This window comes from Sunxiuqinia sp. sy24 (assembly GCF_052677165.1).
On the sequence record NZ_JBQYLH010000011.1, the window covers coordinates 1 to 57,671 of the forward strand.

48 protein-coding genes (1 of these 48 running past the window's edge) are annotated in these 57,671 nt (G+C 42.2%); 20 read left to right on the plus strand and 28 right to left on the minus strand.

Going from position 1 to position 57,671, the window contains the following annotated elements:
• Nucleotides 1–491: 491 nt before the first annotated feature.
• Nucleotides 492–1,475 (plus strand): lipoate--protein ligase, encoded by a 984-nt coding sequence (locus ACUNWA_RS10710; RefSeq protein WP_445591904.1) that lies wholly within the window; start codon nucleotides 492–494, stop codon nucleotides 1,473–1,475.
• A gap of 114 nt (nucleotides 1,476–1,589) precedes the next feature.
• On the opposite strand, the gene ACUNWA_RS10715 is transcribed toward ACUNWA_RS10710, so the two are convergent.
• From ACUNWA_RS10715 to accC, 4 genes are all read right to left on the minus strand, one after another.
• Nucleotides 1,590–4,007: an alpha-ketoacid dehydrogenase subunit alpha/beta gene (locus ACUNWA_RS10715; RefSeq protein WP_445591905.1), complete on the minus strand. Its 2,418-nt coding sequence runs from the start codon at nucleotides 4,005–4,007 to the stop codon at nucleotides 1,590–1,592.
• Between the two features lie 266 nt (nucleotides 4,008–4,273).
• A complete protein-coding gene (locus tag ACUNWA_RS10720) occupies nucleotides 4,274–5,809 on the minus strand; it encodes an acyl-CoA carboxylase subunit beta (protein ID WP_445591906.1) in 1,536 nt (511 codons plus the stop codon).
• A gap of 11 nt (nucleotides 5,810–5,820) precedes the next feature.
• On the minus strand, nucleotides 5,821–6,330 hold the full coding sequence (locus ACUNWA_RS10725; RefSeq protein ID WP_445591907.1) for an acetyl-CoA carboxylase biotin carboxyl carrier protein subunit: 510 nt from the start codon (nucleotides 6,328–6,330) through the stop codon (nucleotides 5,821–5,823).
• A gap of 11 nt (nucleotides 6,331–6,341) precedes the next feature.
• Nucleotides 6,342–7,856: an acetyl-CoA carboxylase biotin carboxylase subunit gene (gene accC / locus ACUNWA_RS10730; protein ID WP_445591908.1), complete on the minus strand. Its 1,515-nt coding sequence runs from the start codon at nucleotides 7,854–7,856 to the stop codon at nucleotides 6,342–6,344.
• A 380-nt stretch (nucleotides 7,857–8,236) separates the two neighbouring features.
• Here accC and ACUNWA_RS10735 point away from each other — a divergent pair, with 380 nt between their 5' ends.
• Nucleotides 8,237–9,571: an MATE family efflux transporter gene (locus ACUNWA_RS10735; protein WP_445591909.1), complete on the plus strand. Its 1,335-nt coding sequence runs from the start codon at nucleotides 8,237–8,239 to the stop codon at nucleotides 9,569–9,571.
• An 87-nt stretch (nucleotides 9,572–9,658) separates the two neighbouring features.
• On the opposite strand, the gene ACUNWA_RS10740 is transcribed toward ACUNWA_RS10735, so the two are convergent.
• Nucleotides 9,659–11,227, minus strand: a complete 1,569-nt coding sequence (locus ACUNWA_RS10740) for an ArnT family glycosyltransferase (protein ID WP_445591910.1) — start codon at nucleotides 11,225–11,227, stop codon at nucleotides 9,659–9,661.
• A 124-nt stretch (nucleotides 11,228–11,351) separates the two neighbouring features.
• Here ACUNWA_RS10740 and ACUNWA_RS10745 point away from each other — a divergent pair, with 124 nt between their 5' ends.
• Nucleotides 11,352–12,296, plus strand: a complete 945-nt coding sequence (locus tag ACUNWA_RS10745; protein WP_445591911.1) for a glycosyltransferase family 2 protein — start codon at nucleotides 11,352–11,354, stop codon at nucleotides 12,294–12,296.
• A 9-nt stretch (nucleotides 12,297–12,305) separates the two neighbouring features.
• Here the strand turns inward: ACUNWA_RS10745 and ACUNWA_RS10750 are convergent, their stop codons facing one another.
• Both ACUNWA_RS10750 and ACUNWA_RS10755 read right to left on the minus strand, forming a co-directional pair.
• Complete coding sequence (locus ACUNWA_RS10750) at nucleotides 12,306–14,534, minus strand: sensor histidine kinase (RefSeq protein WP_445591912.1); 2,229 nt, start codon at nucleotides 14,532–14,534, stop codon at nucleotides 12,306–12,308.
• Nucleotides 14,535–14,615: 81 nt separating this feature from the next.
• Nucleotides 14,616–18,866 carry a hypothetical protein gene (locus ACUNWA_RS10755; RefSeq protein ID WP_445591913.1) on the minus strand — a complete coding sequence of 1,417 codons (4,251 nt, stop codon included), beginning with the start codon at nucleotides 18,864–18,866 and terminating at the stop codon, nucleotides 14,616–14,618.
• 571 nt (nucleotides 18,867–19,437) lie between these two features.
• On the opposite strand from ACUNWA_RS10755, the gene ACUNWA_RS10760 reads away from it, so the two are divergent.
• From ACUNWA_RS10760 to ACUNWA_RS10775, 4 genes are all read left to right on the plus strand, one after another.
• Nucleotides 19,438–20,763 (plus strand): MFS transporter, encoded by a 1,326-nt coding sequence (locus tag ACUNWA_RS10760; protein ID WP_445591914.1) that lies wholly within the window; start codon nucleotides 19,438–19,440, stop codon nucleotides 20,761–20,763.
• Nucleotides 20,764–21,121: 358 nt separating this feature from the next.
• The gene (locus tag ACUNWA_RS10765) at nucleotides 21,122–21,280 is read left to right on the plus strand and encodes a hypothetical protein (RefSeq protein WP_445591915.1); all 159 of its coding nucleotides are present in this window, start codon (nucleotides 21,122–21,124) and stop codon (nucleotides 21,278–21,280) included.
• A gap of 210 nt (nucleotides 21,281–21,490) precedes the next feature.
• Nucleotides 21,491–21,991, plus strand: a complete 501-nt coding sequence (locus ACUNWA_RS10770) for a PQQ-dependent sugar dehydrogenase (RefSeq protein WP_445591916.1) — start codon at nucleotides 21,491–21,493, stop codon at nucleotides 21,989–21,991.
• Nucleotides 21,992–22,042: 51 nt separating this feature from the next.
• Nucleotides 22,043–22,381, plus strand: coding sequence for a PQQ-dependent sugar dehydrogenase (locus tag ACUNWA_RS10775; protein WP_445591917.1), 339 nt, complete (start codon nucleotides 22,043–22,045; stop codon nucleotides 22,379–22,381).
• A gap of 67 nt (nucleotides 22,382–22,448) precedes the next feature.
• Here the strand turns inward: ACUNWA_RS10775 and ACUNWA_RS10780 are convergent, their stop codons facing one another.
• Together ACUNWA_RS10780 and ACUNWA_RS10785 are read right to left on the minus strand one after the other, a co-directional pair.
• The gene (locus tag ACUNWA_RS10780) at nucleotides 22,449–24,173 is read right to left on the minus strand and encodes a cellulase family glycosylhydrolase (protein WP_445591918.1); all 1,725 of its coding nucleotides are present in this window, start codon (nucleotides 24,171–24,173) and stop codon (nucleotides 22,449–22,451) included.
• A 103-nt stretch (nucleotides 24,174–24,276) separates the two neighbouring features.
• A complete protein-coding gene (locus ACUNWA_RS10785; RefSeq protein WP_445591919.1) occupies nucleotides 24,277–25,017 on the minus strand; it encodes an SIMPL domain-containing protein in 741 nt (246 codons plus the stop codon).
• A 113-nt stretch (nucleotides 25,018–25,130) separates the two neighbouring features.
• Between ACUNWA_RS10785 and ACUNWA_RS10790 the strand changes: the two genes are divergently transcribed.
• Complete coding sequence (locus tag ACUNWA_RS10790) at nucleotides 25,131–27,968, plus strand: PD-(D/E)XK nuclease family protein (RefSeq protein ID WP_445591920.1); 2,838 nt, start codon at nucleotides 25,131–25,133, stop codon at nucleotides 27,966–27,968.
• Here ACUNWA_RS10790 and trmD read toward each other — a convergent pair.
• The gene (gene trmD, locus ACUNWA_RS10795; RefSeq protein WP_445591921.1) at nucleotides 27,965–28,645 is read right to left on the minus strand and encodes a tRNA (guanosine(37)-N1)-methyltransferase TrmD; all 681 of its coding nucleotides are present in this window, start codon (nucleotides 28,643–28,645) and stop codon (nucleotides 27,965–27,967) included. The two genes, ACUNWA_RS10790 and trmD, sit on opposite strands and share 4 nt — an antisense overlap.
• A 206-nt stretch (nucleotides 28,646–28,851) precedes the next feature.
• On the opposite strand from trmD, the gene ACUNWA_RS10800 reads away from it, so the two are divergent.
• From ACUNWA_RS10800 to ACUNWA_RS10820, 5 genes are all read left to right on the plus strand, one after another.
• The gene (locus tag ACUNWA_RS10800; RefSeq protein ID WP_445591922.1) at nucleotides 28,852–29,364 is read left to right on the plus strand and encodes an Hsp20/alpha crystallin family protein; all 513 of its coding nucleotides are present in this window, start codon (nucleotides 28,852–28,854) and stop codon (nucleotides 29,362–29,364) included.
• Nucleotides 29,365–29,549: 185 nt separating this feature from the next.
• Nucleotides 29,550–31,649, plus strand: coding sequence for a DUF349 domain-containing protein (locus ACUNWA_RS10805; RefSeq protein ID WP_445591923.1), 2,100 nt, complete (start codon nucleotides 29,550–29,552; stop codon nucleotides 31,647–31,649).
• Nucleotides 31,650–31,787: 138 nt separating this feature from the next.
• Nucleotides 31,788–33,392 (plus strand): CTP synthase, encoded by a 1,605-nt coding sequence (locus tag ACUNWA_RS10810; protein ID WP_445591924.1) that lies wholly within the window; start codon nucleotides 31,788–31,790, stop codon nucleotides 33,390–33,392.
• A 15-nt stretch (nucleotides 33,393–33,407) separates the two neighbouring features.
• Nucleotides 33,408–35,336, plus strand: a complete 1,929-nt coding sequence (gene yidC, locus ACUNWA_RS10815) for a membrane protein insertase YidC (RefSeq protein WP_445591925.1) — start codon at nucleotides 33,408–33,410, stop codon at nucleotides 35,334–35,336.
• Between the two features lie 70 nt (nucleotides 35,337–35,406).
• Nucleotides 35,407–35,805, plus strand: a complete 399-nt coding sequence (locus ACUNWA_RS10820) for a thermonuclease family protein (protein WP_445591926.1) — start codon at nucleotides 35,407–35,409, stop codon at nucleotides 35,803–35,805.
• A 145-nt stretch (nucleotides 35,806–35,950) separates the two neighbouring features.
• Here the strand turns inward: ACUNWA_RS10820 and ACUNWA_RS10825 are convergent, their stop codons facing one another.
• From ACUNWA_RS10825 to ACUNWA_RS10855, 7 genes are all read right to left on the minus strand, one after another.
• Nucleotides 35,951–36,706 carry a ThuA domain-containing protein gene (locus ACUNWA_RS10825; RefSeq protein WP_445591927.1) on the minus strand — a complete coding sequence of 252 codons (756 nt, stop codon included), beginning with the start codon at nucleotides 36,704–36,706 and terminating at the stop codon, nucleotides 35,951–35,953.
• Nucleotides 36,707–36,797: 91 nt separating this feature from the next.
• Nucleotides 36,798–38,441, minus strand: coding sequence for a sodium ion-translocating decarboxylase subunit beta (locus ACUNWA_RS10830; protein ID WP_445591928.1), 1,644 nt, complete (start codon nucleotides 38,439–38,441; stop codon nucleotides 36,798–36,800).
• A gap of 15 nt (nucleotides 38,442–38,456) precedes the next feature.
• Nucleotides 38,457–38,882, minus strand: a complete 426-nt coding sequence (locus ACUNWA_RS10835; RefSeq protein ID WP_445591929.1) for a biotin/lipoyl-containing protein — start codon at nucleotides 38,880–38,882, stop codon at nucleotides 38,457–38,459.
• 27 nt (nucleotides 38,883–38,909) lie between these two features.
• Nucleotides 38,910–39,272 (minus strand): OadG family protein, encoded by a 363-nt coding sequence (locus ACUNWA_RS10840; protein WP_445591930.1) that lies wholly within the window; start codon nucleotides 39,270–39,272, stop codon nucleotides 38,910–38,912.
• 13 nt (nucleotides 39,273–39,285) lie between these two features.
• Nucleotides 39,286–40,845, minus strand: coding sequence for an acyl-CoA carboxylase subunit beta (locus tag ACUNWA_RS10845; RefSeq protein WP_445591931.1), 1,560 nt, complete (start codon nucleotides 40,843–40,845; stop codon nucleotides 39,286–39,288).
• A 24-nt stretch (nucleotides 40,846–40,869) separates the two neighbouring features.
• On the minus strand, nucleotides 40,870–41,274 hold the full coding sequence (gene mce, locus ACUNWA_RS10850) for a methylmalonyl-CoA epimerase (protein ID WP_445591932.1): 405 nt from the start codon (nucleotides 41,272–41,274) through the stop codon (nucleotides 40,870–40,872).
• 170 nt (nucleotides 41,275–41,444) lie between these two features.
• Entirely contained in the window at nucleotides 41,445–42,761 is a 1,317-nt protein-coding gene (locus tag ACUNWA_RS10855; protein ID WP_445591933.1) for an acetyl-CoA hydrolase/transferase family protein, read from the minus strand.
• 594 nt (nucleotides 42,762–43,355) lie between these two features.
• Between ACUNWA_RS10855 and ACUNWA_RS10860 the strand changes: the two genes are divergently transcribed.
• Nucleotides 43,356–44,279 (plus strand): aldo/keto reductase, encoded by a 924-nt coding sequence (locus tag ACUNWA_RS10860; protein ID WP_445591934.1) that lies wholly within the window; start codon nucleotides 43,356–43,358, stop codon nucleotides 44,277–44,279.
• Between the two features lie 74 nt (nucleotides 44,280–44,353).
• On the opposite strand, the gene msrA is transcribed toward ACUNWA_RS10860, so the two are convergent.
• The 6 genes from msrA to ACUNWA_RS10890 form a co-directional block, all read right to left on the minus strand.
• Nucleotides 44,354–44,881: a peptide-methionine (S)-S-oxide reductase MsrA gene (gene msrA / locus ACUNWA_RS10865; RefSeq protein ID WP_445591935.1), complete on the minus strand. Its 528-nt coding sequence runs from the start codon at nucleotides 44,879–44,881 to the stop codon at nucleotides 44,354–44,356.
• Nucleotides 44,882–44,963: 82 nt separating this feature from the next.
• Complete coding sequence (locus ACUNWA_RS10870; RefSeq protein ID WP_445591936.1) at nucleotides 44,964–45,263, minus strand: DUF6787 family protein; 300 nt, start codon at nucleotides 45,261–45,263, stop codon at nucleotides 44,964–44,966.
• Between the two features lie 109 nt (nucleotides 45,264–45,372).
• Nucleotides 45,373–45,951, minus strand: a complete 579-nt coding sequence (locus ACUNWA_RS10875) for a VTT domain-containing protein (RefSeq protein WP_445591937.1) — start codon at nucleotides 45,949–45,951, stop codon at nucleotides 45,373–45,375.
• Between the two features lie 114 nt (nucleotides 45,952–46,065).
• On the minus strand, nucleotides 46,066–46,296 hold the full coding sequence (locus tag ACUNWA_RS10880; protein WP_445591938.1) for a 4a-hydroxytetrahydrobiopterin dehydratase: 231 nt from the start codon (nucleotides 46,294–46,296) through the stop codon (nucleotides 46,066–46,068).
• 53 nt (nucleotides 46,297–46,349) lie between these two features.
• Entirely contained in the window at nucleotides 46,350–46,925 is a 576-nt protein-coding gene (locus tag ACUNWA_RS10885; RefSeq protein ID WP_445591939.1) for a flavodoxin family protein, read from the minus strand.
• A 26-nt stretch (nucleotides 46,926–46,951) separates the two neighbouring features.
• Nucleotides 46,952–47,608 carry a DUF4159 domain-containing protein gene (locus ACUNWA_RS10890; protein ID WP_445591940.1) on the minus strand — a complete coding sequence of 219 codons (657 nt, stop codon included), beginning with the start codon at nucleotides 47,606–47,608 and terminating at the stop codon, nucleotides 46,952–46,954.
• Between the two features lie 262 nt (nucleotides 47,609–47,870).
• Between ACUNWA_RS10890 and ACUNWA_RS10895 the strand changes: the two genes are divergently transcribed.
• The 3 genes from ACUNWA_RS10895 to ACUNWA_RS10905 all read left to right on the plus strand — a co-directional run bounded on the left by ACUNWA_RS10895 (nucleotide 47,871) and on the right by ACUNWA_RS10905 (nucleotide 51,897).
• Nucleotides 47,871–49,109 carry an aminotransferase class I/II-fold pyridoxal phosphate-dependent enzyme gene (locus ACUNWA_RS10895; RefSeq protein WP_445591941.1) on the plus strand — a complete coding sequence of 413 codons (1,239 nt, stop codon included), beginning with the start codon at nucleotides 47,871–47,873 and terminating at the stop codon, nucleotides 49,107–49,109.
• A 726-nt stretch (nucleotides 49,110–49,835) separates the two neighbouring features.
• On the plus strand, nucleotides 49,836–50,897 hold the full coding sequence (trhO, locus tag ACUNWA_RS10900; RefSeq protein WP_445591942.1) for an oxygen-dependent tRNA uridine(34) hydroxylase TrhO: 1,062 nt from the start codon (nucleotides 49,836–49,838) through the stop codon (nucleotides 50,895–50,897).
• 28 nt (nucleotides 50,898–50,925) lie between these two features.
• Nucleotides 50,926–51,897 (plus strand): tRNA dihydrouridine synthase, encoded by a 972-nt coding sequence (locus tag ACUNWA_RS10905; protein ID WP_445591943.1) that lies wholly within the window; start codon nucleotides 50,926–50,928, stop codon nucleotides 51,895–51,897.
• Here ACUNWA_RS10905 and ACUNWA_RS10910 read toward each other — a convergent pair.
• Complete coding sequence (locus tag ACUNWA_RS10910; protein WP_445591944.1) at nucleotides 51,894–52,253, minus strand: NifB/NifX family molybdenum-iron cluster-binding protein; 360 nt, start codon at nucleotides 52,251–52,253, stop codon at nucleotides 51,894–51,896. The genes ACUNWA_RS10905 and ACUNWA_RS10910 overlap by 4 nt on opposite strands.
• Before the next feature lie 85 nt (nucleotides 52,254–52,338).
• Here ACUNWA_RS10910 and ACUNWA_RS10915 point away from each other — a divergent pair, with 85 nt between their 5' ends.
• Together ACUNWA_RS10915 and ACUNWA_RS10920 are read left to right on the plus strand one after the other, a co-directional pair.
• Nucleotides 52,339–52,893, plus strand: coding sequence for a PepSY-associated TM helix domain-containing protein (locus ACUNWA_RS10915; RefSeq protein WP_445591945.1), 555 nt, complete (start codon nucleotides 52,339–52,341; stop codon nucleotides 52,891–52,893).
• Between the two features lie 24 nt (nucleotides 52,894–52,917).
• Nucleotides 52,918–53,481 (plus strand): hypothetical protein, encoded by a 564-nt coding sequence (locus ACUNWA_RS10920; protein WP_445591946.1) that lies wholly within the window; start codon nucleotides 52,918–52,920, stop codon nucleotides 53,479–53,481.
• Between the two features lie 35 nt (nucleotides 53,482–53,516).
• Here ACUNWA_RS10920 and ACUNWA_RS10925 read toward each other — a convergent pair whose 3' ends face one another.
• Nucleotides 53,517–53,882, minus strand: coding sequence for a methionine-R-sulfoxide reductase (locus tag ACUNWA_RS10925; protein ID WP_445591947.1), 366 nt, complete (start codon nucleotides 53,880–53,882; stop codon nucleotides 53,517–53,519).
• A gap of 218 nt (nucleotides 53,883–54,100) precedes the next feature.
• On the opposite strand from ACUNWA_RS10925, the gene ACUNWA_RS10930 reads away from it, so the two are divergent.
• Complete coding sequence (locus ACUNWA_RS10930) at nucleotides 54,101–54,790, plus strand: RluA family pseudouridine synthase (protein WP_445591948.1); 690 nt, start codon at nucleotides 54,101–54,103, stop codon at nucleotides 54,788–54,790.
• A 96-nt stretch (nucleotides 54,791–54,886) separates the two neighbouring features.
• On the opposite strand, the gene trhA is transcribed toward ACUNWA_RS10930, so the two are convergent.
• From trhA to ACUNWA_RS10945, 3 genes are all read right to left on the minus strand, one after another.
• Complete coding sequence (trhA, locus tag ACUNWA_RS10935; RefSeq protein WP_445591949.1) at nucleotides 54,887–55,537, minus strand: PAQR family membrane homeostasis protein TrhA; 651 nt, start codon at nucleotides 55,535–55,537, stop codon at nucleotides 54,887–54,889.
• A gap of 283 nt (nucleotides 55,538–55,820) precedes the next feature.
• Complete coding sequence (locus ACUNWA_RS10940) at nucleotides 55,821–56,207, minus strand: DUF302 domain-containing protein (RefSeq protein ID WP_445591950.1); 387 nt, start codon at nucleotides 56,205–56,207, stop codon at nucleotides 55,821–55,823.
• Nucleotides 56,208–56,559: 352 nt separating this feature from the next.
• Nucleotides 56,560–57,671 carry the 3' portion of a copper-translocating P-type ATPase gene (locus ACUNWA_RS10945; protein ID WP_445591951.1) on the minus strand. 1,027 nt of this gene lie beyond the right edge of the window, so only the last 1,112 of its 2,139 coding nucleotides appear in the window; its start codon lies beyond the right edge, outside the window; it ends in the stop codon at nucleotides 56,560–56,562.

A 57,671-nucleotide genomic window follows, 5' to 3' on the forward strand; every position in this document is an offset into this window, starting at 1 on the left:
TGCTTACTGGGGGCAAGTAAAACAAGAACTGATTATTAAATTTGAAGAACGATGCCAACTAAAACTGTAATAGCAAAAATAGAATTGACACAGTTTGTTGAACACTACCGGGAATTTTGGGTAGATTTATTGAACGAAAAAAAAGAATTGAATTTAAGCTCACGCCCCTTCAGGGCTGGGGCATTGTCAATACCCAGGCAACAGGGCGTTGCCCTGCCCTGATGCTTATGCACCGTTGGTGCGGGGGAGGTCGGTTTTTGCGAGAGGCATGAGGAAAAGGAATCAGCGGATCGGAATCCGCTGCATTCAAAGCCCAACGGGCTTGTAGCAATCGCATAGGGCATCGCCCTATAAATACGGATGCCACAACAAACATCGCCCTGAAGGGGCAGTAGCCATTTATGAACCCAACCAATTAGTCCGTATTCGTGATGGATCGTTTTGCGGTTACCGTTTAAAAACTTCTATTTTTGGAGAAAAATTGATGATTTATGCTGATTATTGACTCGCCTTCGAACAACGCTTATTTCAATATTGCTGCCGAAGAATATTTATTGCATCACTATCCTGAAAAGGAGCTGTTTTTGCTGTATGTGAACGCGCCATCTATTATTGTGGGCCGATTTCAGAATACGCTTGCGGAAATCAATCTCGATTATGTTACCGAAAACCAGATTAAGGTTGTTCGGCGACTGTCGGGCGGAGGAGCGGTATATCATGACTTGGGTAATCTGAATTTTTCATTCCATACCACACAGGGATCGGATGATTTTTCAGATTTTTCGAAATTCACGCAACCGGTGGTTGATTTGCTCAATGGACTGAATGTGCCGGCTCGGTTGGAAGGACGAAATGATTTGCTGGTTGATGGCAAGAAGTTTAGCGGAAATGCCAAATTGGCCCGTAATGGTAAGATGATTCAGCATGGCACCATTCTGCTGAACTCGGAGATGCAGGTTTTGAGCGAGGCTTTGAAAATTAATCCGCTGAAGTTTAAAGATAAAGCGGTCAAGTCGGCTCGTGCTCACGTTACCAATCTGATTGATTATCTTCCCGGGGGGATAACCCTTGACAAATTCAAGCAATTGTTGATCGACCAAATCGTGAAGGAAAATGAGGCAAGCACAATTCATAGCCTTAATCCTGGCGAAGTGGCTAAAATTGAACAGTTAGCCGCTGAAAAATACAGTACCTGGGATTGGAACTTCGGGGGATCGCCCGCCTACAACTTCAAGAAAGCTATAAAAGTGCCTGCAGGATTTATCGAACTACACCTGGATGTCAAAAAGGGAGTGATTCAGCAAGCTCGAATTTTTGGTGATTTCTTTGCTTCCAAACCAATTGAAGAGTTGGAGGAAAGGCTTATTGGTGAAGCTCATGAAATAGATACCATGAAACGCGTTCTTTCATCGGTTAAGCTAACCGACTATTTTGGGAAGGTGAGTCTGGATGAACTCGTTACCTTGTTTCAATAAACATCATTGTTAAAGGTTGTTCTGCGGATAAGAGAACGAGCTTACTTCAAACTAAAATAGACTTTCCTCGCAGCAAATGAGCCGCGAGGAAAGTCTATTGTTTGCTTTTTTCGATTAATGCAAGCTTGGGTATTTTTTTATATCCACCTCGCGCATCATTTCGTAAATGTTTTCAAAGATTTGCTCCACATTGGGCTTGGAGAAGAATTCGCCGTCGATACCGTAAGCCGGGCGGTGCTCTTTGGCCGAAAGTGTTCGTGGTGCAGTGTCGAGGTAATTGAAGGCTTTCTGCTCTTCCATCACTTTCTGCATCATGTAAGCCGTGCCTCCTCCGGGTACATCTTCGTCTACAAAAATCACCTTGCCGGTCTTCTTGATCGATTTTAGAATATGGTGGTCTACATCAAAAGGCATCAGGGTTTGCACGTCAATTACTTCTACTGATATTCCTTTGGTTTGTAAAAGTTCGGCCGCCTTAACGGCGTGGTTCACATTCCAGGCGTAGGTTACCAAGGTAACGTCCGATCCTTCAACCATCACTTCAGGTACGCCGAGCGGCACGGTGAACTCGCCCAAGTTGTCGGGCAGCGTTTCTTTCATATTGTAGCCTTTCAGCGGCTCAATAACCAGGGCAGGGTCGTTGGCTGCGAGCAAGGTGTTGTAAAAGCCCGCCGCCTGGGTCATGTTACGCGGAACACACAAGTAGAGGCCGCGCAGGGAGCCCAGCAGCATTTGCATGGGCGATCCGGCATGCCACATGCCCTGCAGCTGATGTCCGCGAGTACGAATGATGAGCGGAGCAGCCTGCTTGCCTTTGGTGCGGTACTGCATGCTGGCCAGATCATCGCTCAAAGTAGAGTGGGCGTAGATGAGGTAATCAAGGTACTGAATTTCGGCAATGGGACGAAATCCGCGCATGGCCAGTCCAACACCTTGTCCGATGATAGTGGTTTCGCGGATGCCCGCATCGGCTATCCGGTGGGCTCCATATTTCTCCTGCATGCCTTTCATGCCTTGGTTTACGCCTCCCAAGTTTCCGGTGTCCTGTCCGAAGGTGACCAAGTTGGGGTACTTTTGAAACAGCACATCAAAGTTCTTATTCAGAATGCCTGCCCCATTCAGCGTTTCGGGCTGTTCGCCATAGGTAGCGGGTATTGCTTCCACTTGGAGGGCCGAGTCAGCGCCTTCGCGATAGAGTTGCTGGTTGTAAAAACCAGCGCTTTTCGTTTTAAATGCTTCAATCCATTGATTTAGCAGCGCACGTTCCGGGGCTATTTTTTCATCGAGGTGGATGTCGAAATAAATTCGTTGAGCCAGGCTGAGGTATTTTCGTCGGGTGGGGAATGTACGTTGTTTGATTTCTTCCAGTTCGTCCAGGTGATCTTGTGTTCCTTCGGATTGCTTTTGGAGCTGAATCAGAATTTGCTCCAAATCGTTGGCTTCCTGCAAATAGCCACTGGTGTAGTTATTCCAGGCTTTTTTGCGCGCCTCACGGGCACGTGTCTCCGCCTTTTTCTCCAAAGCAGTGATGGTGTCCATATCGGTCTGACCCGTTTCAATCAGCCATAGTTTGAACTGGTAGATGCCATCGTATTCTTTTTCCCATTCCAGGCGCTCTTTGCTTTTGTAGCGTTCGTGTGAGCCCGAGGTGGAGTGCCCTAGCAACTGGGTTACCTCTTGTATGTGAAACAGCACGGGCGTATGGGTTTTCCTGCATTGCTTGATTCCTTCAGAAAAGGTTTTCACCAGCTCCGGATAATTCCATCCTTTGCAAGTGTAGATTAAGATGCCGTTGGTATTCTTCTGTTTCTGAAAGCCTTTTAACGCTTCTGAAATACTGGACTTCGTGGTTTGAAGTTCGATAGGAACGCTGATTCCAAAACCATCGTCATAGACCGCCACAGCTAAAGGAACCTGCATAACCCCCGCGGCATTGATCGTTTCAAAAAACATGCCTTCCGATGTGCTGGCATCGCCAATGCTTCCGAAGGCCACTTCGTTTCCGGTAACATTGTTGTTCATTTGCTTTTTCAGAGACTTGTCTTCGCGTACAATTTTTGAGGCTTGCGCCAGCCCAAGCAGACGGGGCATTTGGCCTCCTGTTGAGCTAATGTCGGAGCTCGAATTGTAGCGGATAGCCAAATCCTTGATTTCTCCTGCAGCGTTGATATTAGCCGTACAAAAATGATTGTTGAAGTTTCTTCCCCCTGTCGAAGGGTTGATCTGATCATCGGTATCACCATAAATCATGGCAAAAAACTCCTCAGGCTCCATCAATCCTAGTGCCAGCATAAAGGTCTGGTCGCGATAATAGCCTGATCGCCAATCTCCTTTCTGGAAGGTTTTGGCGTAGGCAATTTGAGCCACTTCCTTGCCGTCTCCAAAAATCCCAAAATGGGCGCGGCCATTGTGTACCTCTCGTTTTCCCAAGATGCTTAATTGGCGACTTAAGTAAGCGACATAATAGTCGTTCAGCACTTCGGTGTTCTTTTGATCGCTTGCTGTGAGCATTCCGGCTTTTTCTAGAAGCATTGATTGTATTTTAGTGATTAAGACTATTCGGTCTGAAATACCATAAACAACGTACATCCTTTGTATTTGTTTAGCGTATTGCAGCATGAAAGGGCAGATTTTAGCTTCTGAACAGGAACGGGTTTTGGGTGAATAGATTAACGTTTTGGAAGGGAAATGTTTAGCTGTTTTGCCCTGATACTTTATTCAGGATGAAGTATGGGTGAGGAGATGAAAAAAATGCCCGAAGACAAATTGGGTTTTCGGGCAGTCCTTTTCAATAGGAGTTATAGTGGAATATTTCCGTGTTTGCGTGGCAAATTGGATTTACGCTTGTTACGCGTCATATCCAGTGCATTGATGATTTTGATCCGGGTATCTTCCGGGTAAATGATTTCATCGATATAACCCAGCGAAGCTGCCCGGTAGGGGTTTGCAAAGGCCTCGCGATATTCTTCAACCGCTTTGGCTTTCTCTTCTTCGTTGGTAATGTTGCGATTGAGAATGTTGATGGCTCCCTCGGGCCCCATAACAGCAATCTCGGCTGTTGGGTAAGCGTAGTTGATATCGCCGCCAATGTGCTTGCTCGACATCACATCATACGCACCACCATAGGCTTTACGGGTGATCAGCGTAATTTTAGGAACTGTTGCTTCAGCAAAGGCATACAGTAATTTGGCGCCGTGTTTGATAATTCCACCAAACTCCTGTTGTGTTCCGGGCAGGAAGCCAGGCACGTCGACCAAGGTGACTAAAGGGATATTGAAGGCATCGCAGAAACGCACAAAGCGAGCTGCCTTGGCCGATGAGTTAATGTCGAGCACCCCGGCCAGCACCGAAGGCTGGTTTGCAACAATACCAACTGATTTGCCACCAAAACGGGCAAAGCCAATGATCATGTTGCCTGCGTAGTTGGGCTGAACTTCCAGAAAGTGTTCATCATCAATAATCTTAAAAATGATATCTTTCATATCGTACGGTTTGTTCGGATCAGCCGGAACAACATCATGCAGAGCTTCGAGTTTGCGATCAATTGGGTCGGTTGTGGTTTGAACAGGGGGATCTTCCATGTTGTTGGAAGGGATGAAACTCAACAGTTCGCGCACCATCATAATCGTTTGCTCTTCGCTATCGCCTGTAAAATGAGCGACTCCACTCTTGGAACTATGAGTTACGGCTCCTCCTAAATCTTCTTTGGTCACATTTTCATGAGTGACGGTTTTGATAACATCGGGACCGGTAACGAACATGTGGCTGGTTTCATTAACCATGAAAATGAAATCGGTCAGGGCGGGGGAGTATACCGCTCCGCCGGCGCATGGCCCCAAAATGGTGCTGATTTGCGGAATGACACCGGAGGAAAGCACATTGTTGTAAAAGATGTCGGCATAGCCAGCCAGACTTTGCACGCCCTCCTGAATACGAGCACCACCTGAGTCATTCAGTCCTATTAGGGGAGCGCCGTTTTCAATGGCCATTTTCTGAATTTTGACAATCTTATCGGCATTGGAACGGCTCATGGTTCCTCCGAAAACAGTGAAGTCCTGGGCAAAAACATAGATTAACCGATCGTGGATTTTTCCATAGCCTGTTACGACACCGTCACCCCGAAATTTCTTTTTGTCGATTCCAAAATCGGTTGCGCGATGAAGCACAAACTTGTCAACTTCATTGAATGTGCCGGGATCCAGCAGTTCCTCTATCCGCTCGCGAGCAGTTTTTTTGCCTGCTGCATGTTGTTTTTCAATACGTTCGTGCCCACCACCAATTTCAGCTTCTTTATTGAGTTGTTCAAAATATTCAAACTTGTTTTTTAAATCCATAACTTCTTAGATTATTCAATTTCAATCAATACTTGGTTTGACTCAACCGTGTCGCCATCGGCAACATTAACCGCTTTAACCACGCCATCAACAGCTACTTTGTATTCACTTTCCATTTTCATGGCCGAAATGATGACCGCTGTTTGTCCCTGGCTTACTTCTTCACCTTCTTTTACCAGTACTTTTACAATCTTCCCAGGCATGGGTGCCGTGATTTGTTTCTCACTTTGCGTAAGCGTTCCCGCACCACGATTACGGATATAGCGTGCCTCTGCATCGATCACTTCCAAATCGAAGGTATTGTATAAAGTGTGTGCCGTATAGGTTTTCGGCTTTTGTGACGGAACCAGCGAAATATTGTGTGAGCGGTTGTTTTCGATAATTGAAAAAGTTCCTTCGTCATTGTGCATCAAGTCCACGTTATAAACCTTGTCATCGACCATGATTTCGATGAGATTTTCATTTTGGTTTAAGATTTTGACAGATGCAATGCGATCACCTAATTTTATTTCAATAGGCATAATAGTCTGTTTTATAAACGATCAAAATTCTTTTGGTAAGTATATTTTTTCCATCGATTTTTAGCCGGATTGAGCTCTTTCGTAGGAATCACTTTGTTTTTCCGGTTCATAAAGTCGAAATACGCGGCAATGATGACCATGTCCTGGCATTCATCTTCGCAGGAATTGTCGGCTAGCAAGGTATTTCTATTCTTTTCGATGAAATTGGTATCATAATTTCCTGAGATGAAATCTTTGGAATCCATGATCCGTTCCAGAAACTTCAGCGAAGTTCTGATTCCGGTGATTTTGTATTCATAAAGAGCTCTTCGCATGCGTTGAATAGCTTCGGCCCGGGTTTCGGCCCACACAATCAGTTTGGAGATCATGGGATCGTAATGGATCGGAATTTCATAGCCTTCATACACATAGCCATCAGTACGAACCCCTAAGCCCAAAGGCTGGGTGATGGAGTGAACTCGCCCCGGGCTAGGCATGAAATTATTGTCGGAATCTTCAGCATAAATCCGGCATTCAATGGCGTGCCCCTTTTGTTTTAGGTCACTTTGCAAAAGATTTAGGGGTTGCCCTTCAGCGACCTGTATTTGCTTTTTTACCAAATCGACTCCGGTAACCCGCTCGGTAATGGGATGTTCCACCTGTAGGCGGGTATTCATCTCCAGAAAGTAATAGTTCAGGTCGTTGTCAACCAGAAACTCGATGGTTCCGGCTCCCACATATTGGACTGCTTTGGCCGCATCAACGGCATGTTTGCCCATTTGTTCGCGGAGCTCTTCGGTCATTAACACCGACGGTGTTTCTTCTACCATCTTTTGGTGTCTTCGCTGGATCGAGCACTCCCGTTCGAATAAATGAATGGCATTCCCGTGTTGGTCTCCCAGTATTTGAAATTCAATATGATGGGGGGAGGTGACATACTTTTCAATGTAAACGGCATCATCGCCAAAGGAATCCAAGGCTTCGGAGCGGGCTGACCGAACAGCAGCGATAATGTTCTCTTCTTTTTCAACCAGACGCATGCCTTTTCCACCGCCACCGGCTGACGCTTTGACCATCACTGGCAGTCCAATGTTTTTGATGGTTTCAATGGCCTCATCTTCCGATTGAACGGCTTCTGTAGTGCCGGGAACGACTGGAACACCGGCAGCGATCATTGCCTTTCGAGCTTCAATTTTATCACCCATTTTATCAATGACCTCGGGAGCTGGCCCGATGAAAATGATGTCCTTGTCTCTGCATAGTCTGGCAAACTTGGCATTTTCGGATAAAAAGCCGTAGCCAGGGTGAATAGCATCGGCTTTTGATTGTAAAGCAACTTCAATAATTTTATCAGCTTTTAGATAACTGTCTTTTGATGGGGCCGGACCAATATGGAAAGCTTCATCAGCATAGCGAACATGCATCGAAGTGCGGTCGGCATCAGAAAAAACAGCAACAGTTGCTATGCCCATTTCACGGCAAGTGCGCATGATGCGGACAGCAATTTCACCCCGGTTGGCAACCAGGATTTTGTGGATTTTCCTCATAATAAACTTTTAATACTTCAAAAATTTGTATTATTAGATCGTCTCTTTCTAATTTTTAAGTCTACCATAAAAACCATATTCGACTTAAAATGTTTCTCAATTTCTTTATTTATTCACGGAATCCTCCAAAAATGGATGTGTTAGAAAACCTATTCGTAGGGTAAGTTATGTCGATTTGTTTGTTATTGGGAAAAATCTGTATCAACAGGGGGCAACGATCAACTGGGCTTAGCCTTTATTAAAATGCTTCAATTTAATTACTGGTTTCCTTTATAAAACCAAAGCATCGGCTTATTTTTGCGCGTTTTAAGGCAAGGGCTGTATTCTTGAACCGTTGTCTTGTAGAATGGTTAAAATCTGTTTAAATTGAATTTGATCCAGTGAATTTTTCTGATTATATCCCCTTGTACCGAAGAAGCTTGCATTTGGCTTTTCCGGTGATTTTATCTCAAGTAGGCCAGGTTACGGTGAGTTTGGTTGATAATATGATGGTCGGTCATGTAGGAACGGTTGAGTTGGCTGCAGCGGCTTTTTCAATCAATATTTTTCATATTGGCATGCTTCTCGGAATTGGAATAACCCTGGGTTTGACGCCTTTGGTTGGGCATGTTTACAGTCAGAAAAAAGAACAGGAGGTGGGCGAGTACCTTAAGAATGGCTTGCTGGTTCATGGAATTACGACCTTGCTGATTACCGTAGTCATGGCATTTTTAAGCTTATTTCTGAACCGGATGGGGCAGCCAGCCGAAGTTGTAGAGCAGGCACGTCCTTATTACTTGTTGCTGGTAGCTTCTTTGTTTCCCATGCTTATTTTCTACACGTTCAAGCAGTTTCTGGAGGGCGTGGGAAACACTAAAATAGCCATGTACATTACGCTCACTTCAAATTTGGTCAATATTATTTTGAATTATTTACTGATATACGGGAAGTTTGGTTTTCCGGAGTGGGGACTTATTGGTGCCGGTATTGCGACGCTTATTTCACGAATCATGATGCCTTTGATGTTGATTCCATTCATTTTGAAGAATAAGCAGTACAAACGAGAATTTAGGATTGCCTACCATGCCAGAGTTAAGCTCAAAATGCTAAAAGAAGTGTTTGCTGTTGGGTTTCCAATTGGATTGCAGATTATTGTTGAAGTGAGCACCTTTAGTTTTGGTGCTATCATGATGGGATGGATCAGCAAGGAAGCACTGGCGGCTCACCAGGTGGCTATTGGTCTGGCTTCGTTTTCTTATATGATTAGCCTGGGACTGGGTGCCGGGACTACCATTTTGGTTAGCCATAACCGAGGGACAAACGATCGCTTACAATTGCGCAGGAGTATTTATTCTTCCTTCCATTTGGTGATTCTGTTTATGGCATCAATGGGGATTGCATTTGTGCTGTTGCGACACCAGCTCCCATTTCTGTTTACCGAAGACCCCGCAGTGGTGGCAATTGCAGCCAACCTGTTGATTGTGGCTGCTCTTTTTCAGGTGTTCGATGGTATTCAGGTTGTTTTGCTGGCGTCCTTGCGAGGGCTGTCTGATGTTAAGCAGCCCATGTTTATGGCTTTTATTAGCTACATGGGCTTTGGCTTGCCTATAAGTTACCTCTTTGGTATTGTGCTTGGATTTGGGGCGATGGGGATATGGATTGGCTTTTTAAGTGGATTGGCTTTTGCCTCTTTGCTTTTCTCATTCCGACTAAAAAAGCACCTTCATCTCGACTAACAACAACGCATCTAATTCAACCCTTGTTGGTTTTTCGAAGCGCAGCATATGAGTTGGGAAACGAAAGTGCTTTATTCGGCTGACTCGCTATTTCTTTCGAGTTAGCAATACGGTTGTGGGGCGTTCCATAATGTCGCGTGATGAAAAGGTAACCTCCATATCGTTGGGCAAACGAACGCCCTCTAGTTTTCGTTTGGTGGAAATGATCACCCCGTCAGGGTACTCATTGAAGAAATTGGCGAACTGATCAGCCTCTACAAACTCAATTTCCCTCTGAAGGTAAAAGGCAAAGGATGGGTTGAATTTTTGGAAATACCGAACCTCTTTGCTTTCCAGCAAATGGATGCTTTTAACCACCGGATTTTCCTGATCAATTTTTGGAAATACAATGGCAATAAAACAGAGAGCGCCCAATATTGTGCTCAGACCAACGACCTGTAGCGACTGTATGATCTGCTGTTTTGAAAATAAATAATACGCTGCAATCATTCCCAGTGGAATGGGAAGAAAATAGAAAGCCAGGTAGTTTAAATGAGCTAATGCAGGATCAAACTTAATACCTATGTATAAAGCCGGAACTAACAGAAGGCTGAAGATGAGAAGTCCCAGCATGCTGCCTTTCAGACGGGATTCGTTAACTTTAAGCTGCGACAGCCATAAGCCTAGAAGAATGGCGAAAAAAGGATAAGCGGGCACCGTATAGTTGGGTAACTTGGTTCGGGAAATGGAAAAGAACACGACAATCGTGATTCCTGTCACCAAGCTTAGCAAGGTGAAATCGTCTTTACGGTTGGCAAAGGCTTTCTTTATCGCTTGAATAATGAAAGCTGAAAAAGGGAACAGGCCTATCAATACAAAGAAAAGCGTAAGGATAAATAAGCCTCCATGGCCTTCCATTTCGCTGGAAAAGCGGCCTAAGTTGTGTTTAAGGAAGAACCCTGCGGACCATAAGCCATTGGTTTTTAGGTGCACTAAGATATACCACGGCAGGGCAATCAATAAAACAATAGCTGCACCCATAAAAGGGCGCAATTGTTTAATCTCACTCCATTTAAATCGTTTGCTTAAAATCAGGAATAACAGGAAAACCAATCCAGGTAACCCAATGGCTACTGGACCTTTCGACAAGGTGCCCAATCCAATGGATGCATATAACAGCAATAAATCGATGAACCGTTTTTCTTTTACGGCTGCATAAAAGGCGTAGATACTGGCTGTGAAGAAAAAGATCAGGTAAGGATCGGGAACAGCCAGGTGAAACTGGATGGTAAGATGAATGGATGACAGCAATACAAAACTGCTCCAAAGGGCTGCTTTTTCAGAATGAAAACGGCGGACAAACAAAAAGGTAATCAAAATGGTGAGCGCTCCAAAAACAGCTGAGAAAAAACGTGCAGCAAAAGCGTTTACCCCGAAAATAGCATAACTCAGCATCATGAAAAAGTAATGCAAAGGTGGCTTGTCGGTACGTAGCTCCTGATTGAAGGTGGGGACAATTACATCGCCCCGTTCAAACATTTCGGCAGCACAGGTTGAATTTTTGGCTTCATCCAGAATATAGATACTGCTCGCTCCAAGATTTGATAGATAAATGACTAAGGCAAAGAGAAAAATGAACCAGGGATAATATTGGGCGATTTTTATTTGTTTGAGCATGAGTTGAATTCGATTTTAATGAGCATTCTATTAGATAACTTTCAGCCTTTTTCTTAATTTCGTGCCGCTAAATAATAAAAAATTTCGGCAAAGATATCCTTTAATCGCCATAAACAGAAAATCTATGAAGCAATTAAGTTTGGTTATTTGTGTTTACAACGAAGAGTTAAACATTAGACCACTTAGCGAACAAATAAAAACTGCCCTACAAGATTTCGATTACGAAGCCATTTTCGTTGACGATGGTTCAACCGATCGGACTCGTGAAGAAGTGAAAGCGATTAATGATGAGCATTTTTTGCTGCTTGAGCTGAAAAAGAATTACGGACAAAGCTCTGCTCTTCAGGCTGGTATTGATGCCGCTTCAGGTGAATATGTGGCTTTGATTGATGGTGACTTGCAGAATGATCCGAATGATATTCCCATGATGCTAAAAATGGCAATCGAAGGGGAGTGGGATATGGTTGCCGGCGTGCGCGCCAATCGGAAAGATGGCGCTTTTTTGCGTAAACTTCCCAGCAAAGTGGCCAACTACCTTATTCGTGAAGCCACCGGAATTCGGATGAAAGATTTGGGCTGTACATTAAAAGTGTTCACCAACGAAGCGATCAAAAGCATTCATATTTATGGCGAATTACATCGATTTATTCCGGCGCTTTTGGCCTTGGAAGGATCTACCCGTCTCACCCAGGTTGACGTGAATCACCGGGCTCGCGAGTTCGGAAAATCAAAATATAATCTGAGTCGGACCACGCGCGTATTTAGTGACCTGGTTTTAATGGTTTTCTTTAAAAAATACATGCAGCGCCCGATGCATTTCTTTGGCGGAATCGGTATTGTTACCCTTGGAATTGGTTTTTTGATCAATTTCTATCTTCTGATTTTAAAGCTTTTTGGTTGCGACATTTGGGGTAAGCCAATATTGATTTTGGGAATGATTCTGGTCATGGGCGGCATTCAGTTTATGACCATTGGAATTGTAGCTGAAATGGTGATGCGCACATACTACGAAGGTCAAAATAAAAAGCCTTACCGCGTACGTCGCTTAATGGTTACCAAGCAGGATTAGTGGCTGCTCTTAGGCTTCAACTAATTCTTCTGTAGCGGGAATGGTAAAGTAAAAACGAGCACCTTCACCTTCGGAAGACATCACCCAGATATGCCCACCAAGTTTTTCAACTAAGGAGCGGGTGATTGAAAGTCCGAGGCCAGTACCTCCGGGATTACGGTTGGCATGTTCCTCTATTTGCTGAAAGGCCGAGAATATCTTCTGCTGCTTGCTGGCAGGAATACCGATACCGGTATCCTTAACAAAAAACTGGATTATACCATCTTCCCGATATTTAAAGCCAAACTCGATAGCTCCTTGGTCGGTGAATTTGATCGCATTACCCAGTAAGTTTAGCAAGATTTGCTTTAAACGAACAGCGTCTGTTGAGATGATAAATTCGGATGCTTGAGTTTCTTTCGCCAGGATTAGTTTGAGATGAGACTTTTGATTATTCTCCAGTTGATTTTTTACCAATTCATGAACATCTTCCAATATATTAATCAAATTACAATCTTGCTTTTTAATGATTAGCTGGTTGGCCTCAATCTTACTCAAATCAATAATATCATTGATCAGCGTGAGGAGATGTTCTCCGTTGGTTTGAATGTGCCGGATAAACTCTTGCCGTATGTTAACTTCCGAGGCATACTCTTCAAGCAAAGACGAAAAACCTAGAATACTGTTCATCGGGGTTCTGATTTCATGGCTCATGTTGGCTAGAAAAGCAGATTTTAACCGGTCGCTTTCTTCGGCACGTTTTTTTGCTTCAATCAATTCTTTCTCAGCTTCAATCCGCTTCGATATATCATGAATAATGGCATAAAGGTAGGTATTATTATCAAAGAAAACTTTTCCGCAGTGAATCTCTACTTCTTTTATACTGCCATCTTTGAGTTGGTGTTTTTGTTCAAATTGATTGTTTTGCTTTTGAGACTGCACAAAAAAGGCATTGATGTCAAGTTGTGGTAGTTGACATAGATCACGAAAAGATCGCTTTTTGAGCTCTTCATGGCTGTACCCATAGAATTTAGCGGCAGCCTTGTTGGCTCCTCTTATTTGTTGCGTGTTACCATCAATTAGTAACATGATGGAATGGTTTTCATTGAAAATGGCCAGGTAATTTTCAGCGGTCATCCGCATAGCTCTTTCCGACTTACGTTTGGTATTTACGAAATAGATAATCAACAAAAGCAAAAGAAAGAGTCCCAGAATGGTCGTCGTAATTTTTAATAATTCGATGTGTGAAATTTCAAGAGTCTGTTTGGGATGGTTTATTATCCTCACTCGTTTGGGGACCAGGTTGGGCTCAATTTTGTGTTTGGTTAGCTGCTTGTAATCAATTAGGTTATGAGTAGGTATATTGTCACTTACCTTAAAGTTGGCAATGGGTGCTCCGGCCAATACCTGCTTAGCCATTAGGCAGGCTGCATACATGTGGTCGTAATAGTTTACGTTTGTGCCCCCCATAAATCCGCGGCCAACGCCTTCGTCGTATGCGTAGTAGATGATATTTGTTGTGCTTTTTGTCAGTAGATCAATAATTTGGTTGGGGCCCAGATAATAGTCTTTGAGCCGGTAGGAAGCCAATAGCAGAACTAAATCGTTGGGCGCTATATTCTTCAGTCTGTTTGTCAGCTCATCAAGGGTAAAATGGCTGCTGTTGATGGTTTCGTAGGTGAATGTTGGGAACAGGCTTATTTCTTGCTTAAAAAGCTTATAATCCGCTAAACCTGTCGTTGTATTATCGGTAATAACCTGCAAATGACTTTGATTTGGGTGAAGAGTCTGAATGAGGCTCAAGGTACTTTCAAGAGCCATATTTTCAATAAGCCCAGTCACCCATGGATTGTTGTTCTGTTCTAAAGCCTTTTCCTTGTTATTCACTCCCCAAAAAATAATTGGGGTTTCTTTAAATAATCGAGTCTGGTACTCCAGGCAGAACTCAACGGCATTGTCGTTACAGGCAATAACCAGGTCATAAGGATGTCGACCCTTTTGCTTGGTTTGAATTTGTTGAAAGATATTGAACTTCAATTGTCCTTCGGGGTAGCGCTTTGAATCCAGGAATTCGGTGTCAATATAATAATCCTTTTCAGGGAAAAATTCATTGAGAGCCACTTGAGATTCTTGATAAATATGAAAGTTGGCATTACAGGAATAGATAACGAGCAGGCTTTTTTGTTCCGCTTTTCCTTGGCTGGGATTGATGCAGAATATTAGCGTACTAAGGATTAAATATGTGGTCAGTCGTTTCAAGTGGGCTAGGGATTGATGAGACAAGTTAGTTGCAGACTATAAAAGTAGCTATTTTTTGTTAATTAAAAAATCTCTTTCCGATCACTCATTTTCATCAATTCCAAATGTGTTTTTGGCGCCACTGAAAATGGATTTCCACCAATAATTGACGATTGATTTTTGACGATCCCGGCTAAAACTAATCTCATCGGGAAGAAGAATCCGCGTTCGTGGATGTTTCGACTTTAGCACTAGACTATTGGTTAAAAAGCTAATGAATTTGGCTTCTTTGGTGTTGCCATCTTTTTGTTCCAAAATAGAAATTTTAAGATTGTCGTAGGCAAACTTCAACTTTCCGTGGGACCGGTTTTGATCGGCTTCAAACTCAAATTCAAATCGGTCGAGACGTCCTGAGCGAACAGCGATCCCAGCAGCATTTCGGGTTACTGGGTTCAAGCAAGTCAAGTCGAAAGGGGAGAGTTTTCCCGAAACTTGAAACTGATTGGTGCCCGATAGCAGGTCATAGTTCATGGTGGTTTCCATCAGCGATTCGCCCATAAGCCAGGCACTTGATTTTACCGTTAGCTCAGGCTTAGCGTTTAATAGATAAGGCAGGTTGGTTACCGGGAAGGCACGAATAGTCATATTTTTAAAATAGACTAGTCCGGGTAGCGGCCTCTCTGGAGTTTGTTCTTCATAAAATAGATTGTAGTTGAGCAGTTTCAGCGTATCAAAGTAAATTGGGAGTTCCAGATCTTTGAGTATCTGCTGCGGCATTTTCGATTGTTTGTTCGGATCGTCAGCTGTTCTTTTATCGCGGTAAATGTTTAGCGCCCCACCATCAACAACCAGCTGAGAGGCGGTTAATTTACCTTGTTCGTACCATCGTTTCAAGTCTAGGTTTAGCAGGTCCAACCGGCTGATTGTTCCCTGATAATGATCAGTCTCAAAGGGAATTACGGATTGAAACTGCTGCTTACTGTAACGTGGATTAATTTTTATGTCGGCAATAGATAGGTGGTTGTTCTGGTTGTTAAACTGGATTTCGCCCAAATGAAAATTATAAAGATCAGCCTTGTCGGAGAAAGCATAATTCTTTAAGTTCAATTGAACCGATTGGGCGCCCAATAAATGTTCTGCCGGAAGGGTGTCTATGGCAAATTCCTGCAATTCAATCCAAAGATTGGGAATGCGCTTGGTTTGATCTCCGACATGGCTGATCAGCTCCGCATCATTCAAATATATTTGATGGGCGGCAATTTCGGTGATTAAAGGTGAAATATCAGACGGAATTCCTAACTGGTACAGGTTTATTTGGGAATTGCCGCTACCTTTCTCTTGGATGGTTAGCTGGGGTTTTTCAGCCTGAATCGATTCAAAATGAAGCCTTTTTTCATTCAGTACTTGCTCAATGTCCACTTCTTTAAATGCTAATGCCGGAATTTCCAGCTGAACAAAGCCTTTCCCCTGCGCAACTGCCGTGTTTTTCAATAACAGTCTACTAATGGTTAGATCTCTTTCGCGGGTTGAAAAGTGAACCGTGTCAGCGGTATAATCAACGTTTCCTTTTTCAGGTTTGAATATGACTTGACTTAAGGTAGTCGAAATAGAGTTGGACTTAAAGGTGGCGGGTGTGTTGGCTGTCTGACTGATTAAGCTGTTATTCTCTCCAATCATCTGGACCTTGGACGTCAAGATCTTGCTTTCTTGCAGTTCGTTGGTTTTGAAAATATTAATTTGCCCTTCTGTAAGTCTGAATTGGGCAATCATCAATCGTTGCATTTCTTTGGGTAAAGGAACAGCGATATCTTTAAAATTAACCTGCTTCTGAGGTCCTTCCGACCGGTAAAGGTTAATCACCGGTTGGTGGATTAAAAATCGATCAACATCCAGTTTTTGTTCAAAATAAGCTTCTTCTAAATCAACCCCTTGCAGTTTGATCTCCGGAACATTGATATGAAAATGCAAGGGTAAATCGCCATATATCTTACTCGTTATGTCGGGGTATAAAATGGCATTCCGAATGTAGATCTCTGACTTTTTCGAGGAAATTCCAATCTCGCTGGCCTGCAGATTATGCACATTATCGGATAGTTGGAATAACTGATCTTCAATTTTGAGCTCAAAGTCATCGGCAAAAAACAACTTGTTTTTTTCAATTTCAGCCTCGTTTAGGTGAAAATTCTCTAGTTCGACACTGAACTTGTTGTTGAATGAAATTGTCTTGCCTTTTCGGCTATGCGTGACTAGCTGAATATTGCCGTTAGGAGCAGCGATTTTGCCGATAGAAATGTTTTCGATGTAATTATTCAGCAGTTCGTAAAGTTCTCGTGGGCTGGTCCTGTTCGCTTGATTTCCGGACCGCGAAAATACTTCGAGCGAAATACTTGGCTCGATGATTGAGAAATTATTGATACGCAAGTTTTTCCGAAAGAATGCTTGATGGATGTTCGTATTACTCAGAGCCAGTCGTGGGATTTTGATCTCATAAATCTGCGAGCGATTGAACTTTTTCAGGAGTCGGGCATTCTTTTCCGGAGCATCGGGAAACAAGTGCAAATTGGTTATACTCGCCTGATTGTTGTACGATGAGACATCAATTCGGTCTATCTGCAGACGGTGAATCTGGTCCAGCAGTTTCATGTTGTAATCCGTGAAGGTCAGTTCGATATTAGTGGCAAAAAACAGCTTGTCGGTTCGTTCTGCACTGATCGAATCGAGCGAGAAATCAGTCAGCTTAAAATTGAAATTTGACGAAATCTCGCCGGATTGCTCTAGGCCTTCATCCGAATTAATAACAAAACGCCCCTGGTCAAATTCAACCACGTTGGCATAAACACCTTTGATGTAGTTTCGAATGAAGTAATATAGCAAGCTGTTGGTTTCACGCTGATCTTTCCGTGTCTTTTCCCCTTGGTTGATGATCAACTTAGGGGAGTAGGCCAGAACGGACTGCAGCGGCATCTCGCGCTTGTGAAACAATCGTTTCAGGTCGATGTCCTTCAGTCGGATGCTGTCGCATTCCATGTTCACCATGGTTAAATTCGTGTTTGGATTTTGATTGGGTTTCAACTGCAATTGGTTGGCCTGAATGCGATTAGTTTTGGTTGAAGCCACAATGTTTGTAGCGTCAAACCGGTGAACATCATCATTCATCAACAAGTAATAGTTGTCAATCTGCAGGTACAAATTTTCTGCATACAAGATCCGGTCGGGTTCATTAAACGAATGATCGTTGAGCACAAAATTGTCAAGATGCACGTTCAGGTCGTAAAATTCCTGCATACTTGATTTGTCCTTGCCTTTGCGCTCAATCTGCAGTTTGCGCGCATTCATAGACAGATGACTGATCGTGAGTTGTTTGAATTCGCCTTCGGCCAGCTGATACAAATCAAATTCCCTGATTTTCCTGAAATTCATTTCCGGGGCATTTCCCATGGGCACCACTTTAATATCTGCCTGGTGGAGAAATAATGAATCAATGTAAATGCTGTCTTTTTGGAATAAATTTTTTAGTTGATCAGATTTGATCATGATTTCAGGAATGGTGACAAAATATTGGGTTCGGCCAGGAGATTTATTTGTTATTGGTGCGAGTTGAATCAGCTGACCTGTGATATCCTTATTTTTTAATGAATATTGAATTTTTTCAATTTGAAGCTCGTGAATACTGTCGCTAAGAGCTTTTTTAAAATTTTCCAGCCTGAGGAAAATATCATCGGCCTGAAAGAAATCCTCTGGTTGATTCAACAAAGCTGAATCAGTGTAAAAATTCAAAACACCAATATTTAGATTCAAGGCACCCATCGTATCTGGCTGTACCTGGCTTGAGATTTGTTCTTCAATGAATCCGGCGTTGCTCAATGCAATCTCATCGAAGGCAATCGAACGTAGGTTTTTACCGAATAGCGACTGGAGATGTTTGATAAAAGCAAACGGACTTTCGGATTTTTCCATCTTCAAACTGTCTGTTTGGAGGGTCCAGCTTGGAGAAACAATCTCCAACTTTTTCACATGTAGTTTTTTGTATACAAGTAGCTTGTATAGGTCAATGCCGTGCAGCGAAAGTGTTTGCGCCTTCAGAAAATCAGATGATTGAGTCGCTATTTGCTTTTGGAGCTCAATTTCTTGAATCGATAAACTTCGGGTAAATATATTAATGGATAAGTCATCCAACTTCAGATAGTATTGTCCAGCTGTTTTTTCTTTCAGATAGGCGTTCAGCTCTTTTTGTATCAGACTATCAGCAAAGAAAACGAGCAGGCCCCCGCCTAGTAAAACCAGCCCCAAAAAGAGCGCCAAGCTCCATCGGCTTAATCGTCCCCATATTTTATTTTTTTTGGTCTGGCTCATTTTTTAGCTATCAAACAGAATGCATTATATACTTGAGACTAATTTTATAAAAAAAGTTGCGTATTCAAAGGAAAATCGTGTGTTTGATTCATTTCTTTTCGGATAATAATTAAAAAGTGTTTTATAACGCATCAATTAAAAGATTACTAATACGCGAATTTTTTATTTTTACCGGACTAATAAACTAAATCAACTGATGAAATGGATCACATCGATCAATTTATTTTCTTCTTCTCTCTGAGGTGTTCTGTTCCGTTCTCTTATGCTGCTGCGAATTTGTCAAAAGGACAAGCACCTTGTTCGATGCACCAGTCGGATATTCACATAGCACAAGAATTACTTCAAAGGACATTTTTAACCCTCGCCAATAGAAGTCAGTCCCACAAGATGCATCGATTTGTTTCTCTCAGAAGAGGGGACTTTGAAGAACCATCTCGTAGGTTTCTTCACGTCAGAAGAAGTAATCCAGCAAGAAGAGGCTGTTCATCTCTAATCCAGTTCATAGGGTGCTTAAATCTTGAAATGCGCTTGTTTTTAAATCAAATAATCTAAACTTAAAATTATGGAGAATGTGAATCAAAAAAGACTCTTTATTGCGAGCTGCCTAGCCTTGTTGGTAACAGCCATTACCTTTGCAATCCGCGCTAAAATTGAAGGTGTGTTTTCAACAGATTACGGCTTGACCAAAGAGCAAGTTGGCTATGCGTTTGGTCCGGCATTTTGGGGCTTTGCAATAGCTATGTTTTTGGGTGGTTTCATTATTGACATAGTAAAAACCAGGACTATTGTTTGGCTGGCTTTTGGGATGCATCTTATTGGAATTATCCTGTTGCTTTTCGCGCGCGACATGATTTCGCTGTTTATTGCCAATGTATTTATTGGTTTTGGAAATGGGAGTGTTGAAGCAGCCTGTAACCCACTTGTGGCTACCTTATTCCCAGATAACAAAACTAAAATGCTGAACCGCTTTCATGTTTGGTTCCCCGGGGGTATTGTTATTGGAGGAGTATTAGCTTGGTTGGTGATGGATGTCATTGGTCTTCGCTGGGAAATTCTGGTCAGCTTGTTATTTATTCCACTGGCGATTTACGGCTATTTATTCTTGGGGCAGAAAATTCCTGAAACCGAACGTGTTACCAGTGGTGTAAGTTACAAGGAAATGATGCGTAATATTGGTGCGCCTTATACGATTATTGCCACTGTGCTGCTGATGATTTTAGTGGCCTCAGTTCCTTCCTTGAGTCTGAGTTTTGAAGACACATGGCCCTACTTGCTTGTTGGTGCTATTTTTATCTTGGTTTTAATTGAAGGACGGTTGATTAATAAAATAAGCCTGCTGTTCCCCTTAGTTTTGTTTTGCATGCTGCTGACGGCTTCAACCGAATTGGGTACCACACAATGGATTAACGCTCTTTTGATGACAAATGGAATCAACCCGATGATTATTTTGGTGGTTGTCACCGGAATTATGGCTGTTGGGCGCTACTTTGCCGGCACATTAATTCACCGCTTGAACCCAATTGGTATTTTGCTGGGATCATCGGTTATTGCCACGATTGGCTTGCTGCTTCTCAGTATCTCTAGTGGTGCAGCCATGACGCTAGCTTCAGCAGCTGTTTTTGCTATCGGTGTTTGCTATTTCTGGCCTACTATGATTGGTGTTGCCTCGGAGTATATTCCGAAAAGTGGGGCTTTAGGCATGTCTATTCTTGGAGGTGCTGGCTTTGTGGCTACATCTATGGTGCTGCCAATTATGGGTAAATCAATTGAAACGGACGGCCCACAAATAACTTTGCGCAATATGTCTGTCTTGCCGATGGTATTAGTTGTTGCTTTCATTGTTCTTTATGTCGTGGTGAATCGGAAAAAGACAGTTGTAGAAAAATCTGTTGTCTGACCTTGCTTAGGTTTTCACATGAAGGCCGTTTCAGCATCACGCTGAAGCGGCCTCTTTAGTTCGATCCATATAATATTGAATGATCAGAATGGTCTATGCTTGGCTTGCAGAGGCATAGTTCCCTTCGTTCGATTAAATCATCATGCTGAATTGGTGTTTGTTGATATTCGAGTGAATTTGGGACAAAAAACAAATTTTTTATTGCCGTGTTCTTTTTTGGGGTCATTAAGTGATTGTCCGGCTATACGCTAATTTGACCTTTGGTCGTCATTATTGTTTTTTCAAACCTTGCTATTTGCTTCATTTTTATTGAATGATCCTTGAAACATCTCGGGATATCATCTGTAAAAACTAAATTATGAGATCGTTTGTGCTATTATTGGTTTTGCTTGGTTGTTCTTTAGCGTGTAAGCGGAGCGACCATAAACTCGATGCGATTAGGTCCGATGAAGACAATGGTGGATTAACTTTGCTGGATGGTTTCTTGGCCTTAGTTGTTGCAGATACGCTTGGTTAGACCCGGCATATTCAGGTGAATAATCAGGGCGATATTTATATTTCGTTGAATCGCCTGAAGAATGGGGGAGGCATTGTTTGTCTGCGGGATACAACCAATGATGGGCGGGCAGATTTAATTCGATATTTTGGCAAGCATTGTGGAACCGGAATAGCCTTAAAAGATAATTACCTGTATTTTGGATCAGACACCTTAGTGGTGTGATATCCCATGGTTTACAGCCAGCTTTTACCGCATGAGGTAGCAGAAATCATTGTTGATGGCTTGCCACACAATAGTCAGCACGCCGCCAAGCCACTGACATTCAACCAGCAGGGCAATTTATACGTGACTATTGGCGCACCTTCAAATGCTTGTATGGAGCATAGCCGAACCAGAGGTTTGCCCGGCATGAATCCATGTCCGCTCTTGGAGCGACATGCTGGTATCTGGAGGTTTAAAGCCGATCAGCTTGGTCAGGATCAGGTTTTGGATGGTGAACGTTTTGCAACGGGTATTTGGCATGCCGTAGCGTTGGATTGGAATTCGGCTCAAAATAAGCTATTTGCAGTGCAGCATGGTCGGGATCAGTTGAGCCAGCTTTTCCCTCAGTTGTACGATGTTGAACTTCCTGGCGAAGAATTTTTATTGGTGGAAAAGGGCTCCGATTTTGGGTGGCCGTATTGCTATTATGATCCGATGCAGCAGAAAAAAGTATTGGGACCTGAGTAGGGTGGCAATGGACGCGATCTGGGGCTGTGCGCTGCAAAGGATGATCCAATTATGGCATTCCCCGGGCATTGGGCTCCTAATGATTTGCTTTTTTATACTGGCGACATGTTCCCTAAATACTATCGGAATGGTGCTTTCATCGCGTTTCATGGTTCATGGAATCGGGCACCGGAAGTACAAGCAGGTTACTTCGTTGTTTTTGTGCCATTTGAGGGTAACCTTCCGTCAGGAGACTGGGAAGTATTTGCCGATGGCTTTGCTGGGGTGGATAAGGTGAACAGTCCACAAGATGCAGCCTGCCGGCCCTGTGGCTTGGCTCAAGGGCCTGATGGATCTCTGTTTGTTACGGATGATGTGCAGGGGCGGTTTTGGCGAATCATGTATGATTGATAACTCAACAGAAGGGAATAATAAAACTTATTACCATTTAGTGCTATTGCTCGCTGATCCTCTCGGTTTAATTCTGCTTTATGAGTTTGCTTGACTGAATGGTCCCTTTGTATGGCCATCTGATCAGATATCGCCCTTTGGGGAGTCCGTTTAAGTCAACCTGCTGATCTGCTGAAATCTCTTTCTGCAGAATAAGTTGTCCAGTCAAGGAGTAAATCAAAACCTGGCTGGTACTGTCTGCTTTTGAAAAATTGATCATTCCGTCGGTTGGATTTGGGTAAAAAAAAGACTTTTTCTCTTTCAGCGCTGAGCTCTCTGTCCCTATACTAATTTCATACACCGCAATTTCATCAAGAATAAACTCGCTGTCAGAATAGCCTAAGTTAAGCACAAGGCGGGCCTTGATGTCTGTGTCGTTTTGCATTTGAAAACTGAAAGAATAGGTTTGGAACTCCGTTGTCATGTTAAAAGAGTAATTGCCACTGTAAGAGTTCCATGGGGCCTGACTCATGCCGGTGCTGGCACTTATCGGACGGTTATCAGTGCCTTTTGCCCGTAGCTGGACTTCATAGGTTTTACCATTTTCCAGATTCAGATTGTTTAAGACCAATTGGATATGCCAGGATTCGGTTCCGGTATTTGTGATGCTAAGTGTTAGTCCTCCGTCACTTACGGAGCCGGAAGAGGATGCGCCGGAACTGTTGTACAGGTTCCAGCCTCCCATATCGCCATCCTGTTCAAAGTCTGTTTTAATTAATGCTTTTCGGGTAACCGGAGTTGGCTCGGCTAGCTCATTGTGCAGCAGGGCGTCAATCAGTTCGTGCCTAAACGTGTTGCTTAGAGGTCTGAATATCCCAAAGCCGGCACTAAACTCCCAGTAAGCCCAGCTAAAGTTTTGCGATTCAAAATACCGGGCAAGGTAAGTTGTCCAGCGTACTCGCGAGTACATGTCGGCTCTATTGTAAGCCCCAAACTCGCCCACATGAATAGGGATGTTATTGGTTTTGCTAAATTGAATAGCTGGTGCAAAATCAGCCTGCACCATTTGCCGTTCGGGTTCAGTGTCGTTCCACTCTGTTTCCAGCCACTGGTCAGCTTCTGGTCCAATCCATTCGGCACCCTGATGGGTAAAGGAGAATGGATTGTAATAGTGGATGGTCAAAATCAGTCGGTCATCGTTCGGAAGCTGTAGTTTAGATAAGCCGCCTAATCCGCCATACTCAGCCGTTGCAATCAAAATGAAGCGGCTGGGGTTGGTACGGCGGATGGTTTGGAGGGCATCGGCCAGGAAAACATTCCATTTTTCAGCAGTGAGGTTTCCGTTGGGTTCATTGAGAATCTCAAAAACCAAGCTGTCCGAATAATCAGCAAAATATGTGGCAATCTGACTCCACATGGCTAAAAAGCGAGGCTTTTGTTCTTCCGGATTTTCAAACAATGCTTCGTGGTGATGCATGTTGACTACTGCATGCATCTTGTTTTCAATCGCTAAATCGACGACATGCTGAATGCGTTGCAAAAAGGTCTCATCAATGGTGTAGGGCGAATCGGCCATACTGCGATCCTCAGGCTCCCAGCGAATGGGAATCCGCACATGATCAAAGCCCTTTCCGGCAATAATCGCCGTGTAGTAATCCTTGAGCGGATTGCCCCAAGCCTCTTCGCTGGGTGCTTCAAACATATTTCCCAAGTTGATTCCCCGCCCAAGTTCTGCATTTTTATTGAAAGCTGGAGTTTGAGCAAAGACCGAAAGAGAAAGAGCAGTTAACAGCAGGCTGATTCGAATTTTCATGAGTTGAAATTTTCAGATAGGCTTAATTTTGGTCTGCATTGTTCAGGGTGAAGTTAGTTTTAATGGCTCTAAAAAACAAGCGAACCAGGGCACTTTTGTCAGACTAAATTTCGGTTGAAGCGCCTTGGTTGACGGGCTGTTCGCTAATAGCAAAGCGAGTAAATACTTTGTAATTCAATTTCATTTTTTCAAATGAGATTTCAGGCTCCGGTTCGATGCTGCTGTCTTCCATCATCGCAGCGGTCCCCCTAATTCGAATGTTTTTTGCAAAAGGTTGGTTGAAGCTTGCCCGCTCCTGAATAAACAGCACCTTTCCTAATTTCTGATCAACTGCTTCGAGCAAATAGCTTGCCTTTTCCTTCGCATCTTTAATAGCTTTGATTTTGACTTCTCTTTTGAACTCGTCCATTTGGCTGTGGTCAACTCTTTGAATGTAGGCATTTGATACGTCAATTTCATCCAGAATTTCCCAAACATCGGCCAATTCGCTGGTGCTGCTTACTTCCAACACGTAGTTTTTAGAAGCCAGTACATCTTTGTTTTTACGCTTGATGGTTACAAAATCGGCATCAGCATCGGCCAAGCTTAGCTTACTTAAATCGAACTGATTGACCTTTAAATGTTGTTTCAATTTTTTTTCCAGGTCTTCGATATTGATCTTGGTCCTTCCATCGTAACGTTCTTTCAGCGTAAACTGAAGAAATATCTCATCCGGAACCAATTCCATTTCTCCTTCACCAGTAACTTCAATATAAGGCGTTGAAAGTAAGGGGTTGGGTTCGGTTTGAGCAAAGCCGCTCAGGCAAAATAAAAGGAGTATCAAAATTAGTTTGCTTGTTTTCATGGTGCTTATTTAAAATTTATAATTCATTCATTTTTATCGGTTTATTCCCAATAGTGAAAATTCTTTTCTGCTTGGCTAAATTTAAGTATTATCTTTAACAAAAATAATTTAGCATGACTCCTTTTTTAACTCAGGTTGCCCAACATTTATATGCAACTTATGGTTCAGATCTTCATCGTATATCCTTGGTATTCCCAAGTCGGCGTGCCAGTGTTTTTCTTAATGCTTATTTAAATGAACTGGTGGGATCGCCAATTATCGGGCCGGAAGCCATTACCATTGATGAATTGGTGTTACGCATGTCGGGGATGCAAATATCAGACCAGATTAGCCTGATCTTGCATTTGCATCGCATTTATGTTGCCGAAACCGGTCATGATGAAAGTCTTGATGATTTTTTCTTTTGGGGCGAAATTCTGCTAAATGACTTTAACGACATCGATAAATACCGACTGGATTCCAGTGATTTATTTCAGAATATAGAAGATATAAAAGAGGTGGAAGCCCGGTTTGACTACCTGACAGACGAACAAAAGAAAGCAATTGAATCGTTCTGGGGAAGTCTTGGTCGATCTGAAGGTTCGGTTAATCGCGATAAATTTGTGGCTTTCTGGAATAAGTTGCCCGCCATTTATATGCGTTTTCGTGAGGAGTTGCTGAAACAGAATTCGGGCTACACCGGATTGGTTTATCGTGAAATAATTGAGAAACTCGAAAGAGGTGAAATCGGCCTACCGGAAGGTGATCAATTTGTTTTTGTTGGTTTCAATGCCCTGAACCGCTGTGAAAATAATTTGTTCAAGCGGTTTCAGTCAGCAGGACGAGCGCTGTTCTTTTGGGATTATGAGGAGCAGTTGCTGAATGATCCATCGCAAGAGGCAGGACTTTTTATTCGCAGAAACCGATTGGAATTTCCCGCGCCTGAAGGTTTCAACTTGGATGCCGGAGAGCAAAAGAATACCAAGATCAGCTTGGTATCGGTTCCTGGACAGGTGGCACAAGCTCAGGTCATTCACTATCGGGATTTGTTTCAGGATGAGATTAAAGGCAATCGCTTTGATGAAACAGCTTTAGTGTTGTCTGATGAGAGCATGTTGGTGCCGGTAATTTCTGCTGCCGGATCGCGGTTTAAGCAGATTAACATTACCATGGGCTATGCCTTGCAAAACACGCCTGTTTATAGCTTGATTACTTTGTTGATCGACTTGCAGAAAAACAGTCGCAAGCTGGATGGTGATCCAGCCTTTTATCACCGCCCGGTTTTGGCGCTGCTGAAACACCAGCTGATTGCAAGTGATGAAACCAAAGGCTTGGTGGCCGAAATTCTAAGTAAAAACAAAATTCATGTGCGGCAACAGGAGTTGGATCGCAATGACTTGCTGCGTTTAATATTTTCACCCCAATCGAACTGGAAAGCTTGTGCTAATTATCTCATGGAAGTTATCCGGATGCTAGGCTTGCGTTTTTCGAGTGGGGAAGAAGCGCCTGTAAAACTGGAAGGAGAATATCTTTATCAAGCCTACCTTTCCATTCAGCGACTGGTTGACACACTCGCTGAGCTAGGGACTGCGAAGGTGTCTGTGTCGCTGTTCTTTCGTTTGCTGGTTCAGCATCTTCAGCGGGTTTCCATTCCTTTTGAAGGGGAGCCTCTGACGGGCTTGCAGGTCATGGGCTTTTTGGAGACGCGTTTGCTTGATTTTAAAAAAGTGGTTTTATTTTCAGTTAACGAAGGCAAGATGCCTAAATCCACGCCCATTCATTCCTTTATTCCTTATCATCTTCGGAAAGCTTTTGGACTGCCGGCTTATGAGGAGCACGATGCCATGTATGCCTATTATTTTTATCGGTTGTTGCACCGGGCCGAAGAGGTGGTGCTGGTGTACAATTCGGCTACTGATGGCTTGAATTCCGGAGAAATGAGCCGCTATTTGTTTCAGCTAAAATACGATTCGGCCATTCAGCCTAAGGAGTATTATTTCGACTTCAATTTTAAATCGTCAGGCAATGTTCCAATTGCTATCCCGGCCACGGCTGCCCATCAGGAAAAATTATTGGAGAATTATGCAGTACGTAAGTTAAGTCCCAGTGCGCTGAATACCTATCTCGATTGTAAGTTGAAGTTTTACTTTAAGCATATTGCCTTCATTAAAGAAACCGATGATGTGCTGGAAGATGTTGATCCACGTTTGTTCGGGAACTTGTTTCACTACGCCATGGAGCTGCTATATCAGGACTTTGTGGGTAAAGAAGTTCAGAAGGATCATTTGAAAGCCTTGTTGGTCAACAAATCAAAAATAGAGCAGGTGATCCGGGCGGCTTTTGCAAAAGAGTATTACAAAGACAAGGATTTGAAAGATGTTCGCATAACGGGGAAAAATATTCTGGTGAAAGATCATCTGGAGACCTATTTGCACCAATTGCTGATGAATGATCTGGCTTTTGCTCCATTTCACATGGTGGCTTTGGAAGGCCAATACGAGGCCTCTTTTGATGTTGATCTGGGTGATCGGAAACAACAAATTTTAATGGGAGGAACCATTGACCGGATTGATGAAACGGCCAATGGAACGCGTATTATTGATTACAAGACCGGGCGTAACCTAAAGTTGACTTTTAAGGAGATTAGTCAGTTTTATGAGCGGGATAAGCACGGAAGGCCCAAAGAGATTTTTCAGACGCTTATTTATTCTGAAATCTTTAAACGCTCAACCGGGAAAACGAACTTGCTTCCGGCGATATATAAAATCGATGATTTTTTTGACGATGAGTTTCATCCGGAGGTGCTTCATGGAAATGAATTACTCAACTATCAACAAATTGTCCAGCCCTTTCAAGAGAGCTTGAATGAATTTCTAACCGAAATGTTTAGTCTGGATAACGTGTATACGCAAACGGAAGACGATCGAAAATGCCGTATGTGCCCGTACAATGTTATTTGTCGTCGGGCTTAATCGCCATTGAGCAAGTCGGGCCGAAGCTGTTGGGTGCGTTCATAAGCCTGTTTCTCTTTCCATTCGTTGATTTTACGATCGTTGCCACTGGTCAGCACATCTGGAACTTTCCATCCTTTATAATTGGCTGGTCGGGTATAAACCGGTGGGCTCAAAAGGTTGTCTTGAAAGGAGTCGGTTAGTGCTGATGTTTCATCAGAAATTACACCTGGAATTAGCCGGACAATGCTGTCGGTCATAACTGCCGCAGCTAGCTCACCACCAGTCAATACGTAATCTCCTATTGAAATTTCGCGGGTAATGAAATGCTCACGAACCCGCTGATCTACACCTTTGTAATGACCACAAAGAATCATGAGGTTTCCTTTTAGCGACAGCTTATTGGCAATTCCTTGCGAAAATTGCTCTCCATCCGGACTGGTATAGATAATCTCATCGTATTCACGCTGCGACTTTAAATGCTTAATTGCGGCTTCAATGGGCTGGATGGTCATGACCATGCCGGCGCCTCCGCTAAACGCATAGTCATCGGTGCGCTTATGCTTGTCGGTAGAAAAATCACGAATATTATGCACATGGATTTCAACTAATCCTTTGTCTTGCCCTCGCTTGATGATGGAGTGACTAAACGGACTATCCAATAACTCTGGTACAACGGTTAAAATATCAATGCGCATAATTTTCAATTTTGCTGCAAAAGTAGCAACATTTTGCAATTCACAGTCCTCTACAATCAATAAGTATATCTATCTGTTTAGATAACATGTCACATTGGCTTGCTTGTTTTTGTCAATTCGGAAACATTGTCTTGTTTTCTTTCTCGATATTGAACTATTTGTCCTGAATTTGCTCTTGGAACAAAACTTGAAATTAGGCAGTCAGAATGAATGAAACTTTTAAAAATATAATTAGAAACGAACAATTAATTAGGAGGAAACAAATTATGAAACTAGTAAATGTTAATCGTCCGGTTTATGGTGTAAGTCCAGTAGATGCTTTGTTAAAAGACTTTTTTCAGGCTAATGCTACTTCTGATCGTATAGAAAAGAAAGAATTGGCTTATGCTCCGTCAACCAATGTACTTGAAAGCGATACTGAAGTTGTTCTTGAATTGCTGGTTCCGGGTTACTCTAAAGAAGAAATCAAATTAGCCATAGAAAATAATGTTTTGCTTGTTAGGAGCCATTTAATAGAAGGGGAATCAGCGGAGGCGAAAAATACATTAATCAACTCGCGTATTGAGTTTGAAAAAAGACATTTTGAAAAGAGGTTCAAACTTTCAGAAAAACTGGATCAAGAGAGAATTAATGCTGAAGTTGCCAATGGAATCCTAAAAATAAGCTTAGGAAAGAAAAAAGAAGCCATCCCCGTAAAACGTGAAATTGAGATCGCTTAAGTCGTAATTATTGCGTCAGAAACAACAAAAGCCACTTATTTAAGTGGCTTTTGTTGTTTCTGAATGGATGTTTTTCTTACTTTATTGCTGAATTCTTTGAGTATTCGTACATTATATTATATTTTCGTATGCAGAAGGGGAGCCGAATTCTCTGATAATTACATAGTAATTTAAAAAAATACTACATGACACCTGAAGACCTAAAAAACTCGAACGATGAGTTAAAAGCAACACCCGAGGAAAATGGTGCTGCTAATGCGCCAGAACAGACCCCGGAGAGCACCTCGAAGACCAAAGAGGTTGAAAGCTCTGCATCACAAGTTGAACAAAAAGAAACTTCTGCTGAGGAAGAAACCGTTTCAGCAGAACAACAGCTAGAACCTGAGGGAGCTGCCGAAACGAAAGAAGAAGAGCTCAACCCAGAGGAAGGAATTCAGGAAGAAGCCAAAGCAGAGGTGAAAGAACCGGCGGGTGAGGTGACTAGCGAAGAGCCTGTAGCTGCTGAAGAGAAAGAGGCTCCCAATGTGGAGCCAGAGCAAGTGAATCCCGTTCGCGAATCTCTTGATTACACTACACTAAACGAGGTTGAACTGATTAATGCGCTGCGTGATTTATTGGAAAAACATGCCAATGATGATATAAAAGCGGACATTGACAGCATTAAGATCAACTTTTACAAGAAGCATCGGGCAGCGGCAGAAGCCGAGAAAAAGAAATTTATGGAAGACGGAGGTAATGAAGAGGATTTTGAGCCTTCCAATGCCTTTTACGAAGAAGATTTGCGTAATCTACTTAAAGACTTCCGCCAGCTTCGGAATAAGCAGCACCGCCAGCAAGAGGATGAAAAAGAGGATAATCTGCAACGGAAATATGAGATTATCGATGATATTAAAAACCTTGTAAACCGCAAGGAGTCTATCAATAAAACTTTTCAGGAGTTCAGGGACTTACAGCAGGAATGGCGTGAAATTGGCTTGGTTCCACAGGCTAAGTTAAAAGACCTGTGGGAAACCTATCACCATCATGTAGAAAATTTTTACGATTACATCAAGATTAACCGGGAGTTGCGGGATCTGGATTTGAAGAAGAATCTGGAATCCAAAATTATTCTTTGCGAAAAGGCCGAAGAGTTACTGGTGGAGCCTTCTATTATTAAAGCCTTCAATATTTTGCAGAAATACCATGAGCAATGGCGTGAAATAGGCCCTGTTCCAAGAGATAAAAAGGAAGAGTTGTGGGAACGCTTTAAAGCGGCGACTTCACAAATAAATAAAAAACACCAGGGATATTTCGAAGGACGGAAACAGGAGCAAAAGAAAAACCTGGAAGCAAAAACTGTTCTTTGCGAGAAAGCGGAAGAGATTGCAACGGCAGAAATTAAAAATCATAGGGATTGGGATAAAAAGTCGCGCGAACTGATTGAGTTGCAGAAGGTATGGCGGACTATTGGTTTTGCTCCTAAAAAGGACAATAACCGTATTTACGAGCGATTCCGCAGTGCTTGTGACCAGTTTTTTGACGCCAAGCGTGAATTTTATGCTCAGAACAAAGAATTGCAAACAAATAACTTGCAAATGAAAACGGATTTGTGTGTTCAGGCTGAAACCTTGAAAGATAGCACAGATTGGCGCAAAACAACAGAGGAATTTATCCGGATTCAGAAAAAATGGAAGGAAATAGGACCGGTTCCACGTAAGCATTCTGATGCTATCTGGAAACGATTCCGGGCTGCCTGCGACTTTTTCTTCGACAATAAATCCAAGCATTTTCATCATGTTGATGAAGAGCAGATCGATAATCTGAAATTGAAAAAAGACTTGATAGAAGAAGTCAAAAACTACACGCTGACGAAAGATGAAGATGTTGACCTTGCCAGCATCAAGGAATTCCAGCGCCGATGGACTGATATTGGTCATGTGCCTTTTAAAGATAAAGATGTGGTTCAGAATGAATTCCGGGATGCCGTAAACAAGCATTTTGATAGCTTGAAAATTGATGATCAACAACGGAATTTGTTGAAATTCAAAACCAAGATCTCAAATATTTCGGGTACTACACGAGGCAATAATAAAATGCGTTATGAACGGGACAAGTATGTTAGCAAGTTGAAGCAATTGGAAAGTGACTTGATTTTGTTGAATAATAATATCGGGTTTTTTGCCAATACAAAAAACGCTGAATCGTTGATTGATGATGTAAATCGAAAGATTCAGGATACCGAAGAAAAAATTGAATTTCTGAAAGAGAAGATTAGTATAATCGACTCCATGGATGATGAAGATTAACTTCAAAAATATCTAACCCGCTAAGTTTAGCGGGTTTTTTAATGGTTAATTTTAAATTATAATGGATCGATTTTAAAGCACGATAATTTTTATTGATTACCTTTGTAGGTTTTTAGGAACTAATAAAAATATACGATTTTGTCAGCAACGAAGTACATCTTTGTCACAGGAGGTGTGACCTCCTCATTAGGAAAAGGAATTCTAGCCAGTTCATTGGCTAAGTTATTGCAAGCCAGAGGATATTCTGTCACCATACAAAAGTTGGATCCCTACATCAATGTTGATCCGGGAACACTTAACCCATACGAGCATGGTGAATGCTTTGTAACAGATGATGGGGCAGAAACAGATTTGGATTTGGGTCATTATGAGCGTTTTTTAAATGTTCCCACTTCGCAGGCAAACAATGTGACTACCGGTCGGATCTACCAGTCGGTTATTAACAAAGAACGCCGCGGTGATTACCTGGGGAAAACCGTTCAAATTATCCCGCACATTACGGATGAGATTAAGCGGAAAATCAAATTTCTGGGCAATAAACGTAATTACGACATTGTTGTGACCGAGATTGGTGGTACCGTCGGCGATATCGAGTCGCTTCCCTACGTTGAAGCTGTTCGTCAGCTGAAATGGGAGTTGGGATCCAATGCGCTGGTTATTCACTTAACTTTAGTTCCTTTCCTCGCAGCTTCGGGTGAACTGAAGACCAAGCCAACTCAACACTCTGTAAAAATGCTGCTTGAAAACGGAGTACAACCCGATGTATTGGTATTGCGTACTGAACACGATTTGGGAGTTAGTATTCGGAAGAAAGTGGCTCTTTTCTGCAATGTGGATATTGACGCAGTTGTTCAATCCATCGACGTTTCAACCATCTATGAGGTTCCCAACAAAATGTTGGAAGAAAAGCTTGACCTGACGGTTCTGAAAAAGCTCAAACTTCCATCTAAAAACGAACCGGACTTAAAAGAGTGGAATGAATTTTTGCGAAAGCACAAAAATCCGGAACAGGAAGTTGAAATCGGTTTGGTAGGTAAGTATGTTGAATTGCAAGATGCCTACAAATCAATCGTCGAAGCCTTGGTTCACGCTGGAGCAACTAACCGCGCTAAAATCAAGCTACGGTGGATTCATTCCGAAGAATTAACTCCTGAGAATGTTGAAGAGCAACTCCAAGGACTGCAAGGAGTGATCATAGCACCTGGATTTGGACATCGCGGGATTGAAGGAAAAATCAAAGCAACACAATATGTGCGCGAGAACAATATTCCATTTTTAGGAATTTGCTTAGGAATGCAAATAGCGGTAATTGAATATGCCCGCAATGTATTGGGAATGACCGGAGCCGATTCAACAGAGATGAATGATAAAACAACTGCTCCTGTGATTGCTTTGATGGAAGACCAAAAAGGAATTACCGAAAAAGGCGGAACCATGAGACTTGGAGCTTATGATTGTCATATCGTGAATAAAAAATCTAATTTTTATAAAGCTTACGGGAAAGCAGAAATCAAGGAACGTCATCGTCATCGCTACGAATTTAATAACGAGTACCTTGACGCCTTCAAACAATCAGACATGAAGCCTGTTGGCGTTAATCCTGACACGGATTTGGTTGAAGTTATGGAAATCCAGAACCATAAATGGTTTGTTGGTGTTCAGTTTCACCCGGAATACAGCAGTACGGTTTTAAATCCACACCCATTATTTGTTGCTTTCGTAAAAGCAACTTTAAGCAAATAAAGAAAAAACGTTTATATGGATAGAAATACGATTATCGGGATTGTCCTGATCTTTACGATTCTGATTGGTTTCAGTTACCTGAACCAACCTTCGGATGAAGAGATTGCAGCTGCAAAAAGACGACAAGATTCCATTGTTCAGGTGGAAGCTTCGCGTGCTAAAGAAGCAGAAGCATTGGCTCAGATCAAAGAAATGGAGCAACCTTCTGAGCTTCAGAATAAGCTTGGAAGTGATTCTTCAACTGTTTCACAGAATGTCAGGGATCAATATGGAGCTTTTGGTGAAGCAGCAATAGGTGAGGAGAAATTCATCACCCTGGAAAATAACCTGATGAAAATTACGGTTTCAACCAAAGGGGGGAAAATCTATTCGGTTGAATTGAAAGATTATCAAACCTACGATTCACTGCCTTTGATACTATTTGAAGGCGATGATAACCTTTTTGGGTTTAACTTCTTCTCAGAAAACCGGAGCATCCGCACAGATGATTTATACTTTGTTCCTTCGGGTAGTCAGAGCCAGCTAAAGGTGAATGGTCCGGAGGTTGATAAAGGAAAAGAAGGCCGTGAAAAGTTCAACGAGGAAAACAAAGGCGAGAGCAAATCGCTAAGCATGCGTTTGAATGCCGGAAACGGACGTTACCTGGAGTACGAATATAAGTTGACGCACAACTCTTTTCTCGTTGGTTTCGACGTAAAAAGTGAGGGATTGAATCAATTACTCTCTCAGAACACCAATTATCTGAATTTTAATTGGGCATTTACTGCGCCTCGTTTGGAGCGTAAATCTCAGTATGGAGAAGACCGTTACACCACCATCAACTACAAATTCTTTGATGATGACGTGGAGAAACTGAGCACCGCTAAAACCAGTGAGGAGACCCTGAAGACGAAAGTCAAATGGATTAGCATGAAGCAGTTGTTCTTCAACTCTACTATTATTGCTGATAACGCATTTCCAACAGCCGATGTGCGCTATGAGCATATGGAAGATGATCCGAATAGTGTGGGGCGCTTTTTTACTGATATCGCCCTGCCTTTTGAAGGAAATACGAAGGAAAGCTATGATATGCAGTTTTACTTTGGGCCCAACCATTACAATACCTTAAAACAGTATGATTTGTCGTTGGAGCGTTTGATTGACCTAGGCTATGCCATTGTTCGCCCGGTCAATAAATACCTGATTATCCCAGCTTTTAATTTCCTGCGGAAATACATCGATAATTTTGGGATTATCATTCTCTTGCTTACTGTATTCATCAAACTGATTGTTTTCCCATTTACTTATAAATCATACATCTCTCAAGCTAAAATGCGTGCATTGAAGCCAGAGATTGATGAGTTAAATGAGAAGTTTGGTAAAGACAAAGCTATGGAGAAGCAGCAAGCAACCATGGCTCTGTATAAAAAAGTTGGCGTTAATCCGATGGGAGGCTGCCTGCCCATGCTGTTTCAGTTCCCGATTTTGATCGCTATGTTCTTTTTCTTCCCAACCTCAATCGAACTGCGGCAGGAAAGCTTTTTATGGGCTACCGACTTATCATCGTATGATTCCATTTTTAACTTGCCATTTACCATTCCTTTTTATGGCGATCACGTGAGTTTGTTTTGTTTGTTGATGACCGTAACTACTGTCATTTCAACTAAACTGAACTCGCAGGCGGCAAGCAGCCAACAAATGCCAGGCATGCAAACCATGATGTATATTATGCCGGTGATGTTCTTATTTATTCTGAATAATTACTCAGCTGGGTTGAGTTATTATTATTTCCTTGCCAACCTGATTACAATCGGTCAAATGTATTTGTTCCGGACAATGGTCGATGAAGATAAAATAAGGGTGCAGCTTTACGCAAATAAAAAGAAAGGGCCTGTTAAAAAATCTAACTTTCAGAAACGGTTAGAGAAAATGGCTAAAGAACGAGGGATGCAACTTCCTAAATAATTTTAAAAATGCTGTCAATTTTGACAGCATTTTTTTGTAAATTATCATTCGTAATTTAAAAACAAAGACCATGTTCCAATATCAAGTGGAAATACAACGGGTAGTGGATGGCAACACCTATGATATCGACATCGACTTGGGACTGAACATATGGGTTCGTAACGAACGGATTCGACTCTACGGAGTAGATACGCCTGAGGTTTATGGAGTCAGAAAAGATTCGGAAGAGTATGCGCTTGGAAAAGCGACTTCTGACTTTGTCAAATCCTTGATTCGAAAAGGAAGCCTGGCCATTGTTGAGACCATCAAAGATACCAAAGGGAAATATAGTCGCTACTTAGCGGTTTTATATATCCGGGTTCCCGATGAGATTCTTTCTGATCATGATAATATCCGGGCGATAGGCGACTTTTATTGCCTGAATGACTTGTTGGTAGCCAAGGGGCTGGCAAGTCCTTACTTCCTATAAAAGGATGGTCATTCTGGCTAAATAAACAGAATTGGAAGCAAGGAGGAATCTGATCATGATGTAGTTTGATGAAAGCTCGTATGATAAAACGAAAAGAGCCGGTAACTTCAACAGTTACCGGCTCTTTTCGTTTTATCGTTATTACTTATCTTTTGCCTGCCCAGTTTACTGCACCGGCAAAGTGAGCTTGAATTTTTGGATCCTGAAAAGCTTCATGAGTATGGCCAAACACGGAGTAAAATGACCGGATTCCTTCAAATTCCTGCCACCAGATTAATGGGTGGTCATCCATTTTCCACTTATCGTTATCCGATTTTTTAATGGTATTTTCATCCAGACGTGCCAAAACGTGCACATTCTCGCGTGGATTACTTTTAAAGCTGTACCATTCATCAACGGTTGTATAGCTGTCCATGCCTTCAAACGCTTTCATGGCCGGATGATTATGATCCTCAAAAATAACGGTACCTTTTTGTGCAGGCGGATGGGTTAGAAAGTAGGCACCATTCAGTTTGCCATACCAATCCCAATCATACTCACAATCGGCCGAAGCATGAATGCCAACAAAGCCTTTTCCGGTCTTCATGAACGTTTCAAAGGCTTTCTGCTGGTTGTCACTCAAAACATCCTGTGTCGGGTTTAAAAAGACAACGACATCAAAATTGACCAGAAAGTCCATGGTGAAAAGTCTGGGGTTTTCTGTTGCCGTAAGGTTCCAGTTTTCTGCTGAGGCCAGTTCACTAAACATTTTAAGCCCGCTTGAGATCGATTGATGTCTAAATCCTGAGGTTTTCGAGAACACTAATACGTTCAGTGGTTTTTCTGGAGTAGCCTTTTCGGATTGAGCTTGTAATGAAAAAAAAATAACAGTACAGATTAAAAAAGCGAAGATTCTTTTCATTCGTATGGTTTTTAGGTTTACAAGTACAATTATACAAAAAAAGGATGTTCTCCAGAGAGAACATCCTTTTTTTGTATAAAATAATTATTTCTTACATCAAGAAACTAAGTAGAATACCAGCACCAATCGCAGAACCAATAACTCCAGAAACGTTCGGAGCCATCGCATGCATCAGCAAGTGGTTGGTTGGGTCTTCTTTCAATCCCATGGTTTGCACTACACGTGCACTATCAGGAACTGCAGATACCCCAGCCGCACCAATCATTGGGTTAATCTTATTCTCTTTCTTGTAGAATAAGTTCATGATTTTGGCACTGATTACACCTCCAGCAGTTGCAATCACAAAAGAAACTGCTCCAAGCATGAAGATTTTTATTGACGATGGTGTCAGGAAGACATCAGCCTGAGTGGAAGCACCAACAGTAATTCCAAGCAAAATGGTGATGGTGTTGATCAAGGCAAAGTTGGCAGTGTCGGCCAGGCGCTTAGTTACTGTCGATTCTTTCAGTAAGTTACCAAAGAACAACATCCCTAAGAGCGGAAGGGCAGAAGGTGCAATGTAAGCCGTTAAGATCAAGCCGACAATGGGGAACAGGATTTTTTCCAGTTTAGAAACCGCTCTTGGAGGTTTCATCCGGATTAAACGTTCTCTTTTCGAAGTCAGCAATTTAATTACCGGAGGTTGAATAACCGGTACCAAAGCCATATAAGAGTAGGCTGCAATAGCAATAGGTCCAATCAGGTTTTTCACCGTTTCACCATTCGCCATTACGTTCAATCCGTTGGCCAATTTCGAAGAAATGAAAATCGCCGTAGGACCATCAGCTCCACCAATGATACCAATAGCACCAGCTTCTGGTGGTGCAAATCCCATCCAAAGAGCTCCTAAAAAAGTAAGGAAGATACCGATTTGAGCGGCGGCTCCCAACAACATTAATTTAGGATTTGAAATCAAGGATGAGAAATCCGTCATAGCACCAATACCTAAGAAAATTAATGGAGGATACCATCCTTGCACAACTCCTTGGTAAAGGATATTCATAACCGAGCCCGGTTCGTAGATTCCTAATTGCAGATTGAAGTCAACTGCCTGGAACATGGGGATGTTACCAATCAGAATTCCAAAACCAATAGGAACCAGCAGAAGCGGTTCAAAGTCATATTTTATGGCTAGGAAGATAAAGATGAATCCGATCATCATCATCAGCATATGCTTCCAGGTGGCGTTGGCAAATCCGGAGAACTCGTAAAAGTTAAACAAGCCTGAAACAGCTCCAGAGTAATTCTTGTATTCATAGCCATCACCGCTGAGTTTACCATCTTTCAAAACCAGTTCGCGCGTACCAAGGTCTAATACTTCATTTTCTGAAACATAGCCATTGGATTGTGCATTAGGATCTGTGTTTTTATACAGGTGGGTAACTGTTTTTGGATTGAAAGTCAACGTAACTTTTCCATTTTCAGCACTCCATTTTCCAGAATATCGCTGTTTTAGCGAATCCATTGTAAAGGTGTAGCTCTCAGAAAAAGAAAACGTTTTGTAGCGTTTGGCCGATTCAAAATCTTCTTTGTTGTCTACACTGGGATTGAATGTTGGCGAAGCAACGTACCCATCGCTCCGGTTAATCCATTTCCCATCAGTAATTGTTTTTGCTAAGTCACTGTTTTCATCTGCCCTTATTATAGAGGGTAGCGTCAACAGCAAAGCAGCAATGATATAGAATATTTTTTTCATTACCAGAATCTTTTTTTAGCTAATTTCCAATAATACATCGTCTTGCAGCACGGCATCGCCTTCTTTCACTTTAATAGAAGAAATTTGACCATCTTTTTCTGCAAGAATCTGGTTTTCCATTTTCATAGCTTCCATGATCAATAGGTTGTCACCTTCTTTTACCTGGTCGCCTACGGCTACATTCATCTTAAAAATAGTTCCTGGAAGTGGTGCTTTTACGAGCATTCCTCCGCTGGACTGTTTTTTCTTGATCATCCCTTCACCGGGTTGCTGGACGATTGGTTTACGAATGAGTTTTGGTGTTTTAGTCGATTTGACTTCGCCTTTAATCTCAACTTCGTATTTCGTGCCGTTTACTTCAATGGTGGCAATGTTATCTTCAAGTTCTTTGATATGAACATCATATTCATCGCCGCTTATAGTAAATTTATATTTTTTCATGTTTTGTATTATTATGCAATAAAACGGTTATCGCGGCCAGTTATTGGTCACACTATAAATTTTTGAACTCCAAGGCGAATAAGCTTTACGAACTTTTTTAATAGTTACAATATTGCTTTCTTCGTCGTGCTGATTTTTGAAATAAAGATGAATAGCCATGCCAATCGCTGCGGTTACATTACCTTCGATATGGCAATCGCTTTCTTCTTCACAATGCGGCTTTGATTTTTTCGGTTCTTTCCGTTTGAATTTCATATTGATCAACTTTGGAAGTCGTAAGAATACAAGAACCAAGGTGGTTAATGCAACAAATACGATCATAAAGCCGACCAATGCAACAGTCCATCCGAAATCCATCTGAGAAGCCAAAAGGATTAATAAATTATTCATAGCTGTTATGCGATTATAATGGAATGTTTGAGTGTTTTTTAGGAGGATTTACCAGCTTTTTCGTAGCAAGGCTTTGTAATCCCCGAATAATACGAATCCGTGTGTTTCTTGGTTCAATCACATCATCAATGTATCCGTAAGAAGCTGCCTGGTATGGGTTGGCAAATTTCTCTTTGTATTCTGCCTCATGCTTGGCAATGAATTCTGCGCGCTCGTTGGCATCTTCAATCGTGCGAAGTTTACGTCCTTCCAATACTTCAACAGCACCGGCAGCACCCATGACCGCAATTTCGGCTGATGGCCAGGCATAGTTCAAGTCGCCACGTAATTGTTTACATGACATTACATCATGGGCTCCACCATAGGATTTACGCAGGGTAATGGTGATTTTTGGAACTGTTGCTTCGCCATAAGCAAACATCAGTTTCGCACCATGAATGATGATACCACCGTACTCTTGTCCACTTCCAGGCAAGAATCCGGGAACATCAACCAACGTAATAATTGGAATGTTAAAGCTATCGAGGAAACGTACAAAACGGGCTGCCTTACGCGACGCTTCAATATCTAAAACTCCGGCCAGGTAATTGGGTTGGTTGGCAATGATTCCAACAGGCTGTCCGTCGAATTTTGCAAAACCAACGACAATGTTCTTGGCATAATTCCGGTGTACTTCTAAAAATTCACCGTAGTCAACCAGCGAGTGGATAACATCTTTTACGTCATATGGTTGGTTCGGATTGTCGGGAATGATTTCATTTAACGAATCTTCCAGACGATCGATAGGATCATCACATTCGGTGGTTGGAGCATCTTCGAGGTTGTTTTGAGGAAGGAATGAAAGCAGTTTACGAATCATTAAAACGCCTTCTTCTTCGTTTTCTACCAAGAAGTGAGAAACACCTGATTTAGAGGCGTGAACTTTACCACCACCCAGATCTTCGATAGAAATGTCTTCTCCGGTAACTGTTTTTACAACCTTAGGACCTGTAACAAACATGTATGAATTCTCTTCGGTCATCATGATGAAGTCGGTCAGGGCAGGAGAGTACACGGCTCCTCCGGCGCAAGGTCCAAAAATGGCTGAGATTTGAGGGATAACGCCTGATGCCAAAATATTACGCTCGAAAATTTCGGCGTATCCGGCCAAGCTGGTTACACCTTCCTGAATACGGGCGCCGCCACTGTCGTTAATTCCAATAACCGGAGCTCCAACTTTCATAGCCATATCCATCACTTTGCATATTTTTTGTGCAAAAGTTTCAGACAATGACCCGCCAAACACCGTAAAATCCTGAGAGAACACGTAGACTACGCGTCCGTCAATAGTTCCGTGTCCGGTAACTACGCCATCACCCATGAATTTGGTTTTTTCCAACCCAAAGTTGGTACAGCGGTGAGTGACAAACATGTCAAACTCTTCAAAACTACCTTCATCCAGTAGCATTTCAATCCGTTCGCGTGCCGAAAATTTACCTTTAGCGTGTTGGGCTTCAATTCGTTTGACTCCTCCTCCAAGCTTAGCTTCCGCGCGTAACTCGATTAATTTGTTAATTTTATCTTGATTGCTCATTGTAATTAAATAAATGATGTTTGGTTATTTTTCACTACAAAATTCGGTCAGCACGCCCAGTGTTGATTTAGGGTGCAAAAAGCCGATGTTCATACCTTCAGCTCCTTTGCGAGAGGTTTTATCAATTAAACGAATGCCATTTGATTCAGCCTCTTCCAACGATTCGTTAACATTATCAACAGCGAAAGCCAAGTGATGGATGCCTTGTCCTTTTTTCTCGATGAATTTACCGATTGGTCCTTCGGGATCAGTTGATTCTAGTAATTCAATCTTTGTGTCGCCTAATTTAAAAAAGGCTGTTTTAACCTTTTGATCTACGACTTCTTCAATGGCATAACATTTTAAGCCCAAAACCTTTTCATAATAAGGAATGGCCTCCTCTAAGCTGTTAACTGCAATTCCGATGTGTTCGATATGTGATACGCTCATGTATATTTAATTTATAATAATTAATAAAATTGTTACTTTTCTCTCTTGAGATATTTTTCTAACAAATGACTCAAAAATTCGAAATTGAATTAAAAAAAATCTACTCTTTTAATTTCAGAAAAACATTGAAATACAAAAACAGGCAGGTCTTGCCTGCCTGTTGCTGCACATTATGCGTTTTGTGTTTTTTGTATAAAGTGGAAGTGAGAACCAAAACGGTCATACGCTGCTTTATCCAATTCCTCTCGGTGCTGTGGGTGAGCAATTGAAATCAGTAAGCGTGCGCGTTCTTGCATGGTCTTACCATACAAATTGACAGCTCCTTGTTCGGTTACCACCCAGTGCATATTAGCACGGGTACTCACAACTCCTGATCCTGGAATTAGGATTGGGCTGATTTTCGATACACCTTTCGCAGTTACCGATGGTAACGCAATAATTGGTTTTCCACCTTTTGAATGTCCTGCTCCGCGAATAAAATCAATCTGTCCGCCAACACCAGAGTAATGCTTAATTCCAATTGAATCGGCACAAACCTGTCCGGTAAGATCGACGGCCAAGGCTGAGTTAATTGCCGTTACTTTGTCATTCTTGCGAATAACATGTACATTGTTCGTATGGGCAACATCCATCATCGCTACCATGGGGTTGTCATCAACAAAATCGTACAATTCTTTGGTCCCCATCAAGAAAGAGGCTACCATTTTGCCTTTGTCAATGGCTTTGTGTTTTCCGGTAACAACTCCTTTTTCAACCAAAGGAAGAATGCCATCAGCAAACATTTCGGTATGAACGCCTAGGTCTTTGTGGTTACCCAGCTGCGCTAATACGGCATTTGGAATTCCGCCAATACCCATTTGCAAGCAGGCACCATCTTCAACAAGCTCCGCAACATTTTTTCCAATTTGAATGTCTGTCTCCGTTAGTGGAGCCATGTCGTGAGCATAAAGCTCAATATTGTCTTCCACAAATAAATCAATCTCATTAATGTGGATCATGGCATCTCCCCAGGCTCTGGGGACGTTCGGATTTACGGCTGCAATAACTACATCCGCGCACTCAATGGCTGCTTTGGTGGCATCAACCGAAGTTCCCAACGAAACAAAACCATGCTTGTCAGGAGTTGAAACCATTATCATGGCTACATTCACTTTCAGATAGCCTTCACGAATCAACTTTTGAGTTTCGCTCAGGAAAACAGGAATGTAATCGGCATAGCCGGCTTGAGTTTGCTTACGTAGGTTCCCACCAACAAAGAATTGTTCAGAAACGAAAATTCCTTCGAACTCGGGATTCGCGTATGCAACATCACCTTCCACGTGAATGTGCTGGATTTTAACATTTTGAAACTCTCCAGCGCGTCCGCGCTCAACCATCGGATTGATAAGCGTATGCGGCGTTACAGCCACACTACTTAAGTGAACACGATCGCCGGATTTTATAACTTTTACTGCTTCTTCGGGAGTAATGTATTTGATTTGCTTCATAATTGTGAATTAGAATAGATTGCGCTATGAATTTTGCGCCCAAATATAGAAATTTAAATAGCAATCAAAGGGCTTTAAATCTAATTTAAAAGGGGTCTAATTAATTCATGTATTAGTGTAAAGTTAATGTTAATTGAAGGATCTTTAAAGCACAATTATTCTTCGGGCATCGCAGGTTCGATCTTTTTTATTATGAGTCATGGTTCACTATTACATATTTAAAAGATGGTATCAAAAGGAATGTGCTCAGAGTCAGGGTGTAGATTCTCAAGAAATGCAGTCAACTATAACGATCTTTGGACTGACCTTCTTTGAAGTATTTGGTCCGAATTCAGATGTAAAAGTCATTTTAGGAAGAAAACAAGACGATCTGTTTATAGCTGGTCTTCTTTAGTTTGATATTGAATTGGTGCTGTTTTGAACCAATGATATTAAGCCATATTTCGTCACGACTCTTTGAATGCACGGATACTCTTTTAAGCTAAGTTTGATTCTTTATGCTTTTCAATACAAGCCAATAGGTTAAAATTCAGAACGATCAACCATTTTTATGATATATTTGTTGAAGCTAACAACCACATAAATCAAAATACTATGAATACTTCCGGCTTCAACCGTCGAAAATTTGTTACTGCCTTGTCGCTAGGTACGGCTCATCTTCTTTTCAATAATCCGTTATTGGCTTCGGATAAGCCTATGCGTTCCAATGATCCATTACAACGAATTAAGCTAGGACAATCGGGGTTGGAGGCTAGCCTAATCGGCATTGGAACCGGAGTTCACGCCGGAGGAAGAACCTCTTTTCTTACCAGGCAAGATAAATGCAAGAGCTTAGGAGTAATCGAACATGCTTACGAACGGGGGATCCGCTTTTTCGACTGTGCCGATAGTTATGGAACCCATCCTTTAATGAAGGAAACGCTGGAGAAAATGGATCGCGATAAAATTACGCTTTGCTCGAAGATATGGGTTAGGCCTGGCGGAATTCCAGAGCCTGAAAGGCCAGATGCCGATCAGGTTGTGGATCGGTTCAGGAAAGAGTTGAATACTGATTATCTTGACATGGTTCAAATTCATTGTATGGTTGATAGTGATTGGACGGATACGCAAAAGCGGCAGATGGATATTTTACAGAAACTTAAAGAGAAAGGAGTTGTTCGGGCTCATGGCGTTTCCGTGCATTCACTGGATGCAATGAAGCGAGCCGCGGCCAGCGACTGGGTAGACATTGTTCATGTCCGCATTAATCCTTATGGTATTGCTATGGATAAGCCAGATCCAGAAGAAGTTGTTCAGGTGATAAAACAGCTTCATGCTTCGGGGAAAGGGGTTGTTGGTATGAAGTTGATTGGGAATGGAGAATACCGAAATGATAGTGAAAAAATAGATCACGCCCTGAAATTCGTTCTTGGTCTTGGATGCGTTGATATGATGATTGTTGGGTTTGAAACCACCGACCAGATTGATAATTATATCGACAGAACCCAAAATGCCCTAACAGATCTGGCTAATGGCTGAACGAAACAGAACAGGCGTCAGTCAACGATAGAAGCCTCCGGCAGTCGTTCACCGTGCTGAGGTTTGCTAGTTGCTTATTTGAGTTTGTCCTGAAAGATCTTTCTGAATTTATCCAATTTTGGCACAATGACGAACTGGCAATAAGCTTGACTTGGATTGTTTTGATAGTAGTCCTGGTGGTCGTTTTCGGCTCTGAAAAAGTTTTTCCATGGGCTGATTTCAGTAATCACCGGGTTGCTGAAAATCGATTCGTCGTTGAGCGATTGCTTGATGGATTCAGCAAGTTGCTGTTGTTTTTCGTTGTGATAAAAGATAACCGATCGGTATTGCGTCCCAACATCGGCTCCCTGACGGTTTAAGGTGGTGGGATCGTGTGTTGCCCAAAATACATTTAAAAGCTCTTGATAACTTATCATGGCAGGGTTAAACTCAATCTCAACAACTTCGGCATGGCCTGTATTACCAGTCGTTACTTCGCGATAGGCCGGATTGATGATATCGCCACCCGAATAACCAGAAACGACCGACTCGACGCCTTTCAATTCTTTAAAAACAGCTTCGGTGCACCAAAAACACCCACTTCCAAATGTTGCAATTTCCATCCTATGACTTGTTTAATTCAGCTACTTGATTACCAGAAAAACGCTTGTTGTTTGTTTTTTTGTTAGGAGATGTAAGTGGGTTTTAATTATTCAGTTTTATTCCGAATCGACGCAATAGCTTCTTCTCAAATTTCCAGAAAAAAGAAAACTGACCGAATAGTGTGCCAAAAAAAATTAACATTAGCTGGTAGGCAGGAACAATGGTTAGTACGTAGGTTATCACCGTCAGCCAAAAAGGCCACTCGGGTGAATAGTCAACCAGATGAAAAATCAATTTCCTGATAACTAACGCGCCGCTTCCGGATATGGAGAAAACCAAGAAAATGAGGGCTAACTGAACATTCGATTCAACCTCCCATTTCTCCTTTAATCGTTTAAACATAGTTCTTCTTTAGAGTTCACTTAGTAAACACGAATTTTCCGGAATGGTTGAAAAAAGCTTTTATAAATCATGCATGCCTAGTCGATCCTGCTGGCTAAGAATTTCGTTATTAGGCAAATTGATGCGACTGAAAAATGATATAACCATAAATTCCGAAACGCAGGATTCGAAAAAGGGCAAAGTTCAGGTATTTTTTCATTGGATATTCCGTGGAACCCACCAGCATGCTTATTAGTGACCAGGGAAGTGGGGTGAGGGCTGCTGTGATAATCAGGAACGAGCCATACTTTCGAAACAGGGGCCAATACTTGCTGAAGAATTTCCGGCCCAAAAAACGAAACAAAACCATCTTGCGAAGATAGCGGCCAATTATGAAGGCCAGGTATCCAGCGGCATAGGACACTCCTGCAAAAAACATAATGTTAAAAACATAATGCCATACATCGCCCTTAAAATAAGCCCAAAGCATAAAAATTTCAGGAGGGAATAATCCAAAAAACACTTCGGAGCCAATATAAATGCCGTAAATTAGCATAGGACGGCTATAGAACCGTTCGAGCCAGATATCATGATCATCGGCAACAACATATTCTTTAGCCAACAGGTATAAGGCTGCCAGGACAGCCATCCAGAGCAAGCCTTTGAGAATATTTTTAAAAAGGAATTTAAACTTGATTCGTAATTTCATTTGTTTTCATTATTCGATCCTTGGTGTATCTGACAGGCCTTGGAATCGGGTTTGATGAACCAACAAGAGTAAAGCAATCAAGTCTATGACTATTCCTTCCTCAGGCTACATCTGCTAAATCTGATCAATCTTTTCAGCCAGCTGATAATCTTTGTCTGTAAGCTTCCCCTCGCTGTGCGTTGTCAGGCTGATGGTTACATTTTTATAGGAATGAATCAGGATGTCCGGATGATGATCCATGTGTTCCGCTAATTCGCCTACTTTATTGACAAAGCTAAGTGCTTCGGTGAAATTTTTGAACGTAAACTCTTTTGTTATTTTTTCTACTTTTTTGTTCCAATCCATAGCATTTGTTTTACTCTTGAAAACAAGTGGATTGATACATAGTTCAAGCACAATCAGGCTTTTAACTTCTCTAATAGCCAAGCCATATTTTCCCCCAGTGTATTCATGATTTGCATGCCTTCCGCATCCTCCAAAACGGCACCTTCCGGACCACCAATGGCAAAATTCCAATAGCTTGAACCCGGGATTATCATTTGGCTAATTAGAAAGAAATTGTTGAGTGTTTCAAACGCATGCAACTGCCCACCGCGACGAGCAGCCAACACGCCAGCGCCCACTTTACGCTTGAGCAGGTGCCCGTTTCCACGGGTTACATAACCAGCGACATCAATCAGGGCTTTCATTTCGGTACAAACATCGGCGAAATACACTGGCGATCCGAGCAGGATAGCATCTGCTTCAATCATCTTTTCAATGCATTCATTGATCGCATCGTTTTTGATGTGGCACCGTCCGTCTTTAATTTGTCGGCATTTTCCACAGGCCGTGCAACCATGTACGTTTTTGCCTCCCAGTTGGTAAAATTCTGTTTCAATTCCTGCAGCATGTAGCGGCTTGAATACGGTGTCGATTAAGTGTTTTGTATTGCCGTTCTTACGCGGACTTCCATTAATTGCAAGTACTTTCACTGTTGGGTTTATTTTTTTGATTGTTTTTAATGACTGAAAACATAGGCAATGAGATTAGCTCCCATCTGCAGCGCATTTTTCCGAACTTCCGGAGGATCGTTATGCACCGATGGATCTTCCCATCCATCGCTTAAGTCCGATTCGTATGTATAAAAACAAACCAGACGTCCCTCGAAAAAGAGGCCGAATCCTTGCGGGGGCTTATTATCGTGCTCATGAATTTTTGGTAAGCCATTTATAAAATTGAATTTTTGATTGTAGATCGGGTGATCGGCGGGCAGTTCAACAAACTCCTGATCAGGAAATACTTTTTTCATTTCTCGCCTGATGTAGGGATCCAGCCCATAATTGTCGTCAATGTATAGAAATCCACCGGCTTCCAGATAGAGCCGCAGATTGCTGCTTTCTTCCTCAGAAAAAATTAGATTGCCATGACCGGTAATATGCACAAAGGGATAGTTGAACAGTTCGATGCTACCTGGTTCGACCGTTGCTGGCTCCGGGGCTATGTTGGTTTGCAGCTCCTGATTGCAAAAGCGAATCAGGTTAGGTAAAGCCGTCGGATCGGCATACCAATCGCCACCTCCTTTGTATTTGAGAACTGCCAGCTTTAAATTGGGATTTTGGCCGAAAAGAAGGGAGGTGAAAAGCAAAAATAGAATTGACAGATAGCTTGTTTTCATAGCCCATATTGTTGAGCAAACAAAGGTAATAAGAATGTGGAATTTTTTGAGATGAGCAATCGGTATTTGCCATAGAAAAACCGACTGGTGTTTTTTGCTCGTTTTTTTTTCGGAGTGGCTTTCTATAGACAGCTCAAAAACAATAGTCTAAATTGTTTGTAAATCACATGATGTCTGCTAAAATCAGAATAGCCAGACTTTTGCTAGAACTGATTTGGCTTCCATCTGTTATCTTTGAGGTGTATTTCCAAGCTATAAAAGAATGAAAAAAAGTTTTACCACTCGGTCTCTAAACGTTCCTTTCCCCAGAGTTGACGCGCACAAGGCTCTCGATATGCCTGTTTACGAGACTGTTGCTTATGAATTTGATTCTTCGGAGGATATGTCGGCAAATTTCAGGGGAGAGCTGCCGGCTCATGTTTATTCGCGGACTAGCAATCCAACGGTGGAATATTTCGAGCAAAAAATAAAAGCGCTGACAGGTGCATACCAGGTTTTGGCCGTGGCATCAGGCATGGCGGCTATCAGCAACACCATTCTGTCGGTTTGTAAAAGTGGCGATAACATTATTTCAGGCAATCATCTGTTTGCTCATTCCTATGCCTTACTCGACCAGAGCTTGCGCAGCTATGGGCTGGAACCCCGATTTGTAGATACAACCGACGAACAAGCCGTGGAGAAACTAATAGATGAAAATACACGGGCGATTTATTTTGAAACAGTAACCAACCCACAGCTGGAGATCGCGGATATATCAAAACTGTCCGCCATTGCGAAAAAATACAATTTATTGTTGATTGCCGACAGTACGGTTACTCCGCCGCTTATTTTCAATGGCCGTTTTCACGGGATCGACATTGAAGTGATGTCAACAACCAAGCATATTTCTGGCGGAGGTACATCCTTTGGCGGACTTATTCTAGATCATGGAAGCTACAACTGGGCGCTTAACCCGAACCTGAATCCGCTGGCCGAAAAGTTTGGAAAAGATACGTTTATCGCTCGCTTGCGGAAGAATTACTTTCGAAACACAGGAGGAGCAATGTCCGCACATACGGCTCACTATCAAATACTGGGGCTCGATTTGCTGGAACTCCGCTTTGAGCGATCGTATGCCAGTTGTATAAAACTAGGTGAATTTTTGAGCCAACATCCCAAGGTGTGTCGGGTTACCTATCCGGGCTTAAAAGGCTCGCATGATTACGATTTGGCAGCCAGTCAGTTTAATGGTAAGCCCGGAACTATCCTCACATTCGAGTTAAAGTCGGAAGCAGCTTGCTTCACCTTTATGAATCATTTGCATATCATTCGCCGTGCCACCAATTTGAATGATAACAAATCCCTGATCATTCATCCCTGGTCTACCATTTTTGTTGAGTTTTCAGAAGATGAGCGCCGGGCAATGAGAATTCAACCCACAGCATTGCGTTTATCTGTCGGTATAGAAGCTGCTAACGACCTGATTCAGGACCTCGAGCTAGCGCTGAATTCTCTGGATTAGCATTTTTCATGTAGGCTTTTAATAATATTGGGAAAAATCAGCGAAAAGGGTGTCAAATACCTGTTATTCAAATTTAGCTAAGCCGGCACCTTGCTGTTTTATTTTGGGAGTATATATTTCAGATGGCCAGAAACAATAAGAAACCTATAGAGGAAATAGCGAAAGCCTAAGGAGCGGCTTATGGGTTTAAAGATCGTGACAAATTAAGTCGAAACTGGGCGTTTGATAGTTTTAGTTTTCAAAACTAACCACAGCCAAAGTGTGTTCCCTAAAAAACAATGATACTACCAAGCGGGGTAGAAAGATGACTATAAAAAAAGCGGGTTATCATCGTCATGATAACCCGTTGTTCTTAATTTAGTTTAGTTAGACCAGAAAATAATTATTGGCTTAATAGAGAAAAGGTATTTATAAAGGTTTCATTTAAAAGTACTTGTTTTTAAATGTTCCGCTAATATAGCATATATTTCATTCCAATATTAAAAAAACCTTAAAATTCCTTAACAAATAGAAAACACAAGAAAATCTGATCCTTATAAATTATTGTTTCTCAGAGGTTAGAAAATGTAAATATGTTGTAGAATATATTTGTATTTGTAACCATTTTTTCTGCAAGAATTACAAAAGTTGACGAATTGCAGTTGTTTTGTATGAATGTATGGGGATTTACCGATCCGGTTGTCCGATTTAGAACGTTTTTTTACCTTTGCAGCAAACATTATCTGTATGCAATTGCACAATCGATTCAGCAAAGAAGAGTTAATCGGTCGGTTGGAAGAGGAAAACTTTCAACGTAAAACCATTTCATTTTACCGTTATGTGAGCATTGAAGAGCCTTTGGAGTTTCGAAATGAGCTTTATCGGAAGTGGGATGAGCTTGGATGTCTTGGACGCATTTATATTGCTCGTGAGGGGATTAATGCCCAAATGAGTGTGCCGGAACAGTTGTTGACTACATTTCTGGCACAATTGAGTGAGATTAAACAACTCAAGGCTATGCCGATCAAATATGCGATTGAAGATGACGGTAAGTCGTTTTATAAGCTAACCATTAAAGTGCGCCCGAAGATTGTTGCTGATGGTTTGGATGAAGATGCGTTTGATGTTAGCAATGTCGGCATGCACTTGACGGCTAAAGAATTTCATGATCTGGTTGATGATCCGAGCACCCTGCTGGTTGACATGCGCAATCATTACGAAAGCGAAATAGGGCATTTCAAAGGAGCTATTTGCCCGGAAGCAGATACTTTTCGGGAAGAAATTAAAATGGTTGTCAGCGACTTAAAAGATCAAAAAGATCGTAAAATCCTACTCTATTGTACCGGAGGAATCCGTTGCGAGAAAGCGAGCGCTTATTTACGACATCACGGTTTTAGCGATGTAAGCCAGCTGCATGGTGGTATTATTGAGTATGCTCAACAAATTAAAAAGCTTAATCTTGATTCGAAATTTATTGGTAAAAACTTTGTCTTTGACGAACGTCTGGGAGAAACAATCAATGGGGAAATAATTGCACACTGCCACCAGTGCGGAGGCAAGTGTGACACACACACTAATTGTGCTAATGATTTGTGTCACATCCTGTTCATTCAATGCGAATCCTGCGCTCAGCAGTACGAAGGCTGTTGCACAAATGGGTGTCAGTCGGTGCTGCACGCGACCAAAGAAGAACGCCTGTTGCATGTTCAAACTTTCAAGCGTAAATTTGGCAACCGAAAAAGTTTTCGAAAAAGTATTGACAATACGCTAAAAACAGATAACCTGTGGGCAGAAGTAGAGCATGAATAATTTTTGGACAAAAATACAATCCCCAATCATGGCTTTGGCGCCAATGGAAGATGTTACGGATACCTCTTTTCGTGAGTTGGTAGCCCGCATTTCAGAACCCGGATGTCTGCATCTATTATTTACTGAATTTACAGCGGTCGATGGAATGAATCATCCGAAAGGTAAAGAGCGAGTATCGGAGCGGCTGATCGTGAGCCCAAGTGAACGGGATATGTTGAAAGAAAAGGGGATTAAACTGATTGCCCAGATCTGGGGAAATAAACCAGAAGTGTTTCATAAGATTGCTCGTGAAATTTCAGAAGAATACGATTTTGACGGGATTGACATTAATATGGGGTGCCCGGTTAAGAATGTTGTGAAGCAAGGCTCCTGCAGTGCTTTGATTGATCAGCCCACCTTGGCTCAGGAAATTATTTTGGCCTCGAAAGAAGCGACCGATTTACCGGTTTCGGTAAAAACACGCACCGGAACCATGCAGCACGAAACAGAGCGTTGGATTAATCAATTGCTGGAAACACAACCGGCTGCCATCACTTTACACGGACGGATACAGAAACAGCAATCGGACGGTGAAGCCAACTGGAATGAAATTGCCCGGGCTGTTGCGCTGCGCAATGCATCGGGACTTGACATTCCGGTTTTGGGCAATGGCGACGTACTCTCTTACGCCCAATCTGTCGACTATTCGCAGCAGTATGGTGTGGATGGAGTAATGATTGGCCGAGGCATTTTTCACGATCCTTGGTTTTTCAATTCAATGCCCAAAAATCCCAGTCGGGAAGAAAAACTGGAACAACTTGTTTTGCACACCCGCCTGTTTGAAAAGAACTGGGGAGGCATTAAAAACTTCAATATACTGAAGCGATTCTATAAAATTTATGTCAATGGGTTTGAGGGAGCAGCCCATTTGCGTGCGAAATTAATGGGCGCTAATTCATTTGATGATGTTTATCAACTGATTAACGCCCAGAATCAATCTACTGAGGTGGTTCAAGCTTAATGCGAGCAACTGTGATGTTCAGTGCAAATCGAAATGTCTGCCGGATAATCTTTGGCTTTCCATTTTTCTATCACTTCTTCTATAGTTCCCTGAAAACCTGCGATAACCTCAATATTTTGAGTTTTTAATTTATTAATTGCACCTTGTCCAATGCCGCCTGCGAGAAGGAATTTAACACCTTCGCTAGCCAACTCTTCGGCCAAATTGCTTTTACACCCACAACTTCTAGCTGTTACTTTTGGACTCAATTTTAGGATTTCAAGTTGATCGTTTAATTCAATAATGGTTAAGTACTCACAATGACCAAAATGATGATCAACACGGTTCTCTTTTGATGGTATGGCGATCTTTATCATCTTTCTTATTAATTATTTTTGTTTATTTTCGTTGCTAATATGGGCACAAATATAGTGAACTTAGGTTCACTAATAAAGCAAAAGAATGAATATTAGAAGATTTTTGAGAAATTGGCATCGGGATTTAGGTTATTTTATTACCGGAATCCTACTGATTTATGCTGTTTCGGGGATTGCGTTAAATCATCGAAAAGACTGGAACCCGGATTATTCAGTGGTGTCGGAATCCATTCAGCTTGAAAAAGGGGAGTGGAAAACTTATAGCTCTGATGAAATCAAACAAATCTTGTTGAAATTTGAGATACCCCCAGTTTATAAAAAGCATTTTAATAGCGATCAGCAAGTGGTGAAAGTGTTTGTTGAAAACGGCATGGTTATCTTTGACCCTAATGACGGTCAAGCCCAAATGGAATTGCTGTTAAAACGCCCAGTCTTCTACCACATCAATAAATTGCACATGGCAGCTACTTCAAAGGCGTGGGTGTGGGTTGCTGATGTGCTGGCTGTCATCTTGATCTTTGTTGCCCTATCAGGTTTATTTTTACTGAAAGGCCGGAATGGATTGACCGAAAGAGGCTTGTGGCTGACCTTGCTCGGGTTTATTGTTCCGTTGTTCTTTCTTGTTTTTTATATATCTTAACCATCAAAAGAAAAATCGTTGCATATGAAGAAACTAAGCTTTGTACTGGGTATTCTGCTGATTGTTGCAGCTTGCCAGCAATCTCCCAAAAAAGCGGAATCCAATTCCGATGAATTAACAGTTTTCACGGTTGATGAGATTCAGCAAAAAGGCGATGACTATATTGGCAAGGAAGTACTGATCACCGGCATGGTGTCGCATGTTTGCAAGCACAGTGGGGAGCGTTGTTTCCTTATGGGAAGTGGAGAAGATGTGACAATCCGTGTAGAAGCCGGGAATAAAATTGGCTCTTTCAACCAGGAGCAGATGGGTAGCGACCTGAAAGTAAAAGGTGTTTTACAGGAAATAAGGATTGACGATGCCTATGTGGCTGAAATGGAAGCAGAGCTTGAGGAAGAAGGTGTTGCCAGCAATGAGGATCACGCCTTAGGACATGCCGGCGAAGGCAATCATGAAGTGGATGGGGGAGATCACAATCGAGATCAGTTGGAGCAAATTGCCGAAATGCGTCAAAAAATTGAAGCCACCGGAAAAGGTTATTATTCCATTTTTTATTTGGATGGAATTACGAGCGAAGAGCTAGAATAAGTTATTTGAAGGCTGCGTTATCGCAGCCTTTTGTTTTACTTCTTATCTGCAACAAAGGTCAGGGACACCGAATTAACGCAATGTCGTGTATTCTTTGAGGTAAATCCTTCGCCTCTAAATATGTGCCCCAAATGTCCGCCACAATTGGCGCAGGTAATTTCTGTCCGCCGCCCGTCTGCATCGGTTGACTGGTGCACTGCCCCTTCGATCATATCATCAAAACTTGGCCAACCACAACCCGAGTCAAACTTATCTGTTGCCTTGTAGAGCGCCGCATTGCATTGTTTGCAATAATAAATCCCGTCTTCCTTATTTTTATAATATTCGCCAGAAAAAGCCGGTTCCGTTCCTTTATTCAGGATCACGTATTCTTCAAACTGATTCAATGGATTGAGCTTCATCGTTTCTCTCTTTATTTAATTTTTGCAAACACACCAACAAAAAACTGTATAAAAAAGGACTGTATCCTTTTCAATCCAATTTAGTTGGAGCGAGTTAAAAGTACAATCTGGTTTCTTTATTTAAATGAGACAGCTGGATTTATGAATTTGTTTAGTAAAAAATGTAAAAGTAAGGTATCTTGCAGCCGAAAATAGAAACAACTCATTTGCAACTCTTCATGGATATACCAATCATATTTCAGGATGAACACTTACTGGTAGTGAATAAACCCGTTGATTTACCCGTGCATAAAAATGATTTTATGCCGCACGATGCGCCTTATCTAACCAAGTTAATTGGGGATGAAACCGGTCAATGGATTTACAACGTGCACCGGCTGGATTCTAAAACTTCGGGCTTAATTATTTTAGCCCGATCTTCGGAAGTGGCGCATGATCTGACCCTGCAGTTTGAGCGTAAGGAAGTAGCCAAGGAATATGTAACCATTGTTTTGGGTGAAGTGCCCGATGAAGGTATTTTTGATGGCAAAGTGGTGGTGAAGAAAAAAAGCAAGTTTAAAAAAAATGCGCTTACGCGTTTTCAGAATATCCGCACGGTGCAAACCGCTATTTCGTATAAAGAACATACCAATGTGTGTTTGAGCTTGGTGCGCGTATTACCCGAAACCGGGCGCTGGCACCAAATCAGACAACATTTTGCTAAAAACAGGCACGATATTGTGGGCGACTCGCATCATGGCGATTTTACCCTCAATAAATTGATTAAGGCCGAATGGGGCTTTAACCGGCTCATGCTGCATGCATCCAAATTGGGTTTTACGCATCCGGTAACCGGAGAGAAGCTTGAGTTTGAAGCACAACTTCCGGATGAGTTTGAACAACTACTTGATGCCGTTGCTGCCAAGTAGTTTATTTACAACCGGCTGTTGTTTGTGTTCGAGAGGAGGGGCGTAACCTGAAACTCATACAGCAAATGGCTTGGAAAATCTGGAATTTGTAGCTTCCTAAATAGGAAGTAAATACAAAAATGAAAAGAAGTGGCAAACGGAGCCGCCCAAGATAAACAAGTGAAAAACCAGATGAAAAAACGGCACTTTTGGGAATAAGTAAAACACGGCTCCAGCGGTGTAGCTTATTCCTCCAGCCAGCAGAAACCAAAGTGAAGTGGAGGGTACGTTTTGAATAACCGGAACGATGGCCACTACAATTAACCAGCCCATGGCAACATAAAGCCAAGCCGACAGGCTGCGCCACTTGGAAGAATAAAACCAAACTTTAAAAACAATTCCTGCAATGGCCATTGTCCAGATTAAGCCAAAAATCGTCCAGCCAATCCACCCCCGAAGTGCAATCAGCGAGATGGGCGTATAGGAGCCTGCAATCAAAATGTAGATGGCTGAATGGTCAAAACGGTTCAGTTTGGCTTTTATCCGTGGGTTTTTCGCACTGTGAAAGAGGGTAGAGGCCAGGTAGAGTAAAATCATACTGGCGCCAAATACAGCGAAACTCACAATGTGCCAGGCATTTCCGTACAAGGCTCCGAAAGCCGTTAAGAGTGTTACTCCGGCAACAGCCAGCCCAAGACCAATTCCATGTGAAATCGTATTGGCAATTTCTTCTGCCCGAACCAATCTTTTCCCTTTTATTTTTGCCATTTCGAATGAGTTTGAGGCGTGTGTTGTTGTAATACTAACTTGCTGAGTAGCCAGTAGCGACTATCCGCACAAAGATATCAATTGTTGACAGCGAATGGTCATTCGATTTACTATTTTCGACTGTTTTATAAGTCGATAGCCATAACCACAATGGGGGTCAATTCGTTGTGTAATCTTTGATAGAAAGCTGAAAAGCAGGCCATCTGATCCAAGCTTTCGATAAGCTTTGTCGATTCAGCGATGACCTGCTTTTCATTGATTATTCTAGAACGATATCGCTGTTTTAAACAGCGGCAATAACCCGTTCCAGTCGGGTTTTAATGTCGTCAGCAACTGTTGCCAGTCCTGGATTTTCCACCGCCATCATGGAGGCAATCGGATTCACGGCAGCCACTTCAACTTTTTTATCAGTGGTTTCCTGAACGATCACATTACAGGGGAGCATGGTTCCTATTTTGTCTTCGGCTTGCAATGCCTGGTAGGCAGCTGGTGGGTTGCAGGCCCCCAATATGCGGTATTTCCTGAAATCAACATCCAGTTTCTCTTTCAATTTTTCATGGATATCGATGACAGATAAAACGCCAAAGCCTTCTTTTTTTAGTTCTTCAGTCACTTTCTCAACAGCTTGATCAAATGTATAGTCGGTGATCTTTTCAATGTAGTACTTCATGTGATTTTCGTTTTAAAGTTTGTATTTTTTTTGGTTTTTTTTTTAATGATACGGTTGTGAATCCAAAACCTTCATTTGTTCATTTTATTCATTACAGATAACGATTATTGCTTCTATTTGTTTAGGCTTCTTTACAAAGGCTTAACATTCGGATTAAGCGCAGTGATTTCTTGGTTTTAGCTATGCTGCATGGCTGTTTTATGTCCTCTTTCCAACCTTCCTTGTCGTTTCCCAATCGTGTGCAAGAGTAGCCATAGCATGGCCAAAACCAGAATGGGAATAACGGTCTAGCCAAATTCTATTCCCCAGACATGAAAATCAAATTCATTCATCATGTCGAGTTCCCTTTCTTTTAATGATTAACCTGCAGTTTCTTTTTCAGTAATTGTGCATTAATGGCAACAACAATTGTGCTCAAGCTCATCAGCCCTGCGCCAAGTGCCGGACTGATGAGGATGCCCGACTGGTACAAAGCACCTGTCGCTAAGGGAATCGCCACAATATTGTAAGCGGTTGCCCAAATAAAATTCTGGATCATTTTTTTGTGGGTTTCTTTTCCAAATAAAATCAATGAGACGATGTCTTTTGGATTACTGTTGACCAGAATAATGTCGGCGGTTTCTGCAGCAACATCGGTTCCAGAGCCCACTGCGATACCGATATCGGCTGTCGCCAGAGCAGGCGCATCATTGATGCCATCGCCGGTCATAGCCACAAATTCGCCTTTCTGTTGAAACTCCTTCACTTTTTCGAGCTTTGCATCGGGCAGAACGCCGGCAAAATAACCATCCAGCTCGAGTGCTTTGCTGACACTTTTGGCTACTCGCTCATTGTCTCCGGTCATCATGTAAACTTTCATGCCACTTGCTTTCAGTGTTTTTACCGCTTCGTATGATTCATCCCTGATCTCGTCGGCCATAGCAATAAAGCCAGCCAGCTGGTCGTCAACAACGACAAAAACAACGGTTTCCTGTTCATTCTGCATGGCTTCATTTGGCATGTTCAAGTCTTTTTCTTTCAGGAACCCAGGACTGACAACCTTCACTTTTTGCTTCCCAATATCGGCTTCAATTCCTTTTCCGGTCAGAGCATTGAAGTTTTTGATTTCAGGAAGTTCAATCTCTTCTTCTTTTACTTTGTCCAGAATGCCAATTGCCAGAGGATGTTCTGATTCGGATTCAACCGCGCCGGCCAGTTTTAAAATTTCTTCGTGCGAAAACTGATCTTGAACCGACTGAAATCGGGTAACGCCAAAGTTGCCTTTGGTTAGGGTGCCGGTTTTGTCGAAGGCCATCAAGGTAATTTTACGGGCGTTTTCAAAAGCTGTCCGGTTGCGAACCAGCAAGCCGTTTTGTGCCGAGATGGAGGTTGAAATGGCTACCACCAGCGGAACAGCTAGGCCCAAGGCATGTGGGCAGGTAATTACCATTACGCTCGCCATGCGTTCGAGCGCAAAGGCAAAGG

Coding starts and splice junctions, on each gene's coding strand:
- ACUNWA_RS10710 (WP_445591904.1), top strand. CDS start 492: ATGCTGATTATTGACTCGCCTTCGAACAACGCTTATTTCAATATTGCT.
- ACUNWA_RS10715 (WP_445591905.1), bottom strand. CDS start 4,007: ATGCTTCTAGAAAAAGCCGGAATGCTCACAGCAAGCGATCAAAAGAAC.
- ACUNWA_RS10720 (WP_445591906.1), bottom strand. CDS start 5,809: ATGGATTTAAAAAACAAGTTTGAATATTTTGAACAACTCAATAAAGAA.
- ACUNWA_RS10725 (WP_445591907.1), bottom strand. CDS start 6,330: ATGCCTATTGAAATAAAATTAGGTGATCGCATTGCATCTGTCAAAATC.
- accC (WP_445591908.1), bottom strand. CDS start 7,856: ATGAGGAAAATCCACAAAATCCTGGTTGCCAACCGGGGTGAAATTGCT.
- ACUNWA_RS10740 (WP_445591910.1), bottom strand. CDS start 11,227: ATGCTCAAACAAATAAAAATCGCCCAATATTATCCCTGGTTCATTTTT.
- ACUNWA_RS10745 (WP_445591911.1), top strand. CDS start 11,352: ATGAAGCAATTAAGTTTGGTTATTTGTGTTTACAACGAAGAGTTAAAC.
- ACUNWA_RS10755 (WP_445591913.1), bottom strand. CDS start 18,866: ATGAGCCAGACCAAAAAAAATAAAATATGGGGACGATTAAGCCGATGG.
- ACUNWA_RS10765 (WP_445591915.1), top strand. CDS start 21,122: ATGAGATCGTTTGTGCTATTATTGGTTTTGCTTGGTTGTTCTTTAGCG.
- ACUNWA_RS10770 (WP_445591916.1), top strand. CDS start 21,491: ATGGTTTACAGCCAGCTTTTACCGCATGAGGTAGCAGAAATCATTGTT.
- ACUNWA_RS10775 (WP_445591917.1), top strand. CDS start 22,043: ATGGCATTCCCCGGGCATTGGGCTCCTAATGATTTGCTTTTTTATACT.
- ACUNWA_RS10780 (WP_445591918.1), bottom strand. CDS start 24,173: ATGAAAATTCGAATCAGCCTGCTGTTAACTGCTCTTTCTCTTTCGGTC.
- ACUNWA_RS10785 (WP_445591919.1), bottom strand. CDS start 25,017: ATGAAAACAAGCAAACTAATTTTGATACTCCTTTTATTTTGCCTGAGC.
- ACUNWA_RS10790 (WP_445591920.1), top strand. CDS start 25,131: ATGACTCCTTTTTTAACTCAGGTTGCCCAACATTTATATGCAACTTAT.
- trmD (WP_445591921.1), bottom strand. CDS start 28,645: ATGCGCATTGATATTTTAACCGTTGTACCAGAGTTATTGGATAGTCCG.
- ACUNWA_RS10800 (WP_445591922.1), top strand. CDS start 28,852: ATGAATGAAACTTTTAAAAATATAATTAGAAACGAACAATTAATTAGG.
- ACUNWA_RS10805 (WP_445591923.1), top strand. CDS start 29,550: ATGACACCTGAAGACCTAAAAAACTCGAACGATGAGTTAAAAGCAACA.
- yidC (WP_445591925.1), top strand. CDS start 33,408: ATGGATAGAAATACGATTATCGGGATTGTCCTGATCTTTACGATTCTG.
- ACUNWA_RS10820 (WP_445591926.1), top strand. CDS start 35,407: ATGTTCCAATATCAAGTGGAAATACAACGGGTAGTGGATGGCAACACC.
- ACUNWA_RS10825 (WP_445591927.1), bottom strand. CDS start 36,706: ATGAAAAGAATCTTCGCTTTTTTAATCTGTACTGTTATTTTTTTTTCA.
- ACUNWA_RS10830 (WP_445591928.1), bottom strand. CDS start 38,441: ATGAAAAAAATATTCTATATCATTGCTGCTTTGCTGTTGACGCTACCC.
- ACUNWA_RS10835 (WP_445591929.1), bottom strand. CDS start 38,882: ATGAAAAAATATAAATTTACTATAAGCGGCGATGAATATGATGTTCAT.
- ACUNWA_RS10840 (WP_445591930.1), bottom strand. CDS start 39,272: ATGAATAATTTATTAATCCTTTTGGCTTCTCAGATGGATTTCGGATGG.
- ACUNWA_RS10845 (WP_445591931.1), bottom strand. CDS start 40,845: ATGAGCAATCAAGATAAAATTAACAAATTAATCGAGTTACGCGCGGAA.
- mce (WP_445591932.1), bottom strand. CDS start 41,274: ATGAGCGTATCACATATCGAACACATCGGAATTGCAGTTAACAGCTTA.
- ACUNWA_RS10855 (WP_445591933.1), bottom strand. CDS start 42,761: ATGAAGCAAATCAAATACATTACTCCCGAAGAAGCAGTAAAAGTTATA.
- ACUNWA_RS10860 (WP_445591934.1), top strand. CDS start 43,356: ATGAATACTTCCGGCTTCAACCGTCGAAAATTTGTTACTGCCTTGTCG.
- msrA (WP_445591935.1), bottom strand. CDS start 44,881: ATGGAAATTGCAACATTTGGAAGTGGGTGTTTTTGGTGCACCGAAGCT.
- ACUNWA_RS10870 (WP_445591936.1), bottom strand. CDS start 45,263: ATGTTTAAACGATTAAAGGAGAAATGGGAGGTTGAATCGAATGTTCAG.
- ACUNWA_RS10875 (WP_445591937.1), bottom strand. CDS start 45,951: ATGAAATTACGAATCAAGTTTAAATTCCTTTTTAAAAATATTCTCAAA.
- ACUNWA_RS10880 (WP_445591938.1), bottom strand. CDS start 46,296: ATGGATTGGAACAAAAAAGTAGAAAAAATAACAAAAGAGTTTACGTTC.
- ACUNWA_RS10890 (WP_445591940.1), bottom strand. CDS start 47,608: ATGAAAACAAGCTATCTGTCAATTCTATTTTTGCTTTTCACCTCCCTT.
- ACUNWA_RS10895 (WP_445591941.1), top strand. CDS start 47,871: ATGAAAAAAAGTTTTACCACTCGGTCTCTAAACGTTCCTTTCCCCAGA.
- trhO (WP_445591942.1), top strand. CDS start 49,836: ATGCAATTGCACAATCGATTCAGCAAAGAAGAGTTAATCGGTCGGTTG.
- ACUNWA_RS10905 (WP_445591943.1), top strand. CDS start 50,926: ATGGCTTTGGCGCCAATGGAAGATGTTACGGATACCTCTTTTCGTGAG.
- ACUNWA_RS10910 (WP_445591944.1), bottom strand. CDS start 52,253: ATGATAAAGATCGCCATACCATCAAAAGAGAACCGTGTTGATCATCAT.
- ACUNWA_RS10915 (WP_445591945.1), top strand. CDS start 52,339: ATGAATATTAGAAGATTTTTGAGAAATTGGCATCGGGATTTAGGTTAT.
- ACUNWA_RS10920 (WP_445591946.1), top strand. CDS start 52,918: ATGAAGAAACTAAGCTTTGTACTGGGTATTCTGCTGATTGTTGCAGCT.
- ACUNWA_RS10925 (WP_445591947.1), bottom strand. CDS start 53,882: ATGAAGCTCAATCCATTGAATCAGTTTGAAGAATACGTGATCCTGAAT.
- ACUNWA_RS10930 (WP_445591948.1), top strand. CDS start 54,101: ATGGATATACCAATCATATTTCAGGATGAACACTTACTGGTAGTGAAT.
- trhA (WP_445591949.1), bottom strand. CDS start 55,537: ATGGCAAAAATAAAAGGGAAAAGATTGGTTCGGGCAGAAGAAATTGCC.
- ACUNWA_RS10940 (WP_445591950.1), bottom strand. CDS start 56,207: ATGAAGTACTACATTGAAAAGATCACCGACTATACATTTGATCAAGCT.